The organism is Planctomycetaceae bacterium, from assembly GCA_041398785.1.
GTDB lineage: Bacteria > Planctomycetota > Planctomycetia > Planctomycetales > Planctomycetaceae > JAWKUA01.
Map to the genome: position 1 here is coordinate 233015 of JAWKUA010000008.1, position 57671 is coordinate 290685.

The 57671-nt window shown below is 60.0% G+C and carries 44 protein-coding genes (2 of these 44 running past the window's edge); 17 read left to right on the forward strand and 27 right to left on the reverse strand.

Translation table 11 applies throughout. The features are described from left to right. The 6 genes from R3C19_11840 to R3C19_11865 form a co-directional block, all read right to left on the reverse strand. On the reverse strand, positions 1–133 hold the beginning of the coding sequence (locus R3C19_11840) for an NAD-dependent epimerase/dehydratase family protein (protein MEZ6061046.1). Its footprint begins 1349 nt before the window's first position; only the first 133 of its 1482 coding nucleotides appear in the window; the start codon lies at positions 131–133; its stop codon lies off the left edge, out of view. A gap of 93 nt (positions 134–226) precedes the next feature. Beyond that, positions 227–1513 (reverse strand): alkaline phosphatase family protein, encoded by a 1287-nt coding sequence (locus R3C19_11845; GenBank protein MEZ6061047.1) that lies wholly within the window; start codon positions 1511–1513, stop codon positions 227–229. Between the two features lie 64 nt (positions 1514–1577). Further along, positions 1578–1985 (reverse strand): hypothetical protein, encoded by a 408-nt coding sequence (locus R3C19_11850; GenBank protein ID MEZ6061048.1) that lies wholly within the window; start codon positions 1983–1985, stop codon positions 1578–1580. 382 nt (positions 1986–2367) lie between these two features. Next, positions 2368–3147 carry a glycosyltransferase family 2 protein gene (locus R3C19_11855; protein MEZ6061049.1) on the reverse strand — a complete coding sequence of 260 codons (780 nt, stop codon included), beginning with the start codon at positions 3145–3147 and terminating at the stop codon, positions 2368–2370. Then, on the reverse strand, positions 3123–3521 hold the full coding sequence (locus R3C19_11860; GenBank protein MEZ6061050.1) for a glycosyltransferase: 399 nt from the start codon (positions 3519–3521) through the stop codon (positions 3123–3125). The genes R3C19_11855 and R3C19_11860 overlap by 25 nt, the downstream gene beginning before the upstream one ends. A 140-nt stretch (positions 3522–3661) precedes the next feature. Beyond that, a complete protein-coding gene (locus R3C19_11865) occupies positions 3662–4636 on the reverse strand; it encodes a sulfotransferase (protein MEZ6061051.1) in 975 nt (324 codons plus the stop codon). Positions 4637–5139: 503 nt separating this feature from the next. On the opposite strand from R3C19_11865, the gene R3C19_11870 reads away from it, so the two are divergent. Next, positions 5140–6726 carry a hypothetical protein gene (locus R3C19_11870; protein MEZ6061052.1) on the forward strand — a complete coding sequence of 529 codons (1587 nt, stop codon included), beginning with the start codon at positions 5140–5142 and terminating at the stop codon, positions 6724–6726. 229 nt (positions 6727–6955) lie between these two features. On the opposite strand, the gene R3C19_11875 is transcribed toward R3C19_11870, so the two are convergent. Further along, complete coding sequence (locus R3C19_11875; protein ID MEZ6061053.1) at positions 6956–8344, reverse strand: sulfatase; 1389 nt, start codon at positions 8342–8344, stop codon at positions 6956–6958. Between the two features lie 159 nt (positions 8345–8503). Between R3C19_11875 and R3C19_11880 the strand changes: the two genes are divergently transcribed. From R3C19_11880 to R3C19_11890, 3 genes are all read left to right on the forward strand, one after another. Next, positions 8504–8824, forward strand: a complete 321-nt coding sequence (locus R3C19_11880; GenBank protein ID MEZ6061054.1) for a hypothetical protein — start codon at positions 8504–8506, stop codon at positions 8822–8824. Between the two features lie 163 nt (positions 8825–8987). Then, entirely contained in the window at positions 8988–10022 is a 1035-nt protein-coding gene (locus tag R3C19_11885) for a galactitol-1-phosphate 5-dehydrogenase (protein ID MEZ6061055.1), read from the forward strand. Next, positions 10010–10894, forward strand: a complete 885-nt coding sequence (locus R3C19_11890; GenBank protein ID MEZ6061056.1) for a 50S ribosomal protein L11 methyltransferase — start codon at positions 10010–10012, stop codon at positions 10892–10894. Before R3C19_11885 ends, R3C19_11890 begins: the two co-directional genes overlap by 13 nt. Positions 10895–10903: 9 nt before the next feature. Here the strand turns inward: R3C19_11890 and R3C19_11895 are convergent, their stop codons facing one another. Next, on the reverse strand, positions 10904–15586 hold the full coding sequence (locus R3C19_11895; protein MEZ6061057.1) for a PQQ-binding-like beta-propeller repeat protein: 4683 nt from the start codon (positions 15584–15586) through the stop codon (positions 10904–10906). A gap of 337 nt (positions 15587–15923) precedes the next feature. Between R3C19_11895 and R3C19_11900 the strand changes: the two genes are divergently transcribed. Next, entirely contained in the window at positions 15924–17150 is a 1227-nt protein-coding gene (locus R3C19_11900; GenBank protein ID MEZ6061058.1) for a permease, read from the forward strand. 6 nt (positions 17151–17156) lie between these two features. On the opposite strand, the gene pdxA is transcribed toward R3C19_11900, so the two are convergent. Next, entirely contained in the window at positions 17157–18284 is a 1128-nt protein-coding gene (pdxA, locus tag R3C19_11905; protein MEZ6061059.1) for a 4-hydroxythreonine-4-phosphate dehydrogenase PdxA, read from the reverse strand. A gap of 698 nt (positions 18285–18982) precedes the next feature. Between pdxA and dnaG the strand changes: the two genes are divergently transcribed. Both dnaG and rpoD read left to right on the forward strand, forming a co-directional pair. Continuing rightward, positions 18983–20896: a DNA primase gene (gene dnaG, locus R3C19_11910; GenBank protein ID MEZ6061060.1), complete on the forward strand. Its 1914-nt coding sequence runs from the start codon at positions 18983–18985 to the stop codon at positions 20894–20896. 22 nt (positions 20897–20918) lie between these two features. Further along, positions 20919–22562 carry an RNA polymerase sigma factor RpoD gene (rpoD, locus tag R3C19_11915; protein ID MEZ6061061.1) on the forward strand — a complete coding sequence of 548 codons (1644 nt, stop codon included), beginning with the start codon at positions 20919–20921 and terminating at the stop codon, positions 22560–22562. A 207-nt stretch (positions 22563–22769) separates the two neighbouring features. Here rpoD and bcp read toward each other — a convergent pair whose 3' ends face one another. Continuing rightward, entirely contained in the window at positions 22770–23246 is a 477-nt protein-coding gene (gene bcp, locus R3C19_11920; GenBank protein MEZ6061062.1) for a thioredoxin-dependent thiol peroxidase, read from the reverse strand. 245 nt (positions 23247–23491) lie between these two features. On the opposite strand from bcp, the gene R3C19_11925 reads away from it, so the two are divergent. Continuing rightward, entirely contained in the window at positions 23492–26356 is a 2865-nt protein-coding gene (locus tag R3C19_11925; protein ID MEZ6061063.1) for a DUF1553 domain-containing protein, read from the forward strand. A gap of 2 nt (positions 26357–26358) precedes the next feature. After that, entirely contained in the window at positions 26359–27792 is a 1434-nt protein-coding gene (locus R3C19_11930) for a DUF1501 domain-containing protein (GenBank protein MEZ6061064.1), read from the forward strand. 54 nt (positions 27793–27846) lie between these two features. Here R3C19_11930 and R3C19_11935 read toward each other — a convergent pair whose 3' ends face one another. Together R3C19_11935 and R3C19_11940 are read right to left on the reverse strand one after the other, a co-directional pair. After that, entirely contained in the window at positions 27847–28761 is a 915-nt protein-coding gene (locus tag R3C19_11935) for an Rpn family recombination-promoting nuclease/putative transposase (protein ID MEZ6061065.1), read from the reverse strand. 21 nt (positions 28762–28782) lie between these two features. Next, the gene (locus tag R3C19_11940; protein MEZ6061066.1) at positions 28783–29532 is read right to left on the reverse strand and encodes a glycosyltransferase family 2 protein; all 750 of its coding nucleotides are present in this window, start codon (positions 29530–29532) and stop codon (positions 28783–28785) included. 185 nt (positions 29533–29717) lie between these two features. On the opposite strand from R3C19_11940, the gene R3C19_11945 reads away from it, so the two are divergent. The 3 genes from R3C19_11945 to R3C19_11955 all read left to right on the forward strand — a co-directional run bounded on the left by R3C19_11945 (position 29718) and on the right by R3C19_11955 (position 32420). Then, positions 29718–30947, forward strand: a complete 1230-nt coding sequence (locus R3C19_11945) for a prepilin peptidase (protein ID MEZ6061067.1) — start codon at positions 29718–29720, stop codon at positions 30945–30947. A 484-nt stretch (positions 30948–31431) separates the two neighbouring features. Further along, on the forward strand, positions 31432–31677 hold the full coding sequence (locus tag R3C19_11950; GenBank protein ID MEZ6061068.1) for a hypothetical protein: 246 nt from the start codon (positions 31432–31434) through the stop codon (positions 31675–31677). 2 nt (positions 31678–31679) lie between these two features. After that, positions 31680–32420, forward strand: a complete 741-nt coding sequence (locus tag R3C19_11955; protein ID MEZ6061069.1) for a class I SAM-dependent methyltransferase — start codon at positions 31680–31682, stop codon at positions 32418–32420. A gap of 78 nt (positions 32421–32498) precedes the next feature. Here the strand turns inward: R3C19_11955 and R3C19_11960 are convergent, their stop codons facing one another. The 4 genes from R3C19_11960 to mnmA all read right to left on the reverse strand — a co-directional run bounded on the left by R3C19_11960 (position 32499) and on the right by mnmA (position 35178). Continuing rightward, on the reverse strand, positions 32499–32924 hold the full coding sequence (locus R3C19_11960; protein MEZ6061070.1) for an HNH endonuclease signature motif containing protein: 426 nt from the start codon (positions 32922–32924) through the stop codon (positions 32499–32501). 1 nt (position 32925) lies between these two features. Beyond that, a complete protein-coding gene (locus tag R3C19_11965; protein MEZ6061071.1) occupies positions 32926–33303 on the reverse strand; it encodes a hypothetical protein in 378 nt (125 codons plus the stop codon). A gap of 153 nt (positions 33304–33456) precedes the next feature. Beyond that, on the reverse strand, positions 33457–34050 hold the full coding sequence (hisB, locus tag R3C19_11970) for an imidazoleglycerol-phosphate dehydratase HisB (GenBank protein MEZ6061072.1): 594 nt from the start codon (positions 34048–34050) through the stop codon (positions 33457–33459). 18 nt (positions 34051–34068) lie between these two features. Continuing rightward, positions 34069–35178, reverse strand: a complete 1110-nt coding sequence (mnmA, locus tag R3C19_11975; protein MEZ6061073.1) for a tRNA 2-thiouridine(34) synthase MnmA — start codon at positions 35176–35178, stop codon at positions 34069–34071. A gap of 296 nt (positions 35179–35474) precedes the next feature. Between mnmA and R3C19_11980 the strand changes: the two genes are divergently transcribed. Together R3C19_11980 and R3C19_11985 are read left to right on the forward strand one after the other, a co-directional pair. After that, positions 35475–36722: a hypothetical protein gene (locus tag R3C19_11980; GenBank protein ID MEZ6061074.1), complete on the forward strand. Its 1248-nt coding sequence runs from the start codon at positions 35475–35477 to the stop codon at positions 36720–36722. A 216-nt stretch (positions 36723–36938) separates the two neighbouring features. Continuing rightward, on the forward strand, positions 36939–37466 hold the full coding sequence (locus tag R3C19_11985; protein MEZ6061075.1) for a hypothetical protein: 528 nt from the start codon (positions 36939–36941) through the stop codon (positions 37464–37466). A gap of 1872 nt (positions 37467–39338) precedes the next feature. Here R3C19_11985 and R3C19_11990 read toward each other — a convergent pair. Then, on the reverse strand, positions 39339–39659 hold the full coding sequence (locus R3C19_11990; GenBank protein ID MEZ6061076.1) for a hypothetical protein: 321 nt from the start codon (positions 39657–39659) through the stop codon (positions 39339–39341). 226 nt (positions 39660–39885) lie between these two features. Next, positions 39886–40527 carry an RNA polymerase sigma factor gene (locus tag R3C19_11995; protein ID MEZ6061077.1) on the reverse strand — a complete coding sequence of 214 codons (642 nt, stop codon included), beginning with the start codon at positions 40525–40527 and terminating at the stop codon, positions 39886–39888. On the opposite strand from R3C19_11995, the gene R3C19_12000 reads away from it, so the two are divergent. From R3C19_12000 to R3C19_12010, 3 genes are all read left to right on the forward strand, one after another. Beyond that, positions 40526–40678: a hypothetical protein gene (locus tag R3C19_12000; GenBank protein ID MEZ6061078.1), complete on the forward strand. Its 153-nt coding sequence runs from the start codon at positions 40526–40528 to the stop codon at positions 40676–40678. The two genes, R3C19_11995 and R3C19_12000, sit on opposite strands and share 2 nt — an antisense overlap. Positions 40679–40730: 52 nt before the next feature. Next, positions 40731–41807 carry a hydantoinase/oxoprolinase family protein gene (locus R3C19_12005; GenBank protein MEZ6061079.1) on the forward strand — a complete coding sequence of 359 codons (1077 nt, stop codon included), beginning with the start codon at positions 40731–40733 and terminating at the stop codon, positions 41805–41807. Between the two features lie 101 nt (positions 41808–41908). Continuing rightward, positions 41909–42853, forward strand: coding sequence for a bifunctional riboflavin kinase/FAD synthetase (locus R3C19_12010; protein MEZ6061080.1), 945 nt, complete (start codon positions 41909–41911; stop codon positions 42851–42853). Between the two features lie 269 nt (positions 42854–43122). Here the strand turns inward: R3C19_12010 and R3C19_12015 are convergent, their stop codons facing one another. The 9 genes from R3C19_12015 to R3C19_12055 all read right to left on the reverse strand — a co-directional run. Continuing rightward, on the reverse strand, positions 43123–45702 hold the full coding sequence (locus R3C19_12015) for a glutamine amidotransferase (protein MEZ6061081.1): 2580 nt from the start codon (positions 45700–45702) through the stop codon (positions 43123–43125). Between the two features lie 400 nt (positions 45703–46102). Continuing rightward, a complete protein-coding gene (locus tag R3C19_12020) occupies positions 46103–49657 on the reverse strand; it encodes a hypothetical protein (protein MEZ6061082.1) in 3555 nt (1184 codons plus the stop codon). Positions 49658–49907: 250 nt separating this feature from the next. After that, positions 49908–51899: a BatA domain-containing protein gene (locus R3C19_12025; protein MEZ6061083.1), complete on the reverse strand. Its 1992-nt coding sequence runs from the start codon at positions 51897–51899 to the stop codon at positions 49908–49910. A gap of 19 nt (positions 51900–51918) precedes the next feature. After that, positions 51919–52818: a DUF58 domain-containing protein gene (locus R3C19_12030; GenBank protein ID MEZ6061084.1), complete on the reverse strand. Its 900-nt coding sequence runs from the start codon at positions 52816–52818 to the stop codon at positions 51919–51921. A 4-nt stretch (positions 52819–52822) separates the two neighbouring features. Then, entirely contained in the window at positions 52823–53857 is a 1035-nt protein-coding gene (locus R3C19_12035) for a MoxR family ATPase (GenBank protein MEZ6061085.1), read from the reverse strand. Between the two features lie 52 nt (positions 53858–53909). After that, positions 53910–55616, reverse strand: a complete 1707-nt coding sequence (locus tag R3C19_12040) for a hypothetical protein (GenBank protein MEZ6061086.1) — start codon at positions 55614–55616, stop codon at positions 53910–53912. 69 nt (positions 55617–55685) lie between these two features. Continuing rightward, positions 55686–57005, reverse strand: a complete 1320-nt coding sequence (locus tag R3C19_12045) for a DUF1501 domain-containing protein (protein ID MEZ6061087.1) — start codon at positions 57003–57005, stop codon at positions 55686–55688. A gap of 72 nt (positions 57006–57077) precedes the next feature. Next, positions 57078–57461, reverse strand: coding sequence for a BlaI/MecI/CopY family transcriptional regulator (locus tag R3C19_12050; GenBank protein ID MEZ6061088.1), 384 nt, complete (start codon positions 57459–57461; stop codon positions 57078–57080). Between the two features lie 74 nt (positions 57462–57535). Further along, a protein-coding gene (locus R3C19_12055) for a hypothetical protein (GenBank protein MEZ6061089.1) crosses the window boundary here: on the reverse strand, positions 57536–57671 show its 3' end. 791 nt of this gene lie beyond the right edge of the window; 136 of the gene's 927 nt are visible here — the last part of the coding sequence; its start codon lies beyond the right edge, outside the window — the gene reads right to left on this strand; its stop codon occupies positions 57536–57538.

Below are 57671 nucleotides of genomic sequence, written 5' to 3' on the forward strand. Positions count from 1 at the left end.
CAAGCTGTCCCTGGGCCGCTTTACGAAATGCGGCCTGCCCGCATGCCCGGAAGTCGACGTGGCCCTTGAACTCCACCGCCGGACAGCTCCAGCAGGTGTGGTTGGCATTGTGGCAGCTATTGGTCCTGGTCATTTACGAATCCGTTCGCAAAAATCTCGCGGCATGGCTGTGTGCCGACTCGAGTGTAATTCCGCCGGTCTCCCCGACGAGCTGCCCGGAAGTAAGCTATGCCGCCGCCGACAGCGTCAGTTGGTGTGGTTTCACAACACTCAGGACGTCTTCCACCCGCATGTCATCTGGTATGCGGTCGCTGTATTCGCCGCGGTAGAAGAATGTGGATTCCTCGTACGTATGTTTGCCATTGATCAACGTCGGTTCGATGAGATCGGTGAGATTCATGCGCCCCGACAGGGCCACATTTTCCGCTGGCATCACAATCAGATCCGGGGCGCGGTGAGCGAATGCGCCGCTGTAGATTTCGGAGCCTCGAAGCACCCGGTCGGCAATTGGCCGACCGTCAACACGGGTTTCCAGCAGGAATCGTGACACGTCTGCAATCAGCTCGTTTGTCTGGTCGTCATTGACTCCGCCCTGCGGATAGCGCCCATTGCGATGCAGGTAGATTCGTCCCGGATCCATAGCGAAGGCTCGTGTCTCCGGCGTCATGTCGATGTATGACGGTCGATCAGACTTTCGCAGCGATAGAAAGCCGGCCTGAGCCAGCAGGCAGTTCAGATTGACACTTATCCGCTGACGCGCGAATCCATGGTCGGAGACGGCGGCCAGAGTAGTCGTGTCAGGCAGACGCTCAATGATCCGACCGATTTCATGGTCTACCTCGTGATAGTAGTCCAGGAACATCTGATGATACGGCGAAGTCCGATCTTCAAAATCTTCCCACAGGTAGTGGTTCAGTCGATCTGTACCGGTCAGCACGAACATCATGTTCCGCCATGCTTCCCGGTCCCATTGCTCGTGCAGAACCCGGCAGCGGGTTTTCATGCACGACCGCAGCCCGTCGACAAACTTTTCTTTGCTGCGTTCGATCAATGACATGTCCGCATCGACCGAGTACCCGATTTCATTCAGGTGCAAGAATTCGCTCCCCGGGAAAACCGCCTTCTGAAGATCCAGCGCGACGAAACCGGAAATCAGCATTCCCGGCATCTGCTGTGCCGGATAGGTTTGGGGCACATTGATGATCAGTGACGGGCCGGCAGAATCGTCCTGCCAGAATGGCTTTGCCTTGAATGTCCGCGATGAGGTGAAGCCGAGCGTGTAGGTGCCGTCAATGAGATCTGTGAAGCCGTAGATATTATGTCCGCCGGAGTTCATGCCGGTAACGATCGATGCCCATGCCGCCGAAGAAACCTCCGGCAGAGCAGACTTCATTGGTACCAGAGTACCCGATGACAGAAGTGCACGGCTATTGGGCATGACGTCGGCGTCAGCGAACTGTTGCCACATCCAGCGGGGCAAACCGTCGATTCCCAATAGAAACAGATCTGGCATTGATTGATCACTTTGTTGCAAACAGAACTATCGGCAGCAGATTCCCGGACCGCAGCGAGATCGATCAAATGTATCCGAGTTGCCGCAGACGTTCTTCAACGGCTTCACGGTCTTCTTCATCCATGAAGTCGTCTGAACTGCACTCGGCCGAGCGATCAATCAGTAGGCACGCCGCCCCGGATCGTTCAAGCTGCGAAGACAAATCGAGAATTCCGGCGTCAGCGGCATCGGTGACGACCACGAATCGTCGGTGTCCGTTGTCGCGAGCCAATTGCAGTAACTCAGTTGGCTGGCAATGATTTCTGTCGATGGGCTCAACGGTTGGCGATGCGACGAGCACGTCGCCGGAGCGCGCAACGGAAGCACAGTCGGCGGGCAGGCGAAATTGAAGACTCGACAGGTTCAGGACCAGGTCACCGGAGCGAAGTTCTCGGCTGATGTCCTCTGTCAGAGAGTAGTCTCGTAGCGACATTGCTTCACCATCCGTGGTTACGAAGCATTCGAGCGGAACTGCAAAACACGGCCGTTCGACTTGATTCGAAGCAGCCGGTTCGCACTGGTTCCGGAATCTAGTGGCAATCGAAAAACGCCGCAACAGCGATCTCTGCTGCAGAAAGCACTGGTTCAGCACGAATCGCCAGTCACGCCGGACGATTTCCAGCCGCCGTCAATTCATCGAGCATCGGCGAGGCCGTCAGCAGTTCGATCACAGTGCTGGCGTCGTCGTAGCGCCAAGGCTCTACCGGCGTCGTAGCATCGCAATTTGACCGAACAGCCGAAAAACGCAGAGTCCGCAGTTCAGGGTACACGGCACCAATGTTGTTTGCGTCGTGTGATCCTGCTTCTATCGGAGGTCACACGTTGCGATACGAGAGCACTTTTCGGCCGCGAACGGCGCGAAGAATTCCCAGCAGGAACGCGGTATTCGCGATCAAAAAGCTGAACGCCATTCCGGTGCCCGGGAGTTTTCGATTCAAGAGACCAAGCAAACCCAGGCTGAAAAGCATCGTGAATGGGGCCGAGGCCAGCAGGCTGGCGGGTCCGGGGTTCAACATCAGCAGTCCTGCGGACGAAGCGGTTCCCGTCAACAAAAAGACGGGAGACAGCCAGCGCAGCAACTTATGTGACCATAGAGCGAACGCGTACCGGGGATGCTTCAACGGATTCAACAGACCCGGTCGTGACCACGTTCCCTGCCAGTTTCGCAGCGTCATTCGAGTGCGAGAACGAAACGTGATTCCGGCATCCTGCTCGAAGGTCTCGAATGCTCTGGCGTTCTCCGCATGGACAATGCGATATCCCTGAGTCACCACGTCCAATGGAACAATGCAGTCTTCGCCAATCGCAGGGTCCATCGGACGCATGAGACCGCGACGAATGGCGAAGGCAGCGCCGGCGACGACCGCCAGACAGCCCAGATGCGATTCGAGAGTCCGGAGCTTCAGTTCATACGACCAGTAGAATCCCTGAGAACGAACATTCACGTCTCCCGGTTTCTCGCCGAACAACAGATATCCGGCTGTTGCTCCGACGGTCTCGTCAGCGAATGCACCCGCAATTTCAATCAGAAAGTCGCTGTCGAACTCCGTGCCGGCGTCGGTGAATACGATCAGATCGGAATTAATCTGCTGGATCGCGGCGTTTTGAGTCGCCGTCTTTCCCTGCCCTGTCCCTGGAACAAAGTGACTCCGCGATCACTGAACGACTTCACCAGCTCGTCGGTGCAATCCGTGGAACCGTCCGACGCCACAAGGATCGCCAACCGATCGTTCGGATAGCGGCACCTCAACAGGTTCTCGATTCGTGCGACGACTTTTTCCTGCTCGTTGTGAACCGTCAACAGCACCGTCATGGAAGGCAGCCCGCTGTCGCTCGCGGATGCCGTCGGTAGCAGTGGCGAAGGTCTCGAGCCTCGGCGAGTGAGGACGGCGATCTGCAGGAACCGACCATACCCGTCGTAAATCCAGAACAGCGCGAAGCTGGAAACCAGCCAAAGCAGCCAGATCATTCCTGATCTCCCGATTGAGGCGGTCCCGCGGGACGGCGTGCTGCCGCGGATTCTGACCCGTCGAAGGGACCGGATCACCGTTGTTTCGTTATCAGCCCGCATCCGGGGTCCGCGTTTTCGTGCTGGTGGCAGATGTCTGGTCAGGCTGCCGCTGCTGCTGGTGAATCAGCCGTTGTCCAGCCTTCCGGGATTTCGACCTGTAGTTCGGTTTGCAGGCGTTGCAGGTCGCGTGAAATCGTTGTGAGTTGTTCGGCGGAAAAGACCTGTGCGGCAGTCACTTCCGAGCGACCTCGGTCGACCATGATCCAGTTCATCACACGTTCGCGCAGTGTTGTCCTGCGGTAAACGGCGTTCACTATTGCTCGCGTTGGCGGGAAGGCGCGAGCAGCCCCGGAGGCCTTCTGCAGCAATCGAGCGACTGTTACCGACCGGTAATTTGTCGTGCGATTGATTCGTTCGGTCAGGCAGGTCGGCGTGAATTCGGGATCGGCACCGACGAAGTCGTACAGGCGTCGGATCAGAGACAGCGGGGCGGCTGCGACGTCGTCGAAAAAGAAAATCCCGATCTGGTTTCTCGGGAAGTGCTGAAAGAACGGAGTCAGCGCTTCGGCGTAGCAACTCCGCCGAATGTATTTGTCGTCCTGCTGAACGAGTCGGATCAGTTGTTCTGCCGTCACATCCGCGACGCCGCCGTAGGCATTCTGAGCGTCGTGCATCACGTGCGAGAGTGCTCGGTCGAACGGATCTCGCAGCATCACCAGCAAACGCGTGTCCGGATACTGATCCGCGATCCGGGCGGCGGCCTGCGTGCAGTCCATGTAGTGCGGCGAAATCTCGCCGTGAAGCGGCGAAAAAGGTGTCAGGAACCAATAGCCCGAGCGGCCCTCCGGGTGCTGCGCATTATTGGTTCCTGACACCTTTTTCGCGTCCGGATTGCGGAAGTGGCTGCGATACCAGGACGGGCCGCGGTGGAAGTTGTCGTTGAAGTAGTTCAGCTCCTTGGGCTGGCTCATCGCGATCTGCGGGTGAGCGTTCAGCATCGACCAGGCCCACGTCGTGGCGCTTTTCTCGGCTCCAATGCCGATGAATTCAGGGCTCCAGGATTCGAGGTTCATGGCGGCTTCCGTGCCGGATCGACCTGTGCGAAATCTTCCACGCGGGGCGGCGAGGCTTCTTCCGCGGAGTCCTCACGAAGCGTGCCACGGCGTGTGGCGATGATAGCTGAAGTCGAAAACCGCCTCAGCGCCGGTTTTCGCGGAAGCCGCTGGCGGGGGGAGGCTGCGAAGCTGCGGGATTCTGTATGACTTGCGCAGTTCGGCGGATTCTGCCGATTGCGACATGTCACGGCCTGAGCCCAGCCGGTGATTGCCGGTTGGCGACGGTGGAGGTGCTCCGTAGAATCGGCGTCTTGATCGAGAACACAAATCGCGGTGAATCGGTTGTCCGGTGCCTTGATCCGGCCGCAGCCGTCCCGCTTCGGATGTACAGAGTGGTCGGGTTTGGTTCGAATTCCATGCAGAACTCGCTCCGATTCGAATGCCGGTTGTCGTCGTACTGCTCGCCCGGAAGGCAAGCGGGAGTTTGGACGTTCGCTGCAGGAATTGCCCGAGCCGTCGTCGTGGCCAGTTTGGCGCTTTCGCTGGCACCTGGCTCGGCGAGCGGGCAGGAGTTCCCTGCCGATGAACGCCAGCCGTTGCTGCAGATTTCCGTTCGCACGTCGCTGCTGGATCAGTTGCTGAGCCGGACGATCGTGAAGCCGGGTGACGTGACGACTCGAATCCTGGATGCCAGCGTGCGCGGAAGCCGCACGACGGAAACGGTCATTCACGTCCGCGGGCAGTCTTGCCCGGATATGGCTCAGGTTGATCTCGTCGCATGCGGGACGGTTTCCAGTTCGACAGTCAGCGTGGCTCCGGGAGCACGAGTCGCCAGCGCCGGCAGTCACACATACGAAATCATCAAGCCCGTGTATTTCGGTGACGGAAAGCTGTTGACGCGGCCCGGACACGGATCTCTGCAGGCTCGTAACATGACGCAGTCAGTGAACAGCGTCGTTTCGGGAGTTCCGCTGGTGGGACCTCTGGGAGACCAGATTGCGTGGCGCGAAACGCTGCGGCGCAATCCGGCGGTGGAAGCCGTCATCGTGCGCCAAGTGGCTGACGAAGTGCTGCCGGAGGTCAACCGCAACGTTGATGCGGAGCTGGCGGCGGTCAACCAGAGCTGGCAGTTCGCCACTGCTCAGTTGAAGGCTTTGCTGCCGGGAGGCTCACTTCAGTGGCAGTCATCATCAACGGTGGAAAGCGTGACGATCGCACTGATCGACGTGGCAACACACGGGATCGGCGGCTCGGACGGCTTCAGCACGTTTGAACGGTCCGACAATTTCACGTTCGACGCGTCATCCGGTGCGTCCTCGGCGGAACAGGATTCCATCACGGACACCAGTGACTACGGAGTGCTCAGGGTTCCGTCGGCGTCAGAACCGGCAGCATCAGACGATGCGTCAGAAGATGTGTCGGGCGGCAGCTTCCCGGACGGTCCCGTGAATGACGAACGGAGTTCCACGGAGTATCGGACGCTGACACCCGGACCGGAGCCGGAAGAGGATCTGGTGCTGACGCTTTCAGAAGACTTTCTGAATCGGCTGCTGGACGTACCTGCTCTTCGCGGACTGGTGCTTTCCGACGCGGCGCTGCAGCGCTTGTCAGAAAAGGTGTCAGGAACCAATACCGGCGGATCGCCCGATCCTTTGTGGTCCTTCTCCCCGGCGTCTTTACTGGCCTATCGTGACTTGCAGCCGACAATTTTTTCGGTGCAGCTTGCAGATTCGCGCCCTGTGCAGGTGGAGTTGCGTGACGGCCGCCTGACGCTGGTGTTGACGTTTCGTGTCGTGCCGAAATCGGCGAATGCGAGTGATCCCGTTCGGCTGCGGATCCCGCTGCAGGGCGTCAACGGCGGTTCCGGTGAGTGGGCGATACGAATTGAGCCGGCAAGCGTGTCGCCGACGGTGGACGGTGCTCAGGCCGCGATGTGGAGTCAACTGGTCCAGACTCAGGCGGAACAGATTTTGCGGAATGTGCCGGCGGTCACGCTGCCTCGCCGGATGGACTTCAGCTCAGTGATATCGAACCTGCCGATGCTGGACGTGTATCGCATTCAGTCGCACGGCGGTCAGTTGCGCGCGTCGCTGCGACGGAGCAATTAGCGGTTGCCGATTCGCATCAGCCCGTTTTCCTGTTGCCAGGAGCGGAGACGTCCGTGCATGTCGAACGGCGCTGGCAGCAGTTTGGACGCGTTTTCGGCCCGCTCCCGCATGTCGCTTCGCTGGTGCGACCTCCTCTCCCACGCAGCGCTGGGAGAGGTGAATGCTCTTCGGCGTTCGCGTGGTATGCACGACATCGAAACGAGCGTGTCGTCGGCACTGCATCGGATTCCTATTTCACGAGCTGGTTTTCGACTGGTTCGATCGATGCTTCATGTTCGGATTTCAGTCCGCGGATGGCGTTGACGACGTCCGGATGATCGGCGGCGATGTCGTATTGTTCGCCCGGATCGTGGCCGAGATGGTACAGCAGCGGCGGGTCGTGGACTTCGGCTTGCTGCTGGCCGACGTATGACGTCTTCGTTTTGAAGTGGGCTTTGTGCATGCCGCTGCGGACCGCATAGCATTCTTCGCCGTGGTAGTAGAACATGGCGGATCGCGGGCTGGGTTCGCGCTCGAACAGAACGGGCGACAGGTCGTAGCCGTCCAGAACACGGTCGGCTGGCGGGTCGACACCGGTGATGGCGGCGATGGTGGGCAACAGATCGAGCGTGCTGCCCATTTCGCGCACCACGGCGGGTTCAATTCGACCGGGCCACCAGAAAATCGTCGGTTCGCGCATGCCGCCTTCCCAGGTGGAGCCCTTGCCGTCGCGCAGCAGTCCGGCGGATCCGCCGTGGTCGTCGAACGCCAGCCACGGGCCATTATCGGATGTAAAGACGACCAGCGTGTTGTCCGCCAGTCCTTCGTTGCGCAGGGTCGAGAGAATGCGGCCGACGGACCAGTCGATTTCCTCCACCACATCGCCGTACAGACCTCGCTGACTAACGTTGGTGAAGTCCTCGGATACAAACAGCGGAACGTGCGGCAGGTTGTGTGCCAGATAGATGAAGAACGGCCGGTCCTTGCTTTCCTGAATGAGCTTCACCGCTTCTTCCGTGTACCGCCTGGTGATTGTGTGCTGGTTGGCCGGCCGTTCCATTTCGTTCGTGTTTCGCAGCAGCGGGACATTGAAGTATTCGACTTTCGGATTCCAGAACCGGTCGCGGCCCTTCGGAGCGTCAGCGATGACGTCCATGTCGTTGGAATAGGGAATTCCAAAGTAGCTGTCATATCCGTGAGCGGTCGGCAGATACTGCGGCAGGTGGCCCAGGTGCCATTTGCCGATGGCATGAGTGGCATAGTTTTTCTGCTTCAGCATCTTTGCAATGGTCAATTCTGACGCCGGCAGGCCGCCTTTGGAATCCGGGAACAGCACGCGCCGCTTGTCGGAACACATTCCGCTGCGAATCGGATAGCGTCCGGTCTGCAACGCCGCGCGGCTGGGAGTGCAGACGCAGGCGGCCACGTAGAAGCTGGTCCACTTCTGACCTTCGGCGGCCATTTGGTCCAGGTTGGGCGTCGCGATTGTCGGGTGCCCGAAGCAGCCGAGATCTCCGTAACCAAGGTCATCGCAGAAGATGACAACCACATTGGGGTCGGCTGCGCGAAGACCGGCGGTGTTTGCGAACGGCAGCGTCAGCACGGTGGCCAGAACTGTGAGGAGCTGTCTTCGGAACATCGGAGATTCTCGCATCGTGTGAAGTGAACTCAGCGGCAACGGTGACTTGCAGATGATGGCGTCGGATCGCCAGACTTCAAGGCCAGGCGAGGAGCTGACGGAACCGCACGCAGAAGACCCCGCGCTGTAGAATCCGTGAAACCGGTGAGAATTCCATCCATGAACGCCAGTCGCAGGGAAAAGCTTCAGTCCATGCTGGCCGACGATCCTGACGATCAAATGCTGCGCTACATGCTGGCGACGGAACTGGACCGCGACGGCGATCACGACGAAAGCCTGACGCTGTACCGCAGTCTGATGGATGACTCGTCGCCGTATGTTCCCGCGTTTCTGATGGCCGGCCAGCAGTTGGCTCGGCTGGGCCGCATCGATGATGCTCGTGCGACGTATCAGCGCGGAATCACGGAAGCGAACCGGACCGGCGACGAACACGCGGCGGGCGAGATGGCGGAATTCCTGCGGGAGCTTCGTCACGCTTGAAGCCGGCGCGTAAGCCGAGCCGGGCCTGCGCGACGGTGATCGCGGAGAGTTTCCCCGAGTCGAGCGACGGCAGATTCCGGACAGCGACGGTTTGTCGCCGTTTGTTCCGCCGATACGATGCCGGCAATACTCCGGCTCCCCTTTTTTCGACAGGTCCGCAATCGTGAAAGCGCTCTTACTGACGGAATATAAACATCTGGAACTGACCGACCTTCCGACTCCGGAAATTGGGCCGGAGGACGTGCTGGTTCGTGTGCAGGCATGCGGCATCTGCGGCAGCGACATCCATGGCTGGGACGGCAGCAGCGGGCGACGCATTCCGCCGCTGGTGATGGGACATGAAGCGGCGGGCATTGTGGCGGCGGTCGGAAGCAGTGTGACTCAGTTTACGGAAGGTGATCGGGTCACGTTTGATTCAATGGTCTCCTGCGGCAGGTGCGATTTCTGCCTGGATGGCCGGCCAAACCTCTGTGACAACCGTATGGTGCTGGGTGTTTCCTGCGGCGACTACCGGCGATACGGTGCCTTCGCCGAATACATCTCCGTGCCGCAGCGGATCACGTATCACATCCCGGATTCTCTGCCGTTTGAACATGCGGCACTGATCGAGGCGGTTTCCGTCGCGGTGCATGCAGCCAACCGTACTCCCGTGAAGATGGGAGACACAGCGGTCGTCGTTGGCAGCGGAATGATCGGCCTGCTGGTGATTCAGACGATCCGCCTGGCGGGGTGCGGTCGAGTGATAGCGGTGGATCTCAGCGATCAGAAACTGCAGGTCGCGAAGAAGCTGGGCGCCGACATCACGATCAACGCAGGTTCTGAAGACGTGGTAGCTCGCGTGAAGGAACTGACCGGTGGTCGCGGAGCGGATGTGGCGCTGGAAGTCGTGGGATCCACGCCGACCGTCAAAGCAGCCATCGAGAGCACTCGCAAGGGCGGCACTGTGACGCTGGTGGGCAACCTGGCTCCGAACGTCGAACTTCCGCTGCAGTCGGTCGTGACTCGTGAACTGAACGTCATCGGCAGTTGTGCTTCGAATCGGGAATATCCGGCCTGCATCTCACTGCTGAGCAGCGGCGCGATTCGCGTCGAAGACATGATTACGGCGAAGGCTCCGCTGGAAGACGGTCCGGCGTGGTTTGACCGGCTCTACAGTGGCGAACCTGGTGCGATGAAAGTTCTGCTGTGTCCTTCGTGACAGCGTCTCGTATTCACGCTTCAGTGGTTGTCGGCGTCTTGCTGGCGTCGGCCGGTTGCGATTTCCGGGAAGCCACCGAGCCGCGGTCGTCGCCACAACAGCCCGCGGCGAATGCGGTCGCAGCGGCATCAGAATCTGTGCTGCCCGCGGCAGCATTGAACGATGGTCCGCCGCCGGTCGTCCGCTGGGAAACCGTGGACGAACTGCCACGGGAGCTGGCGATTTTTCGCCATGTCTTCTGGGAGCCGGACGACACTCGGAGCCTGCGGCAACTGATCCGTGCGACCGACATGGTGAAGGGAAAGCGGGTCCTTGAAATTGGAACCGGTTCCGGTCTGATTTCGCTGTGCTGCCTGCAGGCGGGAGCCGCGCATGTCCTGGCGACCGACATCAATCCGTTCGCCATGAAGAATTCGGCGTTCAACGCGGAACTGCTTGGATTCACCGAGCGATTTGAGGTGCGACTGGTACCTCAGAGAAGCCCCGATGCATGGTCGGTGATCCGCGAACAGGAGCGGTTCGATCTGATCATTTCCAATCCGCCGTGGGAAAACGACAAGCCCGTGACTCTGGCGGAGTTTGCCTTGTATGACCCGGAGTTTCAGCTCATGAAGTCGCTGCTGGACGGACTTCCGGATCGGCTGAATCCGGGCGGTCGAGCGCTGCTGGCGTATGGATGCGTCACGGCAATTCGCAGGCTGCAGGAACTGGCGGCCGAACGAAATCTGGCCCTGCGGATTCTGGACGACCGCTTACTGGACCAATTGGATGAAGTCTTCCTGCCGGGGATGCTGCTGGAAATCACGCTTCCGGAAACGACCCGCCATGAATCGCCGACCGCTGGCGACGGGGGATCGTCTGCCGAACGGTGACGTTCGCGACTAATCGGTGTCTCCCGGCTGGCCTTTCACGTCCGGGGTCTTGATCGACGATGTGCCTTTTGGCTCAAGCCTGACCTGGTTGCCATACACTTCAATATTCAGAGCGTGGTGGCGATCCGTGCTGACCCATGCGGCGGCGATGTTGAATCGAGTCGGAATGACGCCGTCGAAGAGTCTGGAACCGCTCATCTTTCGGATCCCGCGAAATCCGGTTCCGGAGAACTGCCGCTGAGGCAGCGGTCCGGGCGTGTCTTCGTTGTGAACAATGACAATCACCGGAAGTCCGGGTTGATCGGTGGCGACAACGCCGCTGGTGTTTTCGTCGACCACCCAGCGGACGGTGCCGGACTGCCGATCGACGGCGCGGATACCGCCTGCGAATGACTCCCCGCGCTGGTCAAACGGCTGTCGAAGACGCCGCACATTTCCGGTCGGACTATTCGTGACGTACCACGTCAGCGGATCGGCGACCACAAACATTCGGTCCGCCGTCCACAGCTTTGGTGACGGATCAGCGTCGTCTTCGTCATCGGATGCCGCCTGCTGATCGGTGGGGGCAAAGGAGGCGGAGTTCCGGTCGCCGGTCTGCAGATTGATGACCTGCATTGACTGGTTGTCCGACATTCCGACGAGTGTATTGTCGTCGACAAAATGAAACTGCTGCGATTCGCTCAGCGACAGCGATCGGTTTACGTGCTGCGTTTCCGGGTCGATCCATTCGACCAGAGGACCGTTTTTGGAGTCCGTCTTCGTGCGCCAGACCACCAGGGAGTCTCCGGCGGCGGCCATCGTGCGGACGAGAGTTTCCGCCGAAAGTTCGGACGCCACGGCAGCACCGTCGGCCAGCCGGAAGCACCAGCCATCGCGGTGGACCGCAGACGTCAGGAACAGCAGGCGTTCCGTCGCGACGGCCTGTTGAAATGGCCGGTCACAGGCCAGCGACCACAGCGACTGACCGGTCAGCAGGTTCACGACTTCCAGCTCATTGCCGAACCGAAGACACACGTGCCGCGAACCGGCAGGTATCACGGTCAGGACGCCCATCGACTGAGTTCCCGGCTGCTGTCGCTGCGAGATGTCAAAGTCGGTGAACTGGTGCTCCGCAGGGCCGACAGTAACAAGGATCCGCGACTGTCGGTTGTGAGACCGCGACCAGAGGACTCGCTGATCCAGAACGGAAATCGCCGTGATGCCCGTGTTTGTCTGCACCAACAGCACGCTGCCGCAGCGCTGAATGGATTCCACCGCACTGGTGTACCAGGAATGCACGCCAAGGCTGGCCGGGACGATCCAGTTTGCCCTGTCCGGATCGGCCACAACGGTGGCTCGCAGCCGCGAGGGTTCCGCCAAAACGGACCACTCATAATGGCGAAGAAACGGGTCGTCGGCAGAACCTGGCGAAATGTCTGATGCCGGGCCGTTGATACCTGACGGCTGAGCAAACGGCAGCATTTCGTACCGCCGGTCGGGCCATTGATTCCATTGATCCCGGACGGCCTGCCGGAATCGCTGGCTGAGTTCGTCTCGTGTCAGCAGGCGGCTGGCGACGTCATTGTGCTCGACTGGCGAGTCCGCGGCAGGGTCGAAATCGCTAAGCGGGCGATGCCACCGTTCTGCCAGTTCCACGGCAACGCAGTTCAGCAGAAGCGACCGGGCGGCGAGCCACGTTGTCGAATCTTCCGTTGCCGATTCATCCGTCGCCGGATCCTGCCGAAGTCGAGCATGATTGTCGGAAACGAGCTTTCGGAACGCCCGCAGCGGTGCTTCCAGAAGGTCATCTGCGTCACTGGTCGATGCGTCTGGATCCGGCTGACCAGCCAGCGCCAGACTGTGAATCAGCATGTTCAGAGTCGTTTCGCCAGAACTGGCGTTATGCATTCGCTCGTGCAGCAGAGACCGGATTCCGGCGACGCGACCCAAACCGTCTGACGTCTCCGCGGTGTCATCCGAAGTCGAACTTTCACCGGTTCGACGACCGGTCGCGGCGGCGCTTGCCACCTGCAGCAACAGGTGGTCCGGCAGTTGCCGCAGTTTGGCCGCGAGCTGCGCAGACTGATCCGGTGTGGCACGTTTCACGAGATCCGACAGGTGACCGGTGGCCCACGTTGTCAGCGGAAGGTGCTGACTCAGTCCCGGAGTCGCGACCGATGGCTCGGACGTGGCTGACTTCGTTTCTGCGGGAACATAGTCTTCGGACAGCAGCAGCGATGGTTCCAGCGTCAGGATGTTCAGCAGCGACGCGGCAGCTTCCTCGGACTGTCCGTTGCGAAGCAACTGTCGCGTCTTCAGAACATTGACCTGCAGCACCTCTTCCGGCGAAGTTGCCGTTGCCTGCAATGTGTCAAGGAAGTGTTCAGGGTCACTGACGGCCAGGCGATACCGACATTCGAAGGTGATCCGGTGAACCTGCGGATTTCGCTGATCGGTGTCCTGAATCTGTTCGAGAATTCGCAGGGCTTCCGCCCAGTTGCCGGACGCCGACAGAGCGGTCGCCAGTTCGAGCGGATCGCGCAGGTCGGGGTTCAATTCGTGCGCGGAAAGGCGAAGCATGCGGTCCGGAGCCACGCACAACAGATCCGAACCGATGGCCACCAGATGACCCCAGCCGGGATTCGGCAAAGGCACTCGCAGGGAATCCGCCAGTGTGCCGTCAGCCAGGTTGATGATCGAAATGGAACCATTCACCATCGGCACCAGCAGTTGCTGACCCTGGAGGATTCCACTGCCCGAAGGCAGACTTTCGACGTCCGTATTGAGCCGTTCCCAAATCGGCCGTGCTGTCGCCGGGTCGAAGTTTGTGATCGACTGTCCGGTTCCGATCACCAGGTTACCGGAATCCAGATGCAGCAGCAGGCTGGACGAATTGGCGTCGATGCGGTGTTTCAGTTCACCCGTAACGGGGTCGAAAAAACGGATGTCGTGGCTTTCACGGGGAAACACAATCAGGTGGCCGCCAGCCGGAAAAACGGGAAGCGGTGGCCAGGCACTCGTCAGCGATTCACGCTCGGTGCGAATGAACTGACGTCCGCGGGGAACCGGAATGGGCGGTCCGCCGTCCCGGACCGGTGATTCCAACTGGCAGGCCCACACGGTCGACCGAGTCAGCCGGTCAACGGCGATCAGCCATCCGGTCGTTGTCGGACACCAGATCAGACCGTCATCCACTGCAACCGACGCCGACCAAAGCCGCCGCGCCGGATCGTTGTCGATGGACTGTTCGGGATAGGCCAGCGGAACGGACCAGAGGTGTTCTCCCGTGGCGGCGACCAGGCACGTCAGGCTGATTTCGTCAGCGCGTTCGGTGATGCCGTAAAGCCGGCCACGATCAACGGTGGGAGGTCCGGCAAACCATGCGGTGTCCAGCGGACTTGTTTGATAGCGATCCTCCAGCTGACCGCCTGCTGTCCACACGCGGCGTCCGGAATCTTTTTCCAGAGCGATGAGTTCTGAGCCGCGATAAACGCCGCGGCTGCCGTCTCGCGGAAAGAAGCGTCGTGTGGATGCCGGGGCCGCGGCCTCCGTGCCTTCCGCGACAAGATAGATTCGTTCGCGGTCCATCGTCAGGCGGCACTGGACACCGTCGCGACAGAAAAGGTCGATAAGGGGTGTCTTCTCCAGTTCCGCGAACCGGCTTCTGGCGCTGGCTTCATCGGTTGTCGCCAGCCGGGGATTGTAGATCGTCCGGGTGGCTCGCTGTTCCTGCAACAGCGTTTCGTGGTTTGTGGCGACCGGATAATGCCAGCTCGGCTTCCCGGTGACGCTGTCGATCGCCGCGACACCGTGCATGGTTCGGCGAAAGATCCGGCCATCGTCGATGTCTGCCGTCCACGTTGTCTGCGGCACAATCTTCGCCTGAGCACACGTTACCAGAAAATCGCCGACGGTTTCCTGCAACGGCCGCGACAACGACGTTCGATACTGCCACTGCAGAAATTGGGGTACGTCCCGCTGAGCCGGCTGCGGAGCTTCGGAAGGGAGAGGATCGGGCGAAAGTTCGGGTTCGGCTTTGGCCATTGACGTATCGATCTCGGACAGCATCACCTGAGCGGCCGCTCGAAGCTTCGGATCAATACCGTCGCGATCCAGCTCCCGCGCCCACACTTGAGCAGCCAGCGACTCGCCCCGGTCCCGATGCTGAAACGCAATCAGCAGGCAGGCCTGTTGCGACGCCAGCGTGCCGGGATACTGATGAATCAGTCCGACAAGTTCAGAAAGTTGGCCCTGTTCCACTGCCCGCCGGAATTCCTGCCCGGCGACGGCATCCTGAGTAGCGCGAAACTGTTCCCGCAATTCCGCCGGCAAGCGAAGAAACTCCCGGAACATTGCCCGGTAGAGCGGCAGAAACGGACTGGTGTCGGACTCGCCCGGCACCATCAGGTGCGAATCCGCCGTTCGCAGCCGCTGGAATTCACGCAGCGCCGTCGCGTTGTCATTTCGGGCAATGCTTAGTCGAAGCAGCTCCAGAGCCGCGGAGGTCTTGCGGTCCATCGGCAGTCGCTGCACCAAATCAGAGCGATCCAGGCCGTCGGAATCGTCATTCTCCTCCTGAGGCGCGGCTATCGACGTCTGACACAGCATCAGCGCTACGGCCACGATGGTTGTCAGGACCAGGCCCAGTCGGCTGACGGAAACCACCGCTGCGGATCTGCCGAAGGAAGGTTGTTCAGCAACCGGTGAATTCAAGGCTGACTTCCTCATCTGTTCATCTGAATGTCATTCGGTGCCCGGGTACCTGCGGACGCCCGGCCGATTGTCCGTCACCCTGCTGAGAAGACCGACGGTCGCCGACAGCGAGCGGCCGGGCACGGTGCTTTCCTGACTCAGAGCAATACGAAGGACCGAACGCATTGACTTTCACCGTGGCCAGTATAGACGGACGCCGCAGGACTGCCACAGCGGAACCACTCGGATCGGCACCGGCGGAAGTGTGCGGTCGCCGGACGATCCGAAGTGACGTGGCGACAATCGTCCGCTGCGAGCTCCTCTCGCCGCAGCCTGCAACCGCGCCTACACTGCCAGCATGATTCACGCCGTCTGGAATATTCTGCTGGAACTGTCGCCATGGCTGCTGCTGGGAGCCGTCGTTGCGGGAGTGCTGCACGTGATCGTGCCGGCCGGCTGGCTGAGGAAGCACCTGTCGGGCCGCGGCGGTGTTCTGAAGGCCGTGCTGTTCGGAATTCCGCTGCCGCTGTGTTCTTGCGGCGTGATTCCCGTGGGGTTGGGGCTGAAAAAGGACGGAGCCAGCAATGGTGCCGTTGTCGGATTCCTGATCAGCACACCTCAAACCGGTGTGGATTCCATTCTTGTCAGTGCGTCGATGCTGGGCTGGCCGTTCGCTGTCTTCAAAGTCGCCGCGGCGCTGGTCACGGGTCTGATCGGTGGCCTGTTCGCGGATACCGTCACGACGGAAGTCACGGCGGCTCCGGAGTCATCCCGCGATCCGTCGGGCACCACGTCGAGCGCCTGGCGCCGGTTTCTTGACCACGCGTGGATGCTGATCCATTCCATCTGGTTCTGGCTGACGATTGGAGTGCTGGTTTCCGCGATGATTTCCTGGCTGGTGCCGGAGAACTCGCTGGCGGGCCGGCCCGGGATGACGGGAATTTCGGCCATGCTGCTGACGCTGCTGATTTCCGTCCCGCTTTATGTGTGTGCGACTTCATCCGTGCCGATCGCCGCGGCGCTGGTGGTCAGCGGGCTGCCTGCCGGTGCCGCACTTGTGTTTCTGATGGCAGGGCCGGCAACCAACGTGGCAACGCTGGGAGCCGTCTACCGGACTCTTGGGCCGAAGAGCCTTGCCGTGTATCTGGCGACGATTGTTGTCGGAAGTATCGCCGCAGGTCTGGCCTTCGAATCTGTCGTGGACACGGGTGCCGTGATCAGTGCCATGCACGACCATTCCACCGGCTGGCTGCGAATCGCCTGTGCCGTGCTGCTGCTGGGACTTCTCCTTGTGGCCGCAGCGCAGGACATTCGCCGCTGGCTGCGGCGAAATGAAATGACGCGAAACGCGTCGTCGCAGTCCGTGCAGACGCTGCACGTGGACGGCATGACCTGCAACGGCTGTGCAGCTCGACTTGAACGCGTGCTGCAGTCCGCTGATGGAGTTCGCAGGGCTTCGGTTTCCTTCGATGCTCGCCAGGCAGTCGTGGAAGGTGACGCTTCGCGTCAGGCCCTATGCGAATCGATCGAACGCGCCGGATTCGAAGTCAGGGATGCCTCGGAAGAAGCCGCCGCGAAGAATTGAGCCGCTTCATTCGCACAGCTTTGCAGCGGTCAGAATGGCCTCGATCATCCCCGACGCGTCCGCCGGCGTCGCGGGATTCCAGGCGCGGTCGAATGCTGTTCCGTGAGTCGGACTGGTGCGAATCAAAGGCAGGCCGAGTGTGATGTTCACCGCCGAGTCAAAACCAATCAGTTTGACCGGAATGTGACCCTGGTCGTGGTACATCGCGACCAGTCCGTCAAATTCCCCGGCGACTGCTCGACGAACAAGCGTGTCAACCGGGTACGGGCCTGACACAGGAATGTGCGAATCGGCACAAAGTTGAACGGCGGGAGCGATGACGCGAGGCTCTTCGTCGCCGAATAGTCCATTTTCTCCGCCGTGAGGATTCAGGGAGCAGACTCCGATCGCTCTCCGTTCGCAGCGGATTCGGCGCAGGAATCCGTCCATCAGCCGGACTTTCTCGCAGACGGCCGCCGTCGTCAGCAGTGCCGGGACACTGGCGATGGATGTGTGCAGCGTGACGTGAACGATACTCAACCCGTCTGCGGCCGCGGGACGTGTCGCTGTCCCCGCAGTTAACGAAGGCGCACGGACCAGCGACCGCAGCGGCTGAATCGCAGACTCCGGCAGGTACAACATCATTCCAAACTGATCGACACCGCACTGCTGTGCCAGGATTTCCGTGTGTCCTGGGAAGTGATGGCCCGCCAGATGCAGCGCTTCCTTGTTCAGCGGTGCCGTGGCGATAGCGCTGACCGTGCCCTGCCGTGCCAGCTCAATTGCTGCAATCAGATAGTGAAACGCGGCGTCACCGGCTGCGGCGTTCGCGACACGCGCCGCAGCCGTCAGAGCGGCGTCTCCCGCCGGGTTCCAGCAACCGACGGTGACACGTTCGTCCGTCGGCGCAGGAGCGGTGGCCTTCGCAAGACAGCGCAGGTCGTCTGCACTCGCCGGGCCTGTCGTGATTTCCCGCACGTTAAGGCGATCGGTCAAACCGCACAGATCGGCAGCCCTTCGCAGGATCGCGGGGTGGCCAATCACCACCGGCACTGATGCCGCCGCGACGCGTTTTGAAATGATCGCCCGGACGACAATCTCCGGGCCAATTCCGGACACGTCGCCCAGCGTGACGGCGATCAGCGGACGCGACATCTCTGGATTTCCCAATACCGTTCCTTTCACCAGGGGATTTGATTGGGCCGCGCTGTGGCGATTAACAGCGTCGTTGAGTAGCAGCAGGCCGTTCGAAGTCTATCTCATTGGCAATCGAACACGCATCGCTTGGATCAGCCGGTGACCGGAGCAGGAGCCGATGTCTCTGGGCCGAATCCCTTTCAATCGGGTTCGGCTCGAAGAATTCCCGCCGCAAGAATTGACCGGATGCACCCTTCGCGTTCCGGTCGAACGGGTTCGGAAGCTGAGGCAAACGCTGCCGGATCGGTTCCCCTGATCGCTTGCGAAAACATGCAACGTTGTCCCGCATCTGACTTTACGACGCGCGATTTCCCTTCGGCCGTGCGCTTGAAATTCTTGACCGAAGCTGTCCACCAGATAGAATTGCCGGACGCCTGACGGTCGCCAGCCCGCCAAATCGGTTCATTCCCGGCAACCGGCTCATGAAGATCCGGAGGCTTCCCGCCAGCTTCGACCGTCAGAGACATTCGCGGTATCGCGAACAATCGCCCGGCGTCATTGACCTCGGTAGAGAACGACGATCTCCCGAGTATTGCCGCAAGCGTACGAACTGTGTCGTTTTGGCTCGCGGCGTAACAACGATTGAAAAGCGTCGGCTGCTGCCGCGGCCAACACACGTGATTCGAACTGACACAATTACGCGCTGGAGATGACTTGTGTCCGAAGGATTCGGGGCCGACTTCAAGGAGCAGGTTCGCGCGAACACCAGCCTGGTGGAACTGGTTTCGGAATCCGTCGCCCTGACACCTCGCGGCAGTTCTGACTATGTCGGTCTGTGCCCGTTTCACCCCGACAGAAATCCTTCGTTTCATGTCTATCCGGAACGCCAGTCTTATCGATGCTGGGTGTGCCAAGTAGGTGGTGACTGTTTTACGTGGGTTCAGGAAACGCAGGCCGTCAGTTTTCCCGAAGCTGTCGAGATCCTTGCGAAGCGGGCTAACCTGGAACTGCCTAAACGGACTCGTTCCCAGGCGGCCCGGAATCATGAAAATAACAAGGCAATTCAGTACGAGATCGTGGAATGGGCGATTGGCCTGATGCAGCAGTCGCTGCGGCTGGGAGACGCCGGTCAGATCGCACGCAACTATCTGTCCGGTCGAAAGCTATCGGATGAGACGATTCGAAAATTTCGACTGGGATATCATCCGGAAGACTGGAATTGGTTTCTGAACAAAGCCCGCGGAAAGTATTCCGAAAAGCAACTTCTGAGTGTCGGCCTGATTGGCGAAAAGCAAAGCGGAATGGGCTACTACGACAACCTTGTTGGTCGCGTGGTGTTTCCGATTCTTGACGAAAGAAGCAGACCCGTTGCGTTCGGCGGACGAGTGTTGCCGGGAAGCAACATCGAAAGCCCGGCGAAGTATTGGAACAGTCCGGAAAGCAGCGTTTTTCTGAAGAGGAGAACTCTTTACGCATTCGACCTGGCCAGAGACGCAATTCGTTCCAGCAAAGCTGCAATTGTTGTGGAAGGATACATGGACTGCATTGCCTGTCATCAGGCAGGGGTCACCAACGTTGTGGCCACGCTCGGAACGGCGATGACCGAAGATCACGTCGCATTTTTGAAGAGATTTTCTCAGCGAGTCGTCCTGATTTATGACGGGGATGAGGCGGGTCAGCGGGCCGCAGAACGATCAATTGAGCGTTTTCTGGCGCACGACCTGGACCTTCGTATCCTGACACTGGCCGACGGGCAGGATCCGGCGGATTACCTGGAAAGACATGGAAAGGAAGAATTTGAGTCGCTGATTGATTCCGCACAGGAAGCGTGGGAATACAAGTTGCAGTCTCTGAAGCGGCGTTACGACCTGGATTCGGTCAGCGGGCGCCAGCAGATTCTGCAGCAGATGCTTCAGATGCTGGCGTCAGCACCCGGCTTGCAGGGGACGGTTCGCGAAGACCTGATCATCCGAAAGCTGTGCTGGAAAATTCAGGTTGACGAAATGACGCTCCGCCAGACACTGGCTGAGCAAAGAAGACAAAAAAGCAGGACTGCGTTCCGACGCGTTTCCGAAGACACGGCGCTTTCGGAAGCCTCGGCACCGGTTCAGCCAAAAACCAGGGAGGACCATGCTGAGCGTGAGATCCTGGAGATCATTCTCAGCTGCCCTGAGCACACCGACTACATTCGACACCATATCGGTGTCGACGATTTCCGGATCGACCAGCACCGGCGTTTGCTGGAGATGTGTTTCGATCTGGTTGCGGAAGCCGGAGAGCTTCCGGAGATTCACCGGGTTGTTGAAGCGGCGGAGTCTGATTCAGGACTGATTGGTCTGATCAACACGCTTTTTGACTCGGCACGGGAAAAGGAGCTCCCGAAACTCATGACCGAACAGTTGCCCGGTGATGGGAACGGCGGCGGAATTCCGGTTCCGCTGCATTTGGAGCGGGTTCTGCACCCGCTGCTTCAACGGCGAGAAAAAGTTCAAATCTTGTTGTCGAAACAAAAAATGGCTCAGACGAATCCGTCAGCGAGCGACATGAACAGCGACACCAGGGATGCCCTCCGCCGCATTACGTCCGTGCGAAAAACACAACCGGGGAACGATGTTCCCCGATTCAAGTGAAACACTTTTGGAGCCGTCGGATATGCATCGCCTGGATGAAAATCTTCGTGAACTGGTCGTCACCGGCCAGCAGCAGGGCTTTCTGTATTTTTCGCAGGTTCACAGCTATCTGCCGAATGAAGCAGACGATCCCGAGATGCTGGACAATCTGCTGATGGCGCTGGAAGAGCTGGACCTGCAACTGAAGTCGGATCCGCCGATTCCCGTCGTGGAGTCGAAGTCGCAGCACCGCAAGCGCCGTCCGGAAGTTCGCGTCGACGATGATTCCCGCCGCGGAACGGAAGATCCGATTCGGATGTATCTGACGCAGATGGGCGAGATTCCTCTGCTGACCCGCGAAGAAGAAATCTTTCTGGCCAAGCAGATTGAAGTCACGCGACGCAGGTTTCGGCGAGCACTGCTGTCCTGCGATTTTGCCTTGAACTTTGCCTTTGAAACGCTGACCCAGGTTCACCGGGGCGAGCTTCCGTTTGACCGCACCATCAAAGTGTCGATGACGGAAAGCCTGGAGAAGGAACAGATTCTTGGCCGCATGCCGCATAACCTGGCCACCATCGCGTCGCTTCGGGAACGCGATCTGACGGATTTTGCCGCCGCCAGGTCGCTGGGGCTGGATTCCCACAAAGGCCGGGAAGTGCTGCAGAAAATTGAAATCCGGCGGCGACGCACCGTAACGCTGCTGGAAGAACTCAGCCTGCGAACTCAGCGGCTGCAGCCGTGCATGAGGCGACAGGAACAGATCTCCGCCCGCATGCTCGACCTGCAGGATCAGATCCGAAACCTCAAGGATCTGACATCTGCCAATGACGAGCGAGTCAACATGCAGAAGGAACTCGACGACCTTGTCATGCTGACGATGGAATCGCCGAACTCCCTGGCCTTCAAGATGGAAAACCTGCAGGCTCGCCATGAGGAATACGAACAGGCGATGCGGGATCTTTCCGGCGGCAACCTGCGGCTGGTCGTATCAATCGCCAAGAAATACCGCAATCGCGGCCTGACATTCCTGGACCTGATTCAGGAAGGCAACACCGGCCTGATGCGAGCTGTTGACAAGTACGAGTACCGTCGCGGCTACAAGTTTTCGACATACGCGACCTGGTGGATTCGTCAGGCGATCACACGAGCGATCGCTGATCAGGCGCGCACAATCCGGATTCCCGTGCACATGATTGAAACGATGTCTCGGCTCCGCGCGGCCGCTCGTGACCTGCTGCAGGAACTCGGCCGCGAACCCACCGTCGAGGAAATGGCGGAAGTCGCTGACGTGCCGATGGACGAAGCCCGCCGAGTCATGAGGATCTCCCGACAGCCGATCAGCCTGGACAAGCCGATGGGCGAAGGTGAAGACAACAGCTTCGGCGAATTCGTTGAAGACCGCGGTACCGACAGCCCCGTCAGCAACGCCGCTTCGGAAATGCTCAAGGACAAGATCGACTGCGTATTGAAGACTCTGACTTACCGCGAGCGCGAAATCATCAAGCTGCGATACGGTCTCGGCGACGGCTACACCTATACGCTGGAAGAAGTCGGCCGGATCTTCAAAGTCACGCGGGAACGCGTTCGGCAGATTGAAGCCAAAGCCGTTCGCAAACTTCAACATCCCGTCCGCAGCCGACAGTTGCAGGGCTTTCTGGAAGGAATCACGGCGATCGCCGGGCATTAGAGCGAGCGGCAGGAGACTTTTCGTAAGCCGGGCGTTGTCGGGGACCGAGCTGCTGGCATCTTGCCCGGCTTGGCAGGAGCCGCGCCCCTTCCAGTCCAGGGAAAATCTCGTGCCGGTTGTCTGAGGAGCAGGCAACCGGCCGCGTGTTCTTCGCCGAAGGTTGAAGTCGCTTCGGTGTTCTTTTGCGAAGCGTGATCGTCGGATGTCTCACCGCGAGATCTCGCGAAGCGCTTCCAGCACTTTTGCGTCGTGACCGTCGACACGGACGGCTTTCCAGACCTTTGCCACTCTGCCGTCGGCATCAATCACAAATGTCGATCTCTGGATACCCATGAACTTCTTACCGTAGCGGTTCTTCTCACGCCAGGCTCCGTATTTTTCAGCGACCTTGTGGTCGGTGTCGGCCAGTAGCGGGAAGTTGAGCTGGAACTTGTCCGTGAACTTCCGGTGGCTGTCGACATCATCGGGGCTGACGCCGAACACTTTCGCGCCGAGTGCCGTCAGTTCCTTTGTCCGGTCGCGAAATGCACATGCTTCGGCCGTGCAGCCGGGAGTATCGTCCTTTGGATAGAAATACAGCACGACCGGCTGCCCCTTCAGTTCCGACAGCCTGACCGTGCTGCCGTCAGTCGCCTTCAGCGAGAACGCCGGAGCCTTTTGCCCTGCTTCAATCCAGTCAGCCATAATTCCAGGTCCCTCGTTGATCAGTTCGACAGATGCACGATGAATGTCCGAAGGCTATCGTAATTCGCGGGGCCTGAGTTTCGACCGGACACGCTGTTTTTCTCGTGTGATTCGGCGGGTGCCGCTCCGATGGCGCGTTTTTTCCGCCGGACCATCTGTGTATCATCGGAAGCCGAGCGTCGCCGGACGTGACGGCGTCACAGGCATTCCCAGTTCCGCGAGTCGCTTCGGAGACCTGCCGCGCGATGAAACATGCCTTTCTGACATTACTGACCGCGCTCATCGCCGCGGTGCCGGCTGACCTGCGGGCGGCTGATGAACGGATCGAGTTCTTCGAGAAGAAGATTCGGCCGGTGCTCGTGAAACACTGCTACTCCTGCCACGCCGCCGACGCGGAAAACATTCGCGGCGGATTGCTGCTGGATTCGAAAGCCGGATGGCAGGCCGGCGGCGAAAGCGGTCCGGCAATCGTTCCGGGCAATCCGGATGAAGGTCTGCTTCTGGAAGCTCTTCGCCACGAATCCTTCGAAATGCCCCCGGACCGAAAACTCCCGGATGACGTGATTGCGGACTTCGAACGCTGGATCAAAGACGGGGCTGTCGATCCGCGCACCGACGGAGTGGCGCTTGAGCGCGGAACGATCGATCTGGCTGCCGGTCGCAGCTTCTGGAGCTTTCGAGCGCTGGAACGGCCGGCGATTCCTTCGTCCGGTCAGTCCTGGGCCAGGACAGATATCGACCGCTTCGTCGCCGAACACGATTCCCGGCAAGGCGTTTCTCCGGTCGGCGACGCTTCCGCTGAAGAAGTCGCGCGTCGGATGTATTTCGTTCTCATCGGACTGCCGCCGACTCCCGACGATTTGGATGTTTTCCGCGCCGACTGGGATCAGAACCCGGACGCCGCAGTTTCGAATCTGGCCGACGAATTGCTGGCGTCACCGCGGTTTGGCGAACGCTGGGGACGGCACTGGCTGGATGTCGTTCGCTTCGCCGAATCCAGCGGCGGCGGCCGCAGCCTGATGTTTCCTGATGCCTGGCGGTTTCGCGACTACGTGATCGCTTCCTTCAACGACGATAAACCGTTCGATCAGTTCGTTCGCGAACACATCGCCGGAGACCTGCTGCCCTGGGAGACTCCCGAACAGCACGACGCACAGGTTACGGGAGTCGGCTATCTGACGCTCGGCCCGACCAACTACGAAATGCAGGACAAGGAACTTCTGCGGATGGAAGTCGTCGACGAGCAGATCGACACGCTGGGCCGCACGTTTCTTGGCATGACACTGGGATGTGCCCGCTGCCATGACCACAAGTTCGATCCGGTGCCGATGACGGACTATTACGCTCTGGCCGGAATCTTTCGAAGCACGAAGACTCTGGTTCCCGGTAATGTCAGCGGATATGTGACCACAAGTCTGAAATCCGGCGTTGACGCCGAAGAACAAGCCGAATGGCAGCGCAGAGAAGCGGACCTGCTGGCTCGGATAAAAGCGTTGAAGGAGCAGGTCACGTCGCCCGACTTGGCAAAGACGGCCGGCATTGATCCGGCATCGCTTCCGGGAATTGTGGTCGATGACGCGTTCGCGAAGTTCACCGGCCAGTGGACCGATTCGACTCACTCGCCGCCGTACGTCGGCGAAGGTTATCGCCACGACGGCAACGATAAGTCGGGCAAGTCAGTTCGCTTCGAAGTGATGCTGCCGGAAAGCGGACGCTATCGAGTCCACCTTGCTCACAACGCCTCAGCCAGTCGATGTTCGTCTCTGCCCGTTCACGTGGAACATGCGGGCGGAACTGCGGTGGCGACAATCGATCAGCGAAAAACGACCGAACCGGACGGCGTGTTCTCGTTTGTCGGCGAGTACCAGTTTGAAGCGGGTGATGCCGCCGTAATCTCGATCAACGCGGAGGAATCGTCGGCCGGATACATCATCGTCGACGCTGTGCAATTTCTTCCGGTCAGCGACGACGCACCGCTGGCCGATCGAGTCACCGCCGAAGAAGAAAAACAACAGGCGGCGCTTCGTTCGGAACTGGCAAAACAGGAAGAGAAGCTGAAGAAGCACGTAGCTGCGAAACCGAAGATTCCGCAGTCAATGGCGGTCATCGACGAAGCGGTACCGGGCGACTGGCACCTGCACATTCGCGGCGGAATTCGAAATCTGGGACCGCTGGTGCCTCGAGGATTCGTGTCCGTGGCGAGTCCGCAGTTGGACGAATCGGGGGCAGCAGTGCCGGCTTCCATTCCAGCCAATCAAAGCGGACGACGAGAGCTGGCAGCCTGGGTCGCGTCACCGGACAACCCGCTGACGTCGCGAGTCTTCGTCAATCGTGTCTGGCAATATCTGATCGGCGAAGGTCTTGTTCGTACGCCGGATAATTTTGGCGCGACGGGTCGTCCACCGACACATCCGGAGTTGCTCGATCACCTGGCGACGACGTTTGTTGACGATGACCACTGGTCGGTGAAGAAGCTGATTCGGCGGATTGTGACGTCGCGCGTGTTTCGCCTGTCGTCAACGGCGCCTGCTGACCTGGTGCAGGCCGATCCCGAGAATCTGCACCTGACCAGAGCGTTCCGGCGACGCCTGGACGCCGAAGCATTGCGTGACGCGATCCTGCACGTCAGCGGCCAGCTTGATCTGTCGACAAAGGGCGGTCTGACAATCGGCAGGATTTCGACGTACGACAACGGTTATGAGCATGACATGTACTCAAAGAGCATTCGCAGCGTCTACGTTCCGTTCTTTCGCAATTCGATGCTGGAAACGTTTGAGGTCTTTGACATCGCCAATCCAAACCTCGTCACCGGTCGCCGAACGTCCAGTACGCTGCCGTCGCAGGCTTTGTATCTGTTGAACAGCCCCTTCGTTCTGACACAGTCCGAACTTGCGGCCAGGCATTTTCTGGCCACTCAGTCCGCCGACACCGCGGCGCTGGATGTTATGATCGAAGCGGCATACCGGCGAACACTTGGCCGGCGTCCGTCAGAGCTGGAACGCCGTACGATGGCAGAGTTCTTTGCTGAAAGGGATGCGGCTGCGACGGACGGCTGGACGGCCGTGTTTCAGTCGCTGTTCGCGTCTGTGGATTTTCGGTACCTGGATTGACCATGCAGACAACTTCAACAACACGCCGTGAGATTCTTCGGCAGGCTGCCTGCGGATTCGGTTCTGTTGCGCTGGCGTCGATGCTGGCGGATTCGTCCGCGCGGGCCGGTCAGGCAAATGACACCGAATCGCTCGTTCAAAAGCAGCCGATGTTTCCTGCGCGAGCGAAGCGGATGATCTTCATCTTCATGCAGGGCGGGCCCAGCCACGTCGACACCTTCGACCTGAAGTCGGAACTGATTCGGCGCGACGGTACGGGCATCGACTTCACGGGTGTCCGTTTCGGCACGTTCGGCGAGGTCAGTCAGCGAACGCTGATGAAACCGCTTTGGAAATTTCGACAACACGGCGAATGCGGACAGCAGGTGTCGGAGCTGTTTCCTCACATTGCCCGGCACGTCGACGATCTCTGCTTTCTGAAGGGAATGCACACGGACGGCGTTGCTCACGGGCCGGCAACACTGTTCATGCACACTGGTGCCGTCAATCTTGTGCGACCGTCGCTGGGTTCGTGGCTGATGTACGGGCTGGGTACCGAAAATCAAAGCCTGCCGGGATTCGTTCAGTTGCAGCCGTCCGACACGAAAGGCGGGCCGCGCAACTACTCCAACGCCTTCCTGCCAGCCGTGTATCAGGGAACGGCGATCGGGCGCGCATACCGTTCGGTCGATGAAATGACGATTGCTCACATCCGGAATGCAAAGCTCAGCCATGAGCAGACTCGGCAGCGGTTCGAGCTTACGCAGCGGATCAATCAAGCTCAATTGAAGCGCCGTGACGAACACGACAGTCGTCTTGAAGCCGTGATTCGAAGTTACGAACTGGCATGGCGCATGCAGGCCGACGCACCGCGGGTGCTGGATCTGAATCAGGAAACTGCGGCGACTCAGAAGATGTACGGTATCGGTGAACAGCCGACGGATGAATTCGGCAAACAGTGTCTGATGGCTCGCCGTCTGTCGGAGGCAGGAGTCCGGTTCGTCCAGGTCAACTACGCTGACGAATCGCCGAATCCGCGCTGGGATCAGCATTCCAACATGCCGGCTCACATGGATCATGCCCGCGCGACGGACAAACCCGTCGCAGGTCTGCTGTCCGACCTGAAACAGCGCGGCCTGCTGGAAGACACGCTGGTCTGGTGGGGAGGAGAGTTTGGACGAACGCCATTTTCACAAAGCGGCGACGGTCGTGACCACAATCCTCGCGGTTTCACGGTGTTCCTTGCCGGCGCGGGAGTCAAGCCTGGATTCGCCTACGGCAACACGGACGAAATCGGCCATCTTGCCGTCGAAGGCAAGGTTCACATGCATGACCTGCACGCCACGATTCTGCACCTGCTGGGAATCGATCACGAACGCCTGACCTACCGTCATGCGGGACGTGACTTCCGGCTGACGGATCTGTACGGCCGGGTGATTACAGACATTTTCGCGTAACAGCATTCGTGCTGCCCGGCGCGGGTCACCCGAAAACCGGCGCAGACGTTTCGCTCAGGTGTCGCGCTGGCGGAGGCGTTCCTGCAATTGCTGCAACAGAGCCGTAAGTTCAGCGACTGAATGGCTCGTCAGCTCCGGTGTCTCGCTTGCGCTTTCACCAAGCAACTGCTGAAGTAGCTGTATCTTACCCGCGAGCATTCCCTGCTCGATTCCCTCGCGACGCCCCTGTTGGATGCCCTGTTCGAGGCCTTCGCTGCGGGCGCCCAGCAGTCGGGCTTCTTCGTCCAGCAGGAATTTCTGCCGGGCGTCGTAGTACTGACGTTCTTCCGGAGTTCGCGAGATCATCTGTAGCACTCCCAGCGCCTCTTCGAATATCGGATCACCCAGAAGCGCCAGTAGCTCGGTCGGGTCCGCGAATTCGGCGTTCATCAAAAAGTATAGCCACTTTTCGAGTCCCGAACACTGCGCGATTTCGGTGCCTGGCATGAGAAACTTCGGTAGTTCCAGAGTGTGAAACTGCAGGCCGTCCGTGAACACCAGGTCGGCCTGATCGCATCTCAGACGAAAGCTCAGGTGGTACGCGCCCACCTGTCTCCACATAACGCGGTTCAGCACGCAGATACTGATCGCCGGATTCAGGCCGTGATAATGATCGCCTTCGCGGAACTGCCTCACATAGTTCTGGCAGTTGTAGAATGTCAGCCGCTGGGCCATGCCGGCGGGCAAAGTCGTCTGCATTTCAATGTTGAAGATGCGGCCGCTGCTGTCCCGGGCCAGTACGTCCAGCACAACAAGCTTGTCGTCAGCGCGATCCCTGCCCTGTACCGGATTCAGAATTTCCACCTGTGTGATCGGAGCGGGAAGCCGCAGCACAGCGTTCAGGAAGTGGATCGTGATTGCAGGATGCTCGGGACTTCCAAACGTGACCTTGAACGCAAAGTCCACCTTCGGATCGATGCCGATTCTCATGCGACCGACCCCGTTCGGCGCCTATGATGACTTGCCGCAGTCGGCCGTGAAGCGTTGTCTCATGCCGCGGCGGGCAAGTTCCTGATTCAGGATTTCGCGGTAGTGAGCAAGACGAAGCTCCGCGTCGTCGAGTGAGCCGCCGAACGACCGATGCTCATCAAGGTACACAAGCGGAACCGGAAATTCCGTGATCCGCCAGCCAAGGTCGGCGGCCTGAACCCACAACTGCAGCGGCATGGCGTAACCGGGGTCTGTAATGTCCAGATCCGGCAGTGAGGAAACGCGGTACGCCTTAAAGCCGCAAAACGCGTCCGTAATTGAAAGGCCCAGCTCCTGATTCAGACACGCCGTGATCTGCATGTTGATGCGGCGGCGGTCGGCTGGAGCCACGCTGTTGTCGTCGAACTGCTTCAGATAGCGTGATCCGGAAACCAGGTCGAACATCCCGTCGCGGGATTCCAGTTCCGCCGCCACGTCACGAATCAGTTGAGGCTGATGCTGCCCGTCACAGTCAATCGTCACCAGCACGTCGTAGCCACAGCGGACGGCATGATCGAAGGCGGACTTCAGGGCCGATCCGTAGCCCCGATTTGTCGGATGGCTGACAATCTGCACATCGGGAAACTCGCCCAGAATCGCTTCTGTTCCGTCCGTTGACCCGTCATTGACGACCAGCACGTCATCAGCGTGTTCTGCAACGTGGCGAAGAACGTCGCGAACGTGAGCGGCCTCGTTGTACACTGGCAGGGCAGTCAGGATTCGGGTTTTCATGGTGCCATTCTAAGAGTGGGATAAAGTGAGTCAATCAGCGGCATGAGTCGCGACGGGACTGCCTTCGCGGTATAAGCCTCGCTCGCATCCCTGGAAATCTGAACCCCCGGACTCCCGCCTTGCACTGCCCGGTTCTCGACCATCTGCAACGAAGTGCCGCCCGCGGCCTTTCAGCCGGACTGATCATGCTGTCGGTGTTTGCTTTTGCCTTCGAAGCCGGGGCTGACGTCCTCGCGCCTGACGACGCTTCCGCCAGCGACGCGATTTCACCGCACCGGCCTTACAGTGATTCCGGTCCGTCGGTGCATTTCTTCGACGACCAGAGTTTTCATTTTCACGAGCCGTCTCCGCTTCAGAAATTCTCGCTTGCCCTGACATCGATTTTTGCGGCAACCTGGGTGTTTATCCTGGGAACCTGTATTGGCAGCTTTCTGAATGTGGTGATCTATCGGATGCCGGCCGGACTGGCTCTCGGGAAACCAAAATCGCGCTGTCCGGGCTGTGAGACCCCGCTGGCGGCTCGCGACAATATCCCCGTGCTCGGCTGGCTGCTGCTGAAGGGACGCTGCCGGTACTGCGGCATGAGAATCTCGCCTCGTTATCCGATCATCGAAGCGACTGTGGGCTTCATATTTCTGGGACTGCTGTTCGTGGAAATCGCAAGCGGAGGCGGCAATCTTCCGGTCAGGCCCGTGAGTGTTATCCACGGCAATCCCATCGACCAGATCCTGATGTCCGGCCAATGGGACCTGGCGGGCATCTATCTGTTTCATTGCAGCTGGCTGACGCTGGTTCTTGCGACGGTCATGATTGGCTATGACGGCCATCACCCTCCCCGTCGTTTGCTGGTGTTCGGAATTGCGCTGGCAATCGTTGCCGGAACCGTGTGGCCGGAGATCCGTCCGGTCGGCGCGATTGAACCGCGGCCTGAGTGGTTGAGCGAAGCCTATTGGGGACTGCGCTGGAGTCCGCCGATCGGCTATTCGCGCGACGTGTTTACGACCGGGTTCGGACTTTCCGGCCTCGTCGATGGTTTGGCTGGCCTGGCCATCGGCATCGCCGTGGTGGCATTGGCGAAGATTGCTCGCCGAAGATTCATGGCTGACGCGCCGCGGTACACCGCAACCGGACATGTGATCGTACTGGCCGGTGCGTTTCTCGGGTGGCAGGCAGTCGTCAGTCTCGTGTTGCTGTGCCTGCCGCTGCTGACTGCGACGGAGCTGGTTCGATCAGATCGTCTGTCGCGACAGATGCTGCCGCTGCTGTTTGTTGTCACCGCGGCGTTCCTCGTGAGCTGGCGGTGGCTTGATGCTTCGCAATGGCTGACCGGGCGAGCACCCCGGTCGCCGGCGGCGTCACAGACTTTTGTCAGCACTGAGGTGACTTTCAGAGTGACGAATTCCCGCCGCGCATGAAAAAAGGCCGATCGGATTCGCGGGAACCCGATGGCCTTTTTCATTCGCCGAGGCGTCCGAGTCTCTCAGGCTCGGAGCCCCCCATGGGAGCGTGATTCGTTTCTCAGGCGAATCAGCAAGTCTCTCTCTTTCAGGGCTGTCGCAGTTCGACAGCAGGGCTGCTTTCTCAAGGCAGCCACAGGCTCGGGATCTCACTCCGAGCCGGTCTCTCTCTCGACTCCAACAATCAGCAATGTCGATGCCAATCGTGGAAGAAATTCCTACAGTTGCCTGTTCTGTCAGCGAATCGTCCGCAAATTCCCGGAAAAAAGCTGTGAATCGTGCTCGCGGAACGGGCTCCGTCCTTCCAGCTTCATCACTGAGACGTGCTCGCACGCTGAGTTTTTTTGCAATTCCTACAACGTCAGATGGCTGAAATTGTTACAAATTCCAGTCCGCTTTCCGTCCGCCACCGCATCCGAACGCCATCACCGAGACGAACGTCATGGCCTTTGACTTCGAGAGAATAAGAAGCATCCTCGCCTGTCCAAAATGCCGCAGCGATCTGGTTTTCGAGGACAGTGCTCTCGTCTGCACAAATCCTTCGGAACGGCTGAAATACCCGATCCTGAATGACATTCCGCGGCTGCTGGCGGATGAAGCCGAAGAACTGTCCGCCGTCGACTGGTCCGCCGTGATGCGGCGACACAACCGAAGCACCGATACGGGTGAACTTCTGCAGGAGTCCTGACGATGCGATATGTTCTTCCGCTGATCCTGATCGTCGGACCGCTGTCACCATGTCGGACTTGCGGTGACGAACAACAGCCGCGGGAATCGTCCGACCGCTACACATGGCAGGCCGACCACGACCCGAACGGCATCGGGAAGTTCTACATGGGCCGCGAGATTGCTCACGTGATGGGCTTCGCCGGAGCGACCTGGCTGGAACGCGATACGCGCGAAGAAGAAGAGCGCCTGACTCTGCTGGTGAAGTCACTGAAACTTCAGCCGGAAGACGTCGTCGCTGACATCGGTGCGGGAAGCGGAGTCATCAGTATGTTGATGGCCGAACAGATCCTGCCTCACGGCTACGTCATCGCCGTCGATGTTCAGGACGAAATGCTGTTGCGCCTGCAGGAACGGACGGCCGAAAAAGGTCTGCACAACGTGATCCCGATCAAAGGGTCACAGCAGTCGTCGTCACTGGCTCCGCAGTCTGTCGACGTCGCATTGATGGTCGACGTCTACCACGAGTTCGAGTTTCCCTACGAAATGATGCTGGATCTCACAAAGTCGCTGAAGCCGGGCGGGCGAGCAGTGCTGGTGGAATACCGCATGGAAGACCCGACCGTGCCCATCAAGCTCGTCCACAAAATGTCGCAGGCTCAGGTGAGAAAAGAACTGGAACAGCCGGAGTTCGGCCTGAAGTGGACCGAAACCATCGACGTCCTTCCCCGGCAACACATTCTGGTGTTCACGAAGCAGCCGTAGCCAACCGGTACGGATCGCGAACAACGGGAGTCTTGAGTCCGCGCGCAACTGCAAATTGCTCATGCGTTGATCGACCAGTCACGGCTCTGTTCTCGGCGGATGCCAGCCAGCGGCCACCCAATGCCGTCGGACAGTGACCGCGATCAGGTTATTGAGCCGCAAGGCGACGACGGTGCCGCGACCGACACGTGTCTTTCCCAGGATCAGAGTTCCGTCCGATGTCCATGTGAAGTGGTCTGACCAGATTTGTCGCCGAGGATCAAAGATCTGCACCGATTCGCCCGTCGCGGGATCCACAGTCTCCGTTTGATCACTCTTGAAGTTATTGCACATGCGGCAGGCGAGCCAAAGGTTCTCTTTGGCGTCAGTGCCGCCGCGAGACGTTGGGATCAAATGCTCAATCTCTAAGGTGCCAAGGACCAGCTCTTGTGGGCTCAGGCAATAACCGCACCGATCCGCCGCCTCGGTGCGTACCTGGAGGCGGACATCGTCCGGGATCGCCATGCTACGAATCCAGTGGTGGCCGAAGACCGCGTCGAACTGCTTCGTGCAGACCTTCCGATTTTCTTAGTATCGCATCTTCGTAAGCATGCATTCGTTCGCGGAGTTCATCCCGCTCCGCGCTGGAAAGCACACCGTTTCGCTGCACTTGCAACAACTGACTCAGCCGTGAGTCGTCCCGGGTCGGCATTTGCAGGTCAGCAGCGGCCAGTGTTTCGTCGTCCGTCCAGTTGCCGGGATCGCAATCGCCTGCGAGCGGACGCAGCGATCCGTCAATGACTTCCGTCAGGATCTCTGACACTGGCTTCCGAGTTCGGCGCGCCCATGCTTCGGCTCGCTGGTAGATCTGTTCAGAAAGTGTCAGGGTCACTTCGGTGCTCATGACAAGTCATTCACCTCTCAGAGACGTGCCTGTTCCGCCAGCACATTCTACTCGAACCTGTTCGAGCCGGTACGCGAATTCGGGAATTTGCCGGTCGAAAACCAGTTGGCCAGTCCAACAAGATCGGGAGTTGATGGCCCACGCCGACGGTTCCTACTCCGTCAGCGTTCCTTTTGACGACGGCACTCCCGGCTGACGCGGGTCGATTGTGATGGCCTGCCGCAACGCTCGGGCAGTGGCTTTGAACGTGCCTTCCGAAATGTGGTGGCTGTTCGTGCCGTGGTGCAGCAGCAGGTGCAGATTCATCATCACGTTCGAAGCGACGGCGTTCCAGAATTCCTGCACGAGTTCCGTATCGAACTCACCGATCTTTTCCGTCGGAAATTCCACCCGATAGACAAACGCAAAGCGGCCGCTGAGATCCAGCGCTGACGTTACCAGAGTCTCTTCCATCGGCAGAGTCATGCTGCCGTAGCGAGTGATACCGCGCTTGTCGCCGATGGCTTCCCGGATCGCTCGCCCCAGACAAATGCCGACATCTTCCACCGTGTGGTGATGATCGACGTTCAGGTCTCCCGTGGCCTGAACCTTCAGATCGAACAGGCCGTGCCGGGCGAACAGCGTCAGCATGTGATCGAAGAAACCGACGCCGGTGCTGATCTCGCTCTCGCCGCTGCCGTCGAGATCGATGGAAAGACGGATCTGTGTTTCAGCCGTGTTGCGGGTGATTTCGGCAGTGCGTGGCATGTGATGTGGAGCTTTCTGCTACCGAATCCAGCCGCCGCCGAGCACTCGGTCGCCCGAATAAAACACGGCGGCCTGACCGGGAGCGACGCCGAGAATCGGTTCGTCCGTTTCAATTTCCGCGAGATCATCAGCTCGCAGCCGAACGGTACAGGGTTCCGACTTTGCCTGGTAGCGAACTTTCACGTCGCAGCGAAACTCGTCGGACTCAACATCCGCCAGCCAGTTCAAACCGTCAACTTCGATCGAAGCGGACGCCAGTTCCTCCCGCTGACCAAGCACCACTTGTCGCGTTTCGGCGTCGACACGCAAAACGAAACGAGGTTCGCCGAACGCGATGCCCAGTCCCTTGCGCTGACCAACGGTAAACTTTTCATAGCCGTCGTGCTGCCCGAGCACGTTGCCGGAGCTGTCGACGAAGTTTCCGGCCGTACCTTCGTGGCCGCGGTACTGTTTCAGAAACCCGGCGTAGTCATTGTTCGGCACGAAGCAGATTTCGTAGCTATCCTTCTTCTGAGCAACTCTCAGCCCGGCGTCTTCCGCAAACTCGCGGATAGCGGGTTTCTGAAATTCACCGATCGGCAGCAGGATTTTCTGCAGCAGATCGCGGTCAATTCCGAACAGCACGTACGACTGATCCTTGTTCGAATCGACTCCGCAATGCAGGCTGTAAACGCCCGTCGCATCATCCTGCAGAATGCGAGCGTAGTGGCCGGTGGCGATATGGTTAGCTCCGACCTGTTGAGCAAAATGCCACAACTTGCCGAACTTCAGCCAGTTGTTGCACTGCACGCACGGATTGGGAGTTCGCCCGGCAAGGTACTCATCGGCGAAGTAATCCTTGATGCGGCGGAAGGAGTCCTGGAAGTTCAGTGAATGAAACGGGATGCCCAGCTCGTCGGCGACTCGACGAGCATCCGCGGCATCTTCCGCGCTGCAGCAGCCCTGCCGGTGAGCGGGAGCGTCGGCAATCGGCAGCAGCCCGCCGCCCGACACGGCGCAGGCCGCCTTTTCGGTTTCTCCCGACCGCATGAACAGCCCGATCACTTCGTACCCCTGCCGGTGCAACAGAACCGCCGCCGCGGAACTGTCAACTCCACCACTCATTGCCAGGACAACTCGACGCGACATGACGTTTCCGTCTCGAAAGATTCGCAAGGACTGTGAGACAGGGAACATTTTGAGTCCACCCTCTCAAAGTCAAGGCCCGGCCGCGGAATTAACCACATGCACCCGGCGCATCGACTCCGCCAACACCGCCACGCTGCTGCGGGAATGGACCTGCACGGGCGAATCGATTGTCACTCGAACCTGTACATGGATTTTCACCTCCGGCGAAAAGTCCAAAGTCCGAGGATGATTCAGTGGACGAGGCGGTGGGCGAAACCACCGAAAACGCGACCGCTGGCAATGGCACAATGTTCGCTATGACCGCGCCCACGATGACTCCCGGCGACAACACAACTCCGACGCCGCCGGAGGAACCGACTCACGATGGCCCCGTCAATCCGCTGGATATCGGCTTCGGCATCGTGATCGAAGACTACGGCAACGCGACTTCGAGCATCAGCTACTCCAAACGCGAACACTCGGTGTCGACGAATCCCGAGTATCCGGGCTATAGCACCTACGAAGTGGGTTTGGGCAGCGGCGGATCGGGCACGCTGGAGTCAGATTTTCAATTCGTTACCGATGACAACGGACTGCCGGCGGTCGAATTCGACATCAAGATGAACACCAGCGGAGGTACCTCGTACGGCAGCAAGGCGTTCACGTCGACGAAATACATTCATCCCGGATCGCGACTGCAGAAGACGGATACGATCGGCTATGGCAGCACGTTCGCCGCGGAATCCGACTTTACGATCACTGTCGGCCTGTTCTCGGACGTAGAGGTCGAGGGGACCCACGAAATTACAAGCAATTCCCAGGAATTCAACGGGACTCGCCTGGACTACCTTGAACGCATGCTGAACGACGACGGCGAGTATTACCTGATTGTCTTTCGATCCGTCGACGAAGTCACTCTGGTAAAGGAACTGGCAGGCAATCTGGTCGACGGATTCGAATACTACGAATACACGATCGAGAACCACTACCAGTTTGCCACGACGATCGGTGAGCCGCCAACACCGGAAAAAACACGAGAGCAGCGTATCGCCTTCGCACTCGATGCGGTGCAACTTGGCCTGGACGTTGCCGGTATGGTGCCGGTTATCGGTGAAGCGGCTGATCTGATCAATGTCGCCATTCACGCAGCGCGCGGCAACACCGGCGAAGCGATGATTTCAATGGCCGCGATGATTCCGTTCATCGGCGGCGCGGCAACCGCTGGAAAACTTGCGAACAAGGCCGGCCGGGCCATGGGCAAACACGTCGACAAGGTCGATGACATCGGCGGAGCCGTCAGCACCGTCGTGAAGAAGTGCGATGGCGCAAACTGCTTCATCGCGGGCACCCAGGTTGTCGTGGGAATCACGGGGACCACATCTCCAACGCCGATCGTGGACCTTGCCAGGACTGAGCAGGGAACTCTGCTGCCGCCGCAGAATCTGCCGGCGATTGTCCCGACTGAAGATCTCGATGCCTACTACGCCGCCGGTGCCCTCGCCATGGCCGCCGCCCTGTCGTACCGTCGCAAACCGTCACGCCTCCGTCGCTGGGCTCCCGCATAGACATCACCGGCCCGCGGCTGCCCTGTCGCCCATTTTTTTCCACAGCAAATTGAATTCATTCCGTCCACACAGAAAGATAAACCATCATGACTCGTCCCATATCCCACGAACCTCTGCCCCCCATCCGCCGTCTGGCCATCACCGCCTGCCTCCTCACCGGGTGCGTGTTCACCCTGCGAGCCCTCACGCCGGATGTCATCGCGACACCGGCCGTGAGTGCCGCAATCTTCCCGCAGGACGGCCTTCTCAGGCCGTCAATCCGCGAGTTGTCTCAACGGGACGGCGATTTGGAAAGCCATCCTGCAGAAACATGGCGGCCCAACCGCAGTTGTCACGAAGAACATCGAAGACATCCAGCCCGGTCAGCGAGTTGTCGGACGCAATCCGCTGCGGGAACAAACTCAGGCGGCGGCTGAGATCAACCCGCAGACGTCGCGAGCCGTTCGGCTGAGCATGACTCAGCACGGTGTTCACTACGACCTTACGCTTCTGAGACCGCTGGCATGGCTTGAGGCCACCGGGCTCAGGTCGGATGTTCCATTCACATGGAACTGCACGAAATGGAACTGGATGGTCCCGCCATGGTCGTGGCCATTGATCCATGTCCGGAAATCGAAGCGGACGACGGCACATGGGCGGAACATCGTCACCGGCACGATGAAACATCCGGCCGCCAACATCCTGGACATCTCCATCACCGGCCTGGAAGAACCGCTCGGCGTCATCGACACGCATCCCTTCTGAGCGAAACTCGGCAGGATTCGTTGTCGCCAGTCAGCTTCAGATCGGAGAACATCTCCGCTCGCAAACCGGCCAAGTCGCAAAAGTCACCCGCATCACCCCACACCGTGGTCCGCCAGAAACGGTCTTCAACATCGAAGTCGATGGGGAAATGTGTACGCAGTGAGTCTCAACGCACTGCTCGTACATAATGAAGGTGCGTTCCAACAATTCCCGCCTACGTTGATGGTACGACCATTGCTCCAATTCAGGACAGATAACAACAACGACTGAAGGCATCTGGAGTCAGATCGGGAACATGTTGGCAGAAAAACAGTCTCGCCACGTTGGAACGATTTCACGCAACCGTGAAGATGCGGAAGCACTAGCACGACAAATTGCTGCTGAAAACGGCATTTTGAATCCAACTCTTCGCCTCGATAGCTCTGATGCTCGCGGCTTTGGCCTCACTTTCACATCGAGGACATGCCGATGAATCTCCATTTTTGGTGGCCGAAATGAACCTCATCGTTTCGCCTCACGGATCAAAGCAGGCGGCCGTATTATTGGCAGCACGGGGACATCGCAGGTAGTGTCTACGAAAGACTGATGGGCGCAAGCCTCGATGGCGGCGTCATGTTCGTTGTCCGACCTCAAACGATTTCCGCCTTGGTAGCTGAGATTATTCAATGCCGTCAGGGCAACGTAGAAAGGCAGCTGACAAACCGTTGGCCTGGTACCGTTACGTCGATTCCTTGTGCCGTTTACGCTGTACCCGGGGGCTCTCACCGACTCAATCGAACATTCCAAATTCCTTGCTCGGGTGGAGAGCCCCCTAGGTTTCCGGAGGATCTTGCCATTTACAATTCATCCGGACAACTCTGGTTCTTCTCTACGACACATGAATCGAACTGGTTCGCCGCTCCCGAGTTTAGCCCGCCACACTTTCGTGAATCACTCGTGGAACTGGTTCGCGACCGTCCGATACTGGGTGTGACTTGGAAGAATGAAGAGGCCGGGCCATCCGGGCCATCAATCGCGGGTGGCCCAGCCGGTCGGCTGGGTGCCGAAGGCAGGGGATGAGTCACCATCAGCCATCAGCTCGCGTGTGCGCTCTCATGATGAGATTGAACGCACACGAACAGGCATCCTGTCGCGCGCGACCCAACCGAACAAGTCGGTCGGGCCACCCAGCAGTCCGTCACACGACTCGCCTCGCAGATCGTGGACCTGACGGAGGCTCCCTGGTAACTTCCGCAACCGTCGCGTTCCGGCGTCTGCACAACTCGGTGAGCACGTCCGCGCAGACCGTTGTCAGAGCACTGCGCGGTCTGGCCCTCTCCAGAGCACGAACGCTGGGTCTGCCCTCTCCCGGGCATCAGCTTCCACGCTCCCGGCCGAAGGCCCGACTCATCGTCACCTTTTAAGGACGGCTTCGCCAGCAAAGATTGGCGTCGGTGGGTCGAGGGACGCCGGCAATCCGCATCAGCCGCAATTTGCTGATGTGCAAAGACTGAGCCCTCCCGGCCGAAGGCCAACGGGGAGGGGTCGAACGAGCGAAGCTAGTTCAGGGGAGGGGACGTGCGCGCGCAGACCGCGCTGCGTTGTCGGAACGCCGAACGCGCGGTCTGCCCTCTCCCGGGCATCGCTCCGCTCGCCCGACCTTCTCCCGGACGGCTTCGCCTAGGAGAGGTGGGTCGAGGGACGCCGGCAATCCGCGCTGCTGATGTAAGCACCCCTCCCGGCCGAAGGCCATCGGGGAGGGGTCGAACTTCAGGCGTCGTACACCGTGGGCAGAAGTGTCACCAGGACATAGGCAACCGGAAAGACGGTCAGGCACTGCCGTAGCGGCGACTGGTGCGTCGGATCGTTTGCTGTTGCGTCGCAGGACGCGAATCACGCCTCAAGCGACCGCAGCACGGTATCGCACTTTCGGCACTCCGCGCGGTGAGCGTCGATCTGGCGGGTGAGTACAGACTCAGTGACGCCGCGAACGTAGTCTGCGGCGTGTGAGTGGACGAGGTCGCAGGTGATTCCGCCCGGAGGTCCATCGGAGCTTCTGAACGCCAGAGCGCCGAGTCCTGCGCCGCCAAGCATGACAGCCGTCAGTGCTGCCCGGCGAGTCATCGTGCGTCGGCGTTCCGCGGTGTCGAGTGATTTTTTCAACTGCTGCATCGTACCTTCGGGGCAGGCGGACCAGCGTTCGTCATTTGTCATCAGAGCACCTCGAATCACCGGGCGACTTTGTGGCGGGAGGAATGGCAGGGGGAACGAACATCCGGTTGGGCAGGGAACGATAGCGGCAGGCGGACGCAATCTCTGTAAGCCGTCTCACACCAAGCCGGCGCTTCCGCTGATTTACACCGTGTCGCGTTCCATTCGCTGCGAAGCCACTTCTCATGATCAGGCGAGGCATGGGAACGCACTGCCATCCGGTCGCGGCTCAGTCCAGCCCCATTCCGCTCAGGCTGGAATTCTGGAGTTTCGCTTTCTTCGCTGCGTCCTTCAGTTTCGACACGACGAAGAACTTGTGGTTCGCAACGGCCTGTTCGGTCGTGTTCAGTCGTCTGGCGACATCTTTGTTGGCCCAGCCGAGGACGAAGATCAGTTCGACAACCTGCAGGCGTTCCCAGGCTCCGTCCTGTTTGAAGCTGCGGATCAGATCTCTCAGGCATTCGGCGACGACAGCCGATTCGGCGTGAGACTTCTCCGAACTGCGCATCAGGCTGGAGGCTGCTCGCGCGTGGCCGGTGGGTTCGCGTGTCGGGCCGTCTTCGGTTCGGGACGACATCAGCGGCACTGTGGGCCGGCGGCCGGAGCGTCGCATTGAATCGATCAGTTTGTGGGCGGCGATCGAAAAGAGCCACGATTCCAGCGGCGTGTTTTCGTCGTAGTTCGGCAGCGCCTTCAGAAAACCGAGAAATGTTTCCTGAACGATGTCCTCGGCGGACGACGTGTCGCTCAGGCGGCTGCGAGCGAACGCCAGCAGGCGGCCTTCATACCGATCGATACATTCCTGCCATGCATCCGCTTCGCCCTGGCGAATTCTGTATACAAGTTGCTTGTCTTCTTCGCTGGCGGGCATGAGATTCCGTTTCGCGGTGGTGGTTGACAGGGGACGTGTGGCAGACGTGCTGCCGTCGGAAGGCGACAACCTGAGTGTCCTGGTGATCGTCCTGAGTCCCCAAAAGCCTGTCAACGTCGAATCTCCGGCGGCGGATCTTTGGAATTATTGAAAACCAGCCCTATCGCGAAAGCCGCGGAGAATTCACCCGGGAAGGAAGACTGTTGAACGTTTTGGGACTCGACATCGGCGGAGCGAACGTCAAGGCGGCGACGGCAGATGGTGACACGCTGACGCTGCCTTTCGCCGTGTGGAAGAAATCGCAGTTGCTTACGGAAACGCTGCGAAACATGGTCGCGCGGCAACTGCAGGTCTCGCCCCACCTGGTGGCGATGACAATGACTGCGGAACTTGCCGACTGCTTTCTCACGAAGGCGGAAGGCGTCAGTTTCGTCATCCGTGCGGTGGAACGGGCGTTCGACGGCGTGCCACTTCGAATCTGGCTGACATCCGGCGAATTCGCGGAGCCTGCCGACGCCTGCGAGCTGCCGACGCTGGTGGCCGCGGCGAACTGGCACGCTCTGGCCACGTGGGCCGCTCGAGCTGTCCCGCGCGGGCCGGCGCTGTTGATCGACGTCGGTTCGACGACCGCCGATATCATCCCGCTGCTGGACGGCCAGCCGATTCCCTATGGGCTGAATGACGTCGACCGGCTGCTTTCCGGCGAGCTGGTGTATACCGGAGTCCGCCGCACTCCCTGCATGGCCGTCGCCGCGGTCGTTCCGCTGCGCGATCAGGAATGTCCGCTGGCTGCCGAGCTGTTCGCGACCATGGCGGATGTGCATGTCATCAACGGGCGGATTCGCGAGGATTCCGATGACTGCGACACCGCCGACGGTCGTCCTCTGGTTCGCGAGTTCGCACTGAACCGGCTGGCTCACATGGTGTGTTGCGACCGCACGGAAATCGAAGATTCAGAACTTGCCGCGATCGCGCAGTTTCTGGCCGAACGCCAGGTTCTGCAGGTGCGACATGCCGTCGAACGCGTGCTTCGTCGATTTCCGCAACCGCGCGGCCACGGCGATCGCGTGAACGTATTGCTGTGCGGAAGCGGAGCGTTTCTGGCCGAGGCTGCCACTGCCGCCTTCCCTCCGGAGACATTCCACGAGCCGCTGATTCTGGCGGACATGTTCCACAAATGCGTGTCGTCCGCCGCCTGTGCGTTCGCGGTCGCCCGGCTGGCGAATGACCGATGCGGCGACGATTTGCTTCAGACAACCAGCCTGCCCGTGCCGCGCTGACCTGCTGGTTGTGACGGGTGGCGGCTTTCCGTACGATCCCGCCCCTCGCCGGCGGAGTCCAGCCGTTCGACGCATTGACGTGCCCCGTTTTTCTTCCAGCTATGTCCGACTTGGATTCTGACCTCTCGCCAGCCGCTGCCGGCGGCATTGTGACGGTTGGCAATTTCGACGGTGTTCATCGAGGACACCAGCGCATGCTGCAGACGCTGCGCGACGTGGCGGCGGCCCGTGCTTCGCACTCCGTGGTTGTCACCTTTCATCCGCACCCGATCACGGTGCTGCGGCCCGCAGCCGTGCTGCATCGGCTGACAACGCCGGAGCGTCGAACGGACCTGCTGCGCCGATACGGCGCGGATCATGTCGTCGTGCTGCCGGTGACGATGGAGTTGCTGCAACGGGAACCGGAAGACTTCCTTCAGTCGGTGCTGATCGATCAGCTTCACGCCAGCGGCATTGTTGAAGGCCCGAATTTTCATTTCGGAAGAAATCGATCCGGCGACGTGCGGCTGCTGCGGAAGTTCTGTGAACAGCGCGGCATGGCATTTCAGGTCATCGACTCGGTCAATGATTCGGAAGAGATGATCTCGTCCAGTCGGATTCGGGATCTGCTGATCGCCGGTCGCGTCGCCGAAGCCGTTCGTCTGCTGGGCCACCCGCATCAACTGCGTGGACGGGTTTCACGCGGAGCCGGCCGTGGCCGCGGTCTGGGATTTCCCACGGCGAATCTCGTCGACACCGAAGTGTTGCTGCCGGCTCACGGAGTCTATGCCGCGGCATGTCGCGTTGACGGCGTCAGCTATCCGGCCGCTGTCAACATCGGCCCGAACCCGACGTTTGAAGACTCCGCCGTCAAAGTGGAATGTCACATCGATGGGCTGACGCAGGATCTGTACGACCGGACTCTGACGGTTGATCTGCTGACCGAAATCCGCGCGCTGAACACATTTGCCACCGCCGAAGAACTGACACATCAAATCCGTCGCGATGTGGATGCCTGCCGCCGTATCTTCCGGGATGCGGATCGGTTGAGTTCGTCTGAGCACTGAGGCTGCCGATTCCCGCGTTGCAGATCCACTTGCAGAATGGCATGCGGATGCGGTCGGACGAGCGCAGCAAGTTCGGGGGAGGGAGCGTCCGCGCAGGTCGCGCCGCGTTGCCGGTCGGCGGAGGCGCGCTCGGCCCTCACGCGAGCATCGCTCCGCTCGCCCGACCTCTCCCGGACGGCTTCGCCTGGGAGAGGTGGAAAATCCGACCGGACGCTGCGCCGGTAGAGGTGGGGCGACGGTTGTAGGCGCGCACATGACAATCGGGTTGTTTACGCCAGGCCCACTCTGCGTCGCCAGAACCATTCCGTCGTCAGCAGTCCGAGCAGCACAAGCAGCAGCCACCACTGGCTCCATAACGGCTGCCGGCGAACTTCCGGCGGGCCAATGGCAACCGGCAGTTCGCCGATCAGGTCGGCCAGAGACTGCGGTCCTGCCAGCACACGACCTCCCGACGCGCGGGCGACGTCTTCCAGCAGTTCAAAGTCAGGAAACGGATTCTGTTGTTCGAACGGATCGTGAAGGATCTGCACGTCCATCGAAGTGCTGTCGACCTGGGTGTAATCTTCATACGCGGTCAGTTCAAATCGCAGTGCCTGGCTGGATGAACCGGATTCCACAGCGTCGGCGATATCCAGTTCAATGGCGAATCCGCCGGCATCAGTGTCGCCCGAACGTTTGGGCAGATCGAATTCTTCACCCCAGGCGACAAACGGTCCTTCTTCGCCGCTGGTGCGAGTCAGGCGGGCCGGCCAGCGAATGGGTGAATAGAACGAGTCGTCGTTGAGAAACTGCTGCGGTTCGACCATCGTCGCGACGCGATAATTCTGCGTCGGGTTGCTGTTTTCGTCGAACGTGACGGCGCGCAGCGTCAGTTTGTCGCCGGGTTTGTAGTATCGCTTGTCAGCCTGAACGACCAGACGACGGCGGCCGATGGACGAGTTTTCCGTCAGCCAGTAGACCGCGTTGCGCCAGAACCTGCCATAGTAGTCGCTGTCGGCAGTTCCCCAGTTGTTGATGAATTCGTTGGCCCACGGCGCCGTGATTGCCGCGGCGACCGCCATTGTTCGGCCGCTGCCGTACCGTCCGACTGCAATGACGGGAAGCGGTGCCGTTCGCACGCTGTCCATCAGGCGGGTTTCGGATGCGGACCGTCCGCTGAAGCCTGACAGCAGCGACGAAACAAACGATGTCTGCCGCGCTGTGATTGTGATGTCGCTGGTTGAAGCCAGTTGCGTGGCGATGTTGGGCTTCAGTTCCAGCCCGGACTGAATTCCCGTGAACGAAGGGAACGCGGCCAGAGCATTTCGGCGCTGCTGTTCGTCTTCCAGGATTCGCCAGATCGGATGCCGTGTCTCGTCGGCAGAGACACGGACGGACGCGTTGGCATTCCACGCATTGTCTCCCGCAATCATCCTGACCGGTAGTGCGTCGGCGAGCTTCGTGTCGGCCCATCCTCCCGAAGCAAAGCTGTATTCACCGCCCGTCATGCACAGACCGCCGCCGCGTTCGCTGACCCAGTGTTCGACCCAGCCGATCTGTTCGTCGGTGACCGCGTCGCGTGAAACGTCGCTGAAGATGATGGCGTCGAACGCGGACAGTTCCGCCAGTGTCACCGGAAATCCGCGGCTGGCGCTCTGGCTGGATTCCACCACTCGGACGGCGTTACCGCCAGGGGCAGAGATGACAACGCATTCAATATCGGGATCCTTCGTCAATGCCTCCTTCAGATCCGAATAGGGACCACGTGCCGAGTACTGATTGCCCCGGCGAACCTGCTGAACGGGCTGCCGGCTGCCTTCCAGATACAGCACGCGAATCTTCGTACGGTCGACATCAATCGTCGTCAGAAATTCGTTGTTGTTGGTCGCCAGTTCGCCGGCTCTCGGTGCGACTGAGATCTTCAGTTCGCGAGTTCCCAGTTCCGATCGAAATGTCAGCGAAACCGGCTGAAAACCACTGCGAAGTGAGACGGGGGCCGAGTTGAGTACGCGTTCCGTTCCGTCCGGATCGACGGCCAGCAGCCGGACTTCCGTCGTGACTCCGTCGTAACCGTAACTTCGCACAAACGCCTGCACATCGACGTCCGAATACTTGCGAACGCGCCGCGGCGCGACCACGCCGGCAATGGCGATGTCACCGTCTCCCGACATATTGCCAACGGGAGCGACATGGATCGGCACGTTCAGTCCGGCGAATGACTTCGCCAGTTCCCGAACGGCATCCGGATCGCGCACTTGACCGTCGGAATACACGACCAGTCCGGCCGGGGGCCTGCGTCCGAATCGGCTGGAAACCTGACGCAGCGCCTCCAGCAGTCGCGAATCGGAATCGACCGGTTCAACTTTGGGAAGGTTCTCCGGCCGCGGAGGATCCGCTTTCGCGACATCCGTACCTTTCTGTTGCCGACGGGAGTCTTCCGCGCCGACATGTTCCAGCCCGACCTGCTGTGCCGAATCGATCGCCGACAGCCGTTGCCCAAACCGGAATAGACTGACCGCCGCGCCGCTGACGCCCGCGGTCTGCCGGTCCGCGTCGCGCATCATCCGCAGAGCATCGCTCCAGCGACTGGACTCACCACCCATCTGCATGCTGGCCGAAGCGTCAACCAAATAGAACAACTCCGGCCGTTCGACTGTTCCCGGTGTTTCCGTGACGGACACCGGGTTCCACAACAACATCAGCAGCACGCCGATTACGGCCGTTCGCAGACCAAGCAAGACTCGTCGACGGGAAATCGAAGCGGGCGGTCCCGCCAGAGTACGAATCAACGCATACGCCAGGACGCAGACCGCAAGCATCAGCCCGGCGGTCGGCAGCGAGATCGGCGGCAGGAATTCGATGGAAGCCAAGGGACAAACCTTCATCCGCAGCGAGTCGGTCCTCGCTTCAACAACTTTATTTTCTCCGGGTCTGCCCCGGTGGAACTACGATCGGTCGGCGAATCGGGTTGCTCGGGCCTTCTGCTGCAGCGCCGTCAGCGGAGTATTGACGGATTGCACGGTTCCTGTCATTGGGTGCGATTCGGGAGGGCGAGGCTCCCGCCGAGCCGCGTGTGCCACAGGACATCCATTGCGGCAGCGGCTCGGCGGGAGCCTCGCCCTCCCGAACCGTCGATCGCACATTCTCACTCATCAAATGACGCCAGCCTTCCGGGCCTGAAACGCTATTGAACAAAATCTTCTGCTTTGCGAGTGAACTCTGGAGATTGCCATCGGAGCCCGTGCGCTCCGTCGACCTGAATGAACCGCGCTATTCGCCGCCTGCTGACAGCACCTGGTAGTACCGTTCCACCAGCCGTTCATATTCCGGTGGCGTCGATTCGTCGCCGTCAGACAGCAGGTCGCCGAGTACCAGTTCCTGAATTCCGGCCTGCAGGTCTTTCACGACGTCCGTTGTCGTTGTCACGTAGTTCGACGGAGGCCTGAAGGTACCCCCGTCACCGATAGCCCAATTGGCCTGTATTGTGTTTTCGTTCAGCCCCCAGCCTCCGACGCGAAGGACATCTTCGAGTTCGTCCGCTGCGGGGCCTCCGAAGCCGCTTCTTTCCAGATCGTCCAGCAGTTCCCGCGCATCGCGGTGCCAGCCGGCAATGTCGGACGTGGTGTTCAGTTCGTTAAGTTTCCGCAGCAGGCCCGCTGCCCTTCGTTCGGCCTGCATCAGCCGCTCAATCCGGGGAGACACGATCAGACGATGAAGTTGTCCCAGTTGCTGTGATGTCAGTTCCAGCCGCTCCGACAGGTCGTCGATCTTGACCTGAATTTCCGCCCGTGAGTCGGTCGCCAATGTTTCCGGCAAATTCTGAACGTCTCGAATCAGGTCATCCGTCTTCAGTTCGTCCATCAGGCGTCCAACACCTGCCGCCGCATCCTGATCCTGAGCGCGGTCTGCCGATGCGATGGCGTTCAGCAGATCCTGCAGCGTCAGGGCCGATTGGGCGAGCCGTTCGGCCTGGCCTTCCAGTGCCTCGCGACCTTCCTGCTCGTCAGAATCGTCCGATTGTTTGCCGCTGTCGGAGGCCTGTCCCGCGGCCTGAGTCGACTGCCGCGCGGTGGTCGGCGGACTTCCCATGCCGCCGTTGCCGAACTGATTCTGAATCTGTCTGTTCAACTGCTGCTGTTGCTGTGCGAGTCGACTGGCGATGTCTCGCGCGCGGGCGATCCGTTCGGCGATTTCGTCGGCCAGAAGTGAGGCGACGTGTTCCGCCAGTTCGCCGAATTGTGCCTCCGCCTGTTCCGCCAGCGTGGCTGCCGCGTCGGTATCACCGCGAGACAATGCGCCGGCGGCTTCCTCCGCGGTTTCCGCCGCAGCCGTCATTCGGTCACGGGCCAGATCGGTCAACTGATCCAGAGTCTGCATCTTCGCTTCGATGTCACGTGCTTCGAGTGCAATATCGTGCTGCCGTTCTTCCGCCTGCTGACGACGTTCCGCCGGAGACTCCTCCTCCGCGCGGGATCCCTCATTGGTCGCGTCACCGTCCGCCTCACCGAACGTGCCGGGCTGGTCCGGGTCAGTCTTTTCCGGCGTTGCTTCGGTCGCTGCGGCTTCATCCGATGTTGCAGCCGGAGAATCTTGTTCAACGGCGCCGTCGTCGGCGTCCGTCGGATTACCGCCGGCCTGCGCCGCCGCGCCGCGCGGACCTTTTGATGAACCGTTCGCTCCAAGAAGAGACACCACTCGCTGTTCGCCTGACTGCAGTTGCTTCAGCCGCCGGACGAGTTCGGCGAGTTCTTCTTCGTCCGATTTCGGCCGGCGAAGTTTCTGAGTCTGCTGCCGACTGAACGCCTGCAGCGCCGCTCTGGCCGCGCGGGGATTCTTCAGCAGGAGCAGCCGCAGCGTCTCACGTCCTTCCACCAGCAGCCGAACCGCGTCCTTCTCCTGAATCACCGCGTTATCGAATTCGGCGACGGAAAGCGAATCGATCGCGGTCAGCATCACGCTCTGCGCTTCGAACAGCAGTTCTTCGCCGCCGATGTTGCGCGACACCAGAAAGTCGGCCAGCCGCACGGTTCCGTCGGCGATGATCTGTTGTTCCTCGACAAGCCGATCAATTGTGGACGTATCGGGTACGGCGTCATCACCGGCAACGCGGATCGTGCGATTCAGCAGGACTCGCTGCCGGCCGATCAGTTCGTCCAGAAACATGACCCGCTCATCGTTCGGCCCGCCGGCGGGCATGTCATCCGGATCAATCACCTGGTACTGCCGTCGGAACGGCCGGATGTCGATGAACCGCAGGTCCGTTTCCGTGCGCTGCGAATTGCCGGGCCGGTTATCGGCGGCAAAAGCGTAGTAAGTGACGCTGTCGCGCTGAGTCAGTTCGAAGAATTCCAGCGGCAGCACTCGTTCCAGCACCGCCTTTGTCTGCGGTGAAATTCCCGGACTATCGTGATCCGCGGACTCCGCCGATTTCAGCTCCGAAAGCGCTGCCGCAAAGTCTTCATAGGCCAGGCGATGTTCCTGCTCGTTGTTGATTTCGAAGACGATTCCCGCGTTGCTGAGACCAAAGTCGTCCGTTGTTCGAATGCGCAGCAGGATTTCCGCCAGAGTGTGAACCTCCAGATCCGGGCTCGGTTCATCAAACCAGACTCGCGGAGCCTGATCGCGGCGAATTCGAATGCGGTGCCTGTTGTCGGGCAGTGTTGTGCCGTCCGCCGCTTCGGCGATGACGGAATATGTCACGCTGTCGTGCAGTGGCAGATCGCAGGTCAGAGTTGTTCCGTCGATCTGCAGCGGAATCTGAGTCGAAGTGTCATCGGCCTGGTCTCGACCAGTTGTCGTCAGGATCAGACTCGCGGCCCGGGGTTCTCGGTCCAGAACAATTTGGAGTCGACCGGCGGATCCTTCGATCGCCGAAATGTCGCCGCCTTCGACCGTCGACACCGGAAGTCCCGTGTAGGCCGGCGGCGTCAGTTCGGCCGCGATGCTCTCAATGCGAAGCGGAAACCGCACGTCGACGCGGAAAACGTCAGACGTAATCGAGCCCGCCGAGAATCGGTACTCGAAGGGTTGCCGAACATCATTCACGGTGACGGCATACGTGTCGTGGTTCTTCCGGGACTCCGTGATTTCTCCGGCAGCAAGGTTCTGAGTGACCCAACTGCTGTCGTCATCGTTCAGGATTCGTGACTGCAACAGAACCGATCGATCCGTTCTTCCATCGACCGCCACCTGCAGCGAAACCGCAAGTCCTTCGGCGACAGTCAGGCTGCCGGGTTCGACATTCAGCGTTGTGTAAGGCACGTCCGCAAGAAACGCTCGGCGCACGGCCGTCTGCCATTCCCAGTCGAGCAACGAACCGGTCAGCAGGCCACCCAGCAGAAAACACAGCCCTGCGATGGCGGCCGTCAGCGAGCCCGTTCTGACGATCGCGGGAAGGTCCAGCGGCAGCGTCTGACGGTCCGTCCGCTGCTGCAGCGCCGCGGCCAGCGAATTGGCAACTCCCTGAGATTCCACCTGCGATTCATCCATGCGGCCATACTGGATGGCGGTCCGGACGGACTGGCCAAGTTCCGGAAAGCTGCGTTCGATCTCCGCGGCCGTATTGGGAGCCGTCCAGGAAAACACGGAACCGAACAGGCTGCGGACCGTGTACAGACCTGCCAGAGCGCAGACCGTCGTCAGACCCAGCAGCCTTGCCGATGGCCCGGGCTCGAATAAATAGTCCGAAACAACCAGCGCCGTGAATCCCAGCAACCAGATCAGCGCGCCCAGACTGACGGACTTCAGCAACTGCACACGGCGCATTCGCGTCCACACATCATCGAACCGACGCAGAAAACGCGACTGAGTATTGGAAGCGCTCATGTTGAGATTTCCGTTCCGAAATGCACCGGATTGCCGAATTCAGGGGTCTGTCAGGTGTTGTTCAATGAATGCCAATGTGGGGCTCACCTCCGGGAGGGCGAGGCTCCCGCCGAGCCGCGTGTGCCAGCGGGCGCTCGATGCAGCAGCGGATCGGCAGGAGCCCCGCCCTCCCGGTTTTTCGCGTCTCCCAATGTCCATGTTTCCTGATTGCCGCGTCCTTGCGATCCATCAATCCGCGGATGAAAGAGGTCTAGACTGTCGTACGATTTGCCAACAACGTCTCCAGCAACAATACACAGACAAGAATCAGAATAACCCAGTGCCAGATTTCGCTCTGTCGCAGATCCGTGGTGGCGACGCCGGCGGCCGCGATTTCGACTTCGCCCGCGTCGCCTTCGTCATGAAACAGAGTCAGCTCGAACCGTTCCGCGAAGTCCTCAACGGTGGCACGTTCCGTTTCTGATTCGCGAGGACTGAAGTTGACGACCTGCCAGTGCCGCCCCGTGGGATACAAGCCCGGCGGCGCGTCATCCGGGATTTCGACGCCGCTGTCGATGGACGCTTCCCGCACCGGGCCGCCTTCCGCAAGACCTGTCACAGATCCCAGCATCTGGTGCACGAACGGCAGGTACAGGCGGCTGCGAGGCCAGTCGCCCCATTGCCGATCCGCCGCGGTGGCCAGCCACAGAACAGTGCCCTGCCCGAAGGATCGTTCGATCAATGCCGGCACGCTGCCTCGAAATGTCGCCAGCACGGAAGCATCGGACGCCGGTTTGATTCGTGTAATCCCGCGAAATGCCAGGCGGCGCAGATCGCCGTTCTGCGGGTCGTTGAATGGAGTGAAAATCGGGTGCTGTTCATTCCACTGATCGAATCGCCACGGCAGATCCGTCGAGACTTCGTTTCCCTGAATCTTCCCGATACCAAGTCCGGCGGACTGCAGTGCGTCGTATCCCGGAGCGGCCACGTTGTCTCCCGTGAACACCAGAAGGCCGCCGCCGGTATTCACAAATTCCGCCAGCTGCGCAGCGACGCTTTCGCTTACGGACGCGACATCCGTCAGCACGACGACATCGGTCGTGTTTAGAGACGGCAGCGCGGCTGACTGCTCACCGAACGGCACGACCGACGGAGCGTACGGCGTTCCCTCAAAGTTCTGTCCGGGGTTCGCCAGCTTCAGAGCGGAGTTCAGAAAATAACTGCTCGACAACAGCGGCGAAGCATGCGGACGCCCGTCGAGAATCGTCACCGGAATCTGTTCCGCCACCATCACTGCCAGGAAACGCCGATTATCGAAGCTCAGCTCGTCGGCCGCGTCCTGCAGTTCGACCGTGCCCTGCCACAAACCGCCGGTCAGCGAGTCGACATGAAAATCGACAGTGACCAGCGATTCGGCCGCCAGCTTGAATCGTTTGGGAATCTGAATCTGCCGCTCACCGTTTCGCAGAATCAACTGAGCAATCTGTTCTTCGACGGGAAACGGACCGCTGTTCAGCACGGTGCATGTCACGTCCAGCCCGTCGCCCGGCCGAATCAGAGTCCGGCTGACGTCCGATGACGTGATCGCCAGATTGTTGACGGCAGCCCGTCCCAGATCATCCACATGGACGGAGACCTCCGGCGGAAAGGAGTCCGTGTTGCTCCAGTCAAGACCGGATCGCTGCAGATCCGTGAAGACATGCAGATCCATCGTGGAATGATGCGTCGCCACCAGAACGTCCCGTGCCCAGGCAAGCGCGGCTCCGAAGTTTGTCGAACGGTAGGACACGTCCGGCAGCGGACCTTCTTTCAGATCCGCGGTCGACAATTCATCGGCCAGCGGGTGAACCGTGTGGTCGAAGAACGCGACATGCAATTCGGCGTCACCGGCGGATTTGTCGATGATCTGCTGAGCTTCCGTGACAGCCTGATCGATCAGTCGCCGGCCATCGACCTGCAGGAACATCGTCGCCGAGCGGTCAATCAGAATCGCCACGGCTCGACCGGTGCTTGCGTCGCTCTTTTCGACCAGAAACGGCCGTGCGAACAGCACCGCCAGCAGAGCGACCGCAACCATCCGCAGACTCAGCAGCAGCCACCGTTTCAGCTTTCTGCGCCGAGCGTTGTTTTCCAGGACGACGCGCAGAAATCGCAGCGTCCCCAGGTCAACGCGACGGCTGCGGCGCCGAAACAGCAGGTGGACGACCACCGGAATCGCCAGCGCCGCAAATGCCCACAGAAAGCTGGTTTGAACAAACTGCACGGATGAACTTTCCAACGACCTAAAAACTCTGCGCTCGCCTGACCAGGTAATCCAGCAGCGCCTTGTCCAGCGGCTGGTCGGTGATCAGCTCAATTCGGTCCACCGCACGATTGCGGCATTCATGGTCCAGTTCGTTTCTCCAGGCATCCACGGCCTGCACATACTTTTCGCGAATGCCGTCGGCCTGTGTTGTGACTTCCCAGCCGCTTTCCATGTCGTGGAAGCGGATGTTGCCCTCCAGAGGAAGATCTCGTTCCCAGGGGTCAAGAATCTGGAACAGCATGACTTCGTGGTTCCGGAATCTCATGTGTTCGATGCCGCGCATGATGGATTCCACGTCGTCGAACAGGTCGCTGATAATCACGCAGATTCCCCGATGCCGAGCCAGCTCCGCGCACTGTTGCAAAGCCCGCTGAGCATCCGACACGGGCCGTGCGGAAGTGGTTTCGATGACGCGCAGGATTTCATCCAGTTGGTGGGGTTTCGCCCGCGGAGCAACATGACTCAGAACCTCGTCGGCAAACAGAGTGATGCCCGCTGCGTCATGCTGCTTCAGCGCCAGATGAGCCATCGCCGCGGCAAGAGCGGATCCATAGGTGAGCTTGCTGATTCCCGAATTGGCGCATTCCATGGAGCCGCTGACGTCCAGCATGATGTACAGATTCATGTTGGTTTCGGCATCGTATTCCTTGACGTACAACCGTTTCTGGCGAGCGTAAAGCTTCCAGTTGACGTGCCGCAGATCGTCGCCGCGGGCATATTCGCGGTGGGAATTGAATTCGACGCTGAACCCCACAAACGGACTGCGGTGAAGCCCGTGCAGGAACCCTTCGACGATCGAACGCGCGCGAAGTTCGATGTTTTCCAGCCGCGAAAAAAACGCCGGATCGACCAGTTGTCGGACTTCAGTCTGCACCACTGCCCTACTCTTCCTTCACAGATTTCAGCAGCCGGCTGATCACGTCATCCGCGTCGACTCCGTCCGCGCGGGCATGAAAATTCAGCACCAGCCGGTGGCGGTAGACGTTGTGAGCCACCGCTCTGATGTCCGCGAAGTCCACGTGATAGCGTCCTTCGACAATGGCGCGTGCCTTTGCGCCCAGCACAACGTACTGCGATGCTCGCGGGCTTGCTCCGTAGGAAATGTATTTGTGGAGTTCCGGGTCGCCGATCCCCTCGCCCGGTCGCGTGGCTGCGGTCAGTGTGGCCGCGTAACGCACGACGGCGTCGGCGATCGGAACACCGCGGATCAGATCCTGCAGCCGAATCAGTTCGTCCGCCGCAAGGACTCGTTCCGCCGACGAAGTCAGCGTGCTGGTTGTTCCTTTGATGATCTGAACTTCCTCATCGATCGTCGGATACCGAACGCGCAGACTGAACATGAAACGGTCAACCTGGGCTTCCGGCAGCGGATACGTGCCTTCCATCTCGATGGGATTCTGTGTGGCGACGACGAAGAAGGGAGGTTTCAGCGAGTAGGTCGTGCGGCCGACGGAAACTTCGTGTTCCTGCATCGCCTGCAGCAGTGCGGCCTGCGTCTTGGGCGGCGTGCGGTTGATTTCGTCCGCCAGCAGAAAGTTTGTGAAGATCGGGCCTTCCATGAATTTCATGGAATGTCCTCCCGTTGCGGCATCTTCCTCCATGACGTCAGTGCCGGTGATGTCGGACGGCATCAGGTCCGGTGTGAACTGAATTCGCCGGAAGTCCAGGTCCAGCGTACGCGCCAGCGTGCGAGCCATCAGCGTCTTTCCGAGTCCCGGAACACCGTGCAGCAGCACATGGCCGCGGCACAGCAGTCCGATCAGCAGCGAATCAATCACCGCTTCCTGCCCGACAATGACATTGGCCATCTCTTCGCGGACTTTCGTCCGGGCGGCCCGCAGTTTTTCCACAACGGCCAGGTCGCCGGTGGACTTGCTGGAAACAGATGGCGCCGTCCGGACTTCCGTCGATGACATTTTGATGAACTCTGCACAGGAAATGTTGAACAAAACAGACCGGTCACCGGGGCTACTCCGCACCGGCCGCCGCGGCCTCATCAGGATCAATCAGGCCGTCGTGGTCTTTGTCGAGTCGGTCAAAATCCAGGCGGTATCCCAGGAATTCGTCCCACGTCAGATCACCGTCGTTGTTGCGGTCCATCCGCTGAAACCAGATCGGACCGAAGGCTGCCCGCTGAGTGAATTCCGGTGACTGTGACACCAGCGAATTGCGCGGGCCGAACAGACTGAAACTGCCCCGCACAAATTCCACGTAGTAGTTGCGAGTCGGTTCGCCGGGAGACAGCCCTTCCTGGCCGTCCCGTTCCATAGACATCAGAGATTCTTCAATGGTCCGCATCTCCCGGAGCGACAGCCGCCCGTCGTTATTGACGTCCATCGTTTGAAAGAAGCCGTACCCGGTGTCATACACGTTGACCTGGCACGTTGACTCAAACGGTGCTCCGGCAACCGTGACGTAGGCTTTCATTTCTTCGCCGAAAATCTTCGCGTCGCCGTCGGTATCGATCATTTCGAACAGCCCGTTCGCGAACCGAATCCGCTGCCCGACTTCCGTTTCATCCAGGTAACCGTTGGCGTCCGCGTCCAGGCGGTTGAATCCCTGCATGGCGTTTTCGATGGCCGCTTCCTGAGGATTGACCATTCGGAATGCCAGAGTCAGCATCACGCCGGCGGAACGCACTCGAACCAGATCCGGGCGCTGCACGGCGTTGACGACTTCTCCAAGCACCGAGACGACTCGGATGGCCGGCTGTTGTTCGGCCGGCCCGGTCAGTTCCACTTCCAGTTCCACATCGGGAATCGTCAGGTGCAGTTGCCGCAGTTCGGCATAGTTCAGCCGGCCGTCGTGGTCACCATCCAGCAGCGCGATACGTTCGTCGGACCACTTGAGTTCGCCGGCGGACAACCGGCGGTCGCGGTCGGCATCGTACTTGCGAGTCAGTTCGCGGCGCAGGTTGACGTCTTCGGCCCGCATCAGCAGGCTGGAACGAGTGACCTGCGGCGGTTCGTCATCCGCGACGAAATTTACCGCCAGCGGGTTGGGATTTTCCTCAGCCGGCACGAACTCACGAAAACTGACGCACTGGTCGTTGTCCGCGTCGCGCAGCATCAGCCGATTGCCCGCAGCCTGCATCTCTTCCGAATCCAGCAGTCCGGACTGGTCCGCGTCCAGCAGGTCGAAGATGGAGGTATCATTTTCCGCCGTCGAATCTTCGCCGCGCAGGGCGATGATTTCGCCCGCCGCGCGAATCACCTGGCTGCGGATTTCGTCCCTATCCACCGACGGCTGCGATCCCAGAGATTCCAGAAACGCGGCGGCTTTCGGCCGCTGCTTTCTGCGAATCAGCGGTGACCGGTCGACTTCGTCCCGGCTGAGTTCTCCGTTGCCGTCGGTGTCCAGCCGCCGCGCCAGATCCTGCACGCACTGCTCGCGAGCTTCCGAAAGACTGCGGCCCTGCAGCAATACTCGAAACCGGAGGTGATACGGCCGGTCGTCCAGCAGCAGAATCGCGTCCCACGACGTGCGACCGAAATCGTCGTCGGCAGCCTGTCCGGAATCCCCGGGAGAACGATCGAACGAACCGCTGTCCCTCACGGCGACCCGCGAATTCGTTTCGCCGTCACTGCCCTGGAAACCCGCTGCAGACGGTGCCAGTGGCGAATGCACGGCGACGACTTCAATCACGGCAGTCAGGATGACAAGACGAAGGAACATGGACGCAGAGACAGAGTTAAAGCGGGCGGAGTTGTCCGACTGGCTTCGTTTGCCCGTTCGGCAAGCGATTCAGCCTTTAAGCACCTGCGAAATCGGCTGGCCACCCGTTTCGACAATGGAAACCGGACGGCCAAGGTCCGAGATATTTTGTGTTTGGTAGTCAATTCCCAGTGCGCCGCAGATCGTCGCATAGAAGTCGCTGACATGGATCGGGCTGTCCTCAACTTCCATTCCGGATTCGCCCGTGTCGCCGACAACCTGGCCTCCGTTCAGGCCGCCGCCCGCAAGCACTGTCGACCATGCCACGGGGAAATGATCCCGGCCGGTGTTCTGGTTGATGATCGGGGTCCGGCCGAATTCCCCCATCCAGATAATCGTTGTTGTTTCCAGCATGCCGCGGTCCCGCAGATCATTCATCAATGCGGACCAGGCGGAGTCCAGCACGTCGCAGAGACCTTTGACCTGGCTGAAATTGTCGTTGTGCGTGTCCCAGCTAAATGCGTTTCCGCCGCTGGTCAGAGAAACCTCGACAAACGGCACGCCGCGTTCCACCAGCCGGCGAGCGAGCAGGCAACCCTGACCAAACCGGTTGCGGCCATAGGCGTCGCGCAGAGCATCCGGTTCGTCATCCAGTTTGAACGCATTACGACCCTGCGTTTCAACCATTCGCATGGCGCGTTCATAGTTTGCCTGATGAGCCAGCGCCGCTTCGCTGTCAACGCGGGCATTGAATTCTTCCTGCAGGAACTTCAGGATGTCGAACCGGTTCTTCATCGCGTCGGCATCGACGTGGGCGGGCGGCAGCATGTTTTCCACCGTCAGATTGGCACGCGTCGTCGGATCGCTGCTGTTACCGCTGACCGTCAGCGGCGCGTACTTCGGACCGAGAAATCCCGGGCCGCCGACGCCGCCGAAGCGAAACGGCGAGATGCTGACAAAATTGGGAAGCTCGCTGTCCGGCCGGCCGAGCTCCCTGGCGATCAGAGCTCCCAGACTCGGATATCGCACGGCTTCCAGCGGCCGGTATCCCGTCAGCATGAGCTGCGAAGCTCGCCCGTGGTCACCTTCCTTCGACGTCATGCCACGAAGCAGAACCATGTCGTTCATCTGCTTCGCCAGTTCCGGCAAGTACTCACTGATCCGGATGCCGGGAACGGCGGTGTCGATCGCCTTGACCGGCCCGCCGTTCCGGTGATTCGGTTTGGGATCGAAGGTGTCCAGTTGACTGGGACCGCCTCCCATCCACAGCAGGATGCATGCTCGTCCGGGTTCCATCGCGGCGGCATCGGCGGCCAGTGCCGGCAGCCACTTCGAAAACGAAAGGCCGAACGCGCTGGCAAGACAGATCTTCGAATACTCACGGCGAGTCAGCGGCTGGGATCGAAACATGAAAGTGAGTCTCCGTCGAAAATTTCGGGACTGGCGATCGCGGTGTGTTCAGAAGTCGCATTCGCCCGCCTGTTACGAGTCATCCAGATCATCGAGCAATTGTCGCAGCGATGAGCGTTCCTCCGCCGACAGGTTCTTTCCCTTCACCAGTTGAGTCAGCAGCGGAGTCAGCGAACCTTCGCACAGCTTGTCCGCGGTCTCCTGCAACTGCCGCGAAATCAGCTCGTTGCGACCCACCGTCGCCCGAAACGTGTGAGGCCACGTGCGGCGGTTTCGCCGGACGCACTTCTTCTGCTCCAGCCGCTCCAGCAGCTTCTGCACCGTGGCGTTCTGAGACGGCCCGGATTCCGGATACAACTGCTGTGTCAGCTCCTTGACCGTGGAAGCATCCTCTTCCCACAGCCGCTGCATGATGGCCAGTTCCGCGTCGGTGACGTCTTTGGGTTTTCGTGCCATAGATTCCGATTCTCCACGTCCCGGCGAAACTTCCTCCGCCGGGAACGACAAGTTACAGACAATGTGTCTTAAATTCAATCGCGATTTTTCGAATTTGCATCGTTGGCGCCCGGCGCTGCGGACTGCAGAAAGAGTTCCGCTTCCGCGCGGGTCATGCTGCGTTCGACGAACAGCCGGTAGGCGTCTACTTCGGAAGCCTGGAACGAATAG

Coding starts and splice junctions, on each gene's coding strand:
- R3C19_11990 (MEZ6061076.1), bottom strand. CDS start 39,659: ATGACAAATGACGAACGCTGGTCCGCCTGCCCCGAAGGTACGATGCAG.
- R3C19_11980 (MEZ6061074.1), top strand. CDS start 35,475: ATGACCGCGCCCACGATGACTCCCGGCGACAACACAACTCCGACGCCG.
- R3C19_11965 (MEZ6061071.1), bottom strand. CDS start 33,303: ATGAGCACCGAAGTGACCCTGACACTTTCTGAACAGATCTACCAGCGA.
- R3C19_11960 (MEZ6061070.1), bottom strand. CDS start 32,924: ATGGCGATCCCGGACGATGTCCGCCTCCAGGTACGCACCGAGGCGGCG.
- R3C19_11950 (MEZ6061068.1), top strand. CDS start 31,432: ATGGCCTTTGACTTCGAGAGAATAAGAAGCATCCTCGCCTGTCCAAAA.
- R3C19_12020 (MEZ6061082.1), bottom strand. CDS start 49,657: ATGAGCGCTTCCAATACTCAGTCGCGTTTTCTGCGTCGGTTCGATGAT.
- R3C19_12010 (MEZ6061080.1), top strand. CDS start 41,909: ATGTCCGACTTGGATTCTGACCTCTCGCCAGCCGCTGCCGGCGGCATT.
- R3C19_12040 (MEZ6061086.1), bottom strand. CDS start 55,616: ATGTTCCTTCGTCTTGTCATCCTGACTGCCGTGATTGAAGTCGTCGCC.
- R3C19_11945 (MEZ6061067.1), top strand. CDS start 29,718: ATGCTGTCGGTGTTTGCTTTTGCCTTCGAAGCCGGGGCTGACGTCCTC.
- R3C19_11940 (MEZ6061066.1), bottom strand. CDS start 29,532: ATGAAAACCCGAATCCTGACTGCCCTGCCAGTGTACAACGAGGCCGCT.
- R3C19_12045 (MEZ6061087.1), bottom strand. CDS start 57,005: ATGTTTCGATCCCAGCCGCTGACTCGCCGTGAGTATTCGAAGATCTGT.
- mnmA (MEZ6061073.1), bottom strand. CDS start 35,178: ATGTCGCGTCGAGTTGTCCTGGCAATGAGTGGTGGAGTTGACAGTTCC.
- R3C19_11955 (MEZ6061069.1), top strand. CDS start 31,680: ATGCGATATGTTCTTCCGCTGATCCTGATCGTCGGACCGCTGTCACCA.
- pdxA (MEZ6061059.1), bottom strand. CDS start 18,284: ATGTCGCGTCCGCTGATCGCCGTCACGCTGGGCGACGTGTCCGGAATT.
- rpoD (MEZ6061061.1), top strand. CDS start 20,919: ATGCATCGCCTGGATGAAAATCTTCGTGAACTGGTCGTCACCGGCCAG.
- R3C19_11900 (MEZ6061058.1), top strand. CDS start 15,924: ATGATTCACGCCGTCTGGAATATTCTGCTGGAACTGTCGCCATGGCTG.
- R3C19_11930 (MEZ6061064.1), top strand. CDS start 26,359: ATGCAGACAACTTCAACAACACGCCGTGAGATTCTTCGGCAGGCTGCC.
- R3C19_11935 (MEZ6061065.1), bottom strand. CDS start 28,761: ATGAGAATCGGCATCGATCCGAAGGTGGACTTTGCGTTCAAGGTCACG.
- R3C19_11865 (MEZ6061051.1), bottom strand. CDS start 4,636: ATGAACCTCGAATCCTGGAGCCCTGAATTCATCGGCATTGGAGCCGAG.
- hisB (MEZ6061072.1), bottom strand. CDS start 34,050: ATGCCACGCACTGCCGAAATCACCCGCAACACGGCTGAAACACAGATC.
- R3C19_11925 (MEZ6061063.1), top strand. CDS start 23,492: ATGAAACATGCCTTTCTGACATTACTGACCGCGCTCATCGCCGCGGTG.
- R3C19_11850 (MEZ6061048.1), bottom strand. CDS start 1,985: ATGTCGCTACGAGACTACTCTCTGACAGAGGACATCAGCCGAGAACTT.
- R3C19_12000 (MEZ6061078.1), top strand. CDS start 40,526: ATGAGATTCCGTTTCGCGGTGGTGGTTGACAGGGGACGTGTGGCAGAC.
- bcp (MEZ6061062.1), bottom strand. CDS start 23,246: ATGGCTGACTGGATTGAAGCAGGGCAAAAGGCTCCGGCGTTCTCGCTG.
- R3C19_11995 (MEZ6061077.1), bottom strand. CDS start 40,527: ATGCCCGCCAGCGAAGAAGACAAGCAACTTGTATACAGAATTCGCCAG.
- R3C19_11880 (MEZ6061054.1), top strand. CDS start 8,504: ATGAACGCCAGTCGCAGGGAAAAGCTTCAGTCCATGCTGGCCGACGAT.
- R3C19_11845 (MEZ6061047.1), bottom strand. CDS start 1,513: ATGCCAGATCTGTTTCTATTGGGAATCGACGGTTTGCCCCGCTGGATG.
- R3C19_11860 (MEZ6061050.1), bottom strand. CDS start 3,521: ATGATCTGGCTGCTTTGGCTGGTTTCCAGCTTCGCGCTGTTCTGGATT.
- R3C19_12050 (MEZ6061088.1), bottom strand. CDS start 57,461: ATGGCACGAAAACCCAAAGACGTCACCGACGCGGAACTGGCCATCATG.
- R3C19_12035 (MEZ6061085.1), bottom strand. CDS start 53,857: ATGTCATCGACGGAAGTCCGGACGGCGCCATCTGTTTCCAGCAAGTCC.
- R3C19_11875 (MEZ6061053.1), bottom strand. CDS start 8,344: ATGTTCCGAAGACAGCTCCTCACAGTTCTGGCCACCGTGCTGACGCTG.